Here is a 56,810-nt window from a genome sequence, read left to right as displayed (position 1 = left end):
GGCAGTGACGACGGAGGGAAGCGCTGATGGCGGGCATCGGAGGAGCGGAGACCCCGGCCAAGAAGTGGGGCTGGGGCGTTCTCAACACAGTGGTCGTGATCTACGCGCTGATCCCGGTGCTGTGGATCGTGTCGCTGTCGTTCAAGTCGTCGAAGACGCTGGCGGACGGCAACTTCATCCCTCGCGAGTGGAGTCTGGAGAACTACCAGAACATCTTCTCGACGTCGGAGTTCACGCGGGCGCTGATCAACTCCATCGGCATCGCGATCATCGCGACCGCGATCGCCGTGGTGTTCGGCACGATGGCCGCCTACGCCATCGCGCGGCTCGACTTCCCCGGCAAGAACCTGCTGGTGGGCGTCTCGCTGTTGATCGCGATGTTCCCGCAGGTCTCGCTGGTGTCCCCGTTGTTCGAGATCGAGCGTTCGCTGGGTCTCTTCGACACGTGGCCCGGCCTGATCCTGCCGTACATCACGTTCGCGCTGCCGCTCGCGATCTACACCCTGTCGGCGTTCTTCCGCGAGATCCCCTGGGAACTCGAGAAGGCGGCGAAGATGGACGGTGCGACGCCGGGGCAGGCGTTCCGTCGCGTCATCGCGCCGCTGGCCGCGCCGGGTGTGTTCACGACGGCGATCCTGGTGTTCATCTTCTGCTGGAACGACTTCCTGTTCGCGATCTCGCTCACCTCGACCGAGCAGTCGCGGACCGTGCCGGTGGCGCTGTCGTTCTTCACCGGTAGTTCCCAGTTCGAGGACCCGGCCGGGTCGATCGCGGCGGCCGCCGTGGTCATCACCATCCCGATCATCCTCTTCGTGTTGTTCTTCCAGCGCCGGATCGTCGCCGGCCTGACCTCCGGCGCCGTCAAGGGGTGAGCTGAACCAATGGCAGAGATCGTTCTGGACAAGGTGACCAAGCGTTATCCGGACGGCGCGTTGGCCGTGCAGGAGGTCAACCTGGAGATCGCGGACGGCGAGTTCATCATCCTCGTCGGACCGTCCGGCTGCGGGAAGTCCACCACCCTCAACATGATCGCGGGGCTGGAGGACATCACCGACGGCGAGCTGCGCATCGGCGGGCAGCGCGTCAACGAGAAGGCGCCCAAGGACCGTGACATCGCGATGGTGTTCCAGTCCTACGCGCTCTACCCGCACATGACGGTGAAGGAGAACATGGCCTTCCCGTTGAGGCTGGCCAAGGTCGACAACGCGACGGTGGAGAAGAAGGTGAAGGAGGCGGCCGAGATCCTCGACCTCTCCCAGCACCTCGACCGCAAACCGTCCAACCTGTCCGGTGGCCAGCGGCAGCGCGTGGCGATGGGCCGCGCGATCGTGCGCAGCCCCAAGGCGTTCCTCATGGACGAACCGCTGTCCAACCTGGACGCCAAGCTGCGCGTGCAGATGCGCACCTCGGTGTCGCGCCTGCAGAAGCAGCTGGGCACGACCACGGTGTACGTGACGCACGACCAGACCGAGGCGATGACCCTCGGCGACCGGGTCGTCGTCATGCGCGGCGGTGTCGTGCAGCAGATCGGCGCACCGCAGTTCCTCTACGAGCAGCCGGCGAACCTGTTCGTCGCGGGCTTCATCGGCTCCCCGTCGATGAACTTCGTGCCGGCCACGCTCGAGAACGGCGCGCTGCGGTCGGTCATCGGCGACGTGACGCTGACGGACCGGGTGCGGCAGCTGATCGAGGGTGCCGACGCGCCCCGTGAAGTCATCCTGGGCATCCGCCCGGAGCACTTCGAGGACGCGTCGCTGGTCGAGCCGGCGAAGCTGTCGGCGGGCGGCAAGTTCACCTCGCAGGTGGACGTGCTGGAGTCGATGGGCTCGGACAAGTACGCCTACTTCAACCTCACGGGCGAACAGGCGGCCTCGGCGGAGCTCCAGGAACTCGCGGCGGACGCGGGATCGGACGACGTGCCGGGTGACGGCATCTCGCTCGTGACGCGGCTGTCCTCGGCGTCCCCCGCGGTGGAAGGCGCTTCGGCGGACATCTGGTTCGACGCGGACAAGGTGCAGCTCTTCGACCCGTCCAACGGCAGGAACCTGACCTACACGGAACGGTGAATTCTCGTTTTCCGGGCCGCCTTCCCCTCGCGGGAAGGCGGCTCTTTCTATGTCACCCGATCGTGTAAGGGCGAAAGCCTCCAGCGCCCCAGGGCCGATCAGTCGAGGTCATCTGCCCTGCCGAACTCGGTTCGCCATTGGGCGCTCGGCAGCGACATCTCATCGAAACATGTTCTGCACATCTTCGGATGGTCCGCACGCTTGTCGAAGGCGGGTACAGGACCACAGGGGGGTTCCGGTGAACCGCCGCCCGAGTGAAAGAGAGCGTGCAATGGGGATCCTGGACGGAAAAGCGGTCGTCATCACGGGGGCAGGGCGAGGACTGGGCGAGGCCTACGCGATGCACGCTGCCCTCGCGGGTGCGTCGGTGGTGGTCAACGACAACGACGGTGACCTGGCGGAACGGGTCGCAGAACACATCCGCGAGTTCGGCGGCCGTGCCGTCGCCTCGAACCACACGGTCGCGGACCCGAGCGAAGCAGCCAAGATCGTCGACCTGTGCGTCGACGAATTCGGCCGCCTCGACGGCCTGGTGAACAACGCGGGCCTGAACTACGAGACCGCCCCGTGGGAAGACGACCCCGAGACCATCAGGCACGTGGTCGAGGTGAACGTCCTCGGCGTCATCTACGTCGGAATCGCGGCGATGCGCGCCATGCGTGCCACCGGGGGCGGTTCCATCATCAACATTTCCTCCGGCGCCTCATTCGGCCAGCGCAAACTCGCCACCTATTCGGCGACCAAGGGCGCGGTGGCCTCACTGAGCTACTCGTGGGCCCTCGACCTGGAGGCAGAAGGCATCCGCGTGAACTCCGTGTGCCCCGTGGCGCACACACGGATGGTGTGGAAGTCGGAACGTTCCCTGCGCGCCATTCCGGCAGACCGGACGCCGGGCAAGGTGGCGCCGCTCGTGCTGTTCCTGCTCTCGGACCGCGCCGAGGGCATCACCGGGCAGGTCATCCGGTGCAACGGCAGGCAGCTGCACATCGTCGGTCAGCCGTACTTCAAGCAGCCGATCCTGGAGAGCGACAACTGGGACACCGCTTCGGTGGAGCGGGCGTTCACGGGCGTGCTGCAGGCGCACCTCGAACCGTACGGGTTGGAGAAGAGGATGCCTCCCCGGCTCCGTGCGCTGGTGGAGCCTTCGCAGACCGCCTAGCGGGTCATGGACAAAAGTGTTGCCACCTGACTGCTTAGTGGCGACACTTTTGTCCATGACGGGCACGCTCGCGAACACGTTCACCACGGCTGAGGCGCTCAGCAGCGGCATGCATCGACGGCAGTTGTACGGCCTGCGCGACGACGGCACGCTCATGGAGTTGTCCCGTGGCGTGTTCCGTTGGACGGACGCTCCGGTGCCGACCTTCCCGGACCTGCTGGCCGTGTCCAGGCGGGTGCCGATCGCGGTCGTGTGCTGTGTGTCGGCGGCAGCCGTCTATGACCTGACCGACGAGATTCCCGTCGCCGTCCAGTTCGCGGTGCCACGTCCGCATCGATCACCGCGAATCGACTACCCACCGACGGAGAGCTTCCGCTTCACCGCCGAGAAGTTCGAGCTGGGGGTCTCCTCGGTGGAAGCCGCTCCCGGCGAGTTCGTCCGCGTCTACACGAGGGAAAGGACAGTCGCCGATCTCATGAGGTTGAGGAACAGACTGGGGGAACCACTCGCGCTCTCGGCCCTGCGCCGATACCTGCGCGGGAGGGACGCGCGGCCACGAGAACTGCTGGAGATGGCCCGTGAGCTCAACATCCTCGGACCCGTGCGCACGGCGATGGACGCGGTGACGGCCGAGTGAGCCGGCCCGTGAAGAGCACTCCCGGCGGGCGGGCCTATCTCGATCTTCAGAACCGGGCTCGCCGGGACGGGCGGCCCACCCAGGAACTGCTGACGCTGTACGTGCTGGAGCGCTGGCTCGCCCGCCTCGCGGAGTCGCGGTACGCGGACAGGTTCGTCCTCAAGGGCGGGGTCCTCCTGGCGGTCTTCGAAGCACGCCGGCCCACCGTCGACGCCGACCTGCTCGCGCGTGACCTGTCCAACGACGAGGCGTCGGTCGTCGCGCGAGTGATCGAGGTCGCCGAGGTCGCGATCGATCCCGACGACGGCGTCCGGTTCCTGACCGGCACCGCCGTCGCGCGGACGATCCGCGACGAGGACCTGTACTCCGGCGTCAGGATCGGCATGGACTGCGAACTGTCGACGGCGAAGATCAAGCTCTGGCTCGACGTCAACTTCGGCGATCCGGTGACACCGGGACCTCGAGCGCTCGAACTGCCGTCGCAGCGGCCAGACACACCCGGTGTGCCGGTGTGGGGATATCCGGTCGAAACCGTGCTGGCCGAGAAGGCCAGCACGGCGATCGCGCTCGGAGACACCAGCACGAGGGTGCGTGACTACGTGGACCTCTACACCCTCGTGGGACGGCAGGTGTTGTCGTACGAGTCGGTTCGGTCCGCGTTGGAGGCAACGGCAGGCCATCGTGGCGTTCGGCTGCAGCCTCTCTCCACCGTTCTCAGGGAGTTCGTTCCGTTGCGCGAGAACGCGTATCGCGCGTTCAAGAGGAGGCTCGGCGTGGATGGCGTTCATCTGCCGGACGCGTTCGGGGACGTCGTCGCCGCGGTGATCGAGTTCGTGGATCCGCTGACCGGTGGGGAACTCCGCGAAGCCTGGGACCCGGACGTCCGGAAATGGTCGTGAGCGCTCAGCGCCAGGACGGGTACGCGGGGAGCCGCTGAAGCACACCGTGTTCGCACAGTGAGCGCGGCCGATCATGCGTTGAGGCGTTCTGGTGACGTTTCCGCACGTCACACGGATGGCCGCCGAAATTGTCAGGGGTGCCTGTCACCATCGGGACATGGCCGAGCGCAAACCCAGAGTCACCGACTGGCGACTCGTCGTGCAGTCCCGGTTGGACCGGGTCCGCGCGGATCTCGCCGCGCTCGGGCCGTCCGATCCGGTCGATCCGGAGGGCGATGTGTGGCGCCGCACGGCCGAGGCGCAGGCCGCGGTCGTCGAGGCGATGCTCAACGCCCGCGATCCGTGGTGGCGCATGCTGCCGTCGTGGTGGTCGGGCTGGCACATCGAACGTGCGTGGCGGGCGCTGCACGAGGCCGAGGTGGCCACCATCTCGGCCGAGCGCGGGTTTCTCGGGCGGTTGCCCGGGTTGCAGGCGCGGGTGGCGCAGTACCTCGACGAGGACGATCCGCGCCGCCGTGCGCTGGAAGCGTTGCGGCCGGGGGAGTTCACGCCCGCGGTCGAGCGCGCGATCGTGGTGGACGCGCTGCGGGCCGCCTACGACAACTCGGACTTCGCGCACGCCGGTTCTCGCGCGCTGCGCAACAAGCTGATCGCCGCCTCCCTCGTGCTGTTCGTGATCAACACGGTCCTCGGCGTCGTCGGCATCGTGAAGCCCGGCATCATCCCGCTGTGCGTCGACCCGAAGGAGAACGCGCTGCCGACGGTCTGTCCCGGCGGCACGGCGAAGGCGTCCGGTGTGGACGTGTGGCTCGTGCAGGTGCTCGGCGCGTTCGGCGCGGTGTTGGCCGCCGTGGTGCTGCTCTTACGCCGCCGGCCATCGCTCTCGCCGTACGTGATGATCGGCTACCAGGCGTTGATCAAGATCATGCTCGGTGCGGCACTGGCGGTGGTCGGGATCCTGGCACTGGGAGCCGGTGTCACGAGCGGGCTGATCGGCATCCCGTCGGCGGCGGCCCTGCTGCTGTGGGCGGTCATCTTCGGGTACGCGCAGCAGATCGGCACCCGGCTGCTCGACAAGTACACCGACGAGGTGCTGGACCAGGCTCGTCCACTGCCGGACGCGGACAGCCCGCGGGTGGCACCGCGGTGAGGCTCAGCCGACCGTGCGCTGGTAGCTGATCAGCTCGTCGGTGCTCGCACACCGGGTGAAGCCCGCCTTCTCCAGCACGCGGGCGGAGGCCGGGTTCGCCGGTTCGACGTTCGCGTGGACGGTGTGCACGTCGTTCAGTTCCAGCGCGAACGCGGTCAGCGCGGCGGTCGCCTCCGAGGCGTACCCGCGGCCCTGGCGTGAGGGCACCACGCCGTACCCGATCTCGACTCTTCCGTTGGAAGGAGGCCAGAACAGGCCCAGCGAACCCACGACTTCAGAGGTGGCCTGCTCGATGATCAGGCGGTGCCCGAACGGCGAGAGCCAGTCCGGGGTGGCGGCGATGACGCCGGCGATCACCGTGTCGCCCTCGGCCGGGAAGTCGGCGGCCCACTCGGGTTGGCGCGCGCCCTCGACCACGGCCTTCACGTCGAGTTCGGACCACGGGCGCAGGACGAGACGGGCGGTAGCAAGATCGGTCACGCGGGCACGCTAGCCACGGTGGTGCGGTCGTGCGAGCGAGTTTCGCCGTGCGCTGGACCTCGCGTGCCGGACCCGTGCGAGCGAGCTTTGTCGTGCGCTGGAACTCGCGCGTCGGACCCGTGCGAGCGAGCTTCGCCATGTGCCGGACCCCGCGCGAGCGAGTTCTGCGGTGCGCTGGACTGCGTGCGCTGGACTGCGTTCGAGCGAGTTCCGCGCGAGCGAGTTTCGCCTTGCGCCGGACTCGTGCGCCGGACCCGTACGCCGGACCTGTGCGAGCGAGCTTCGCCATGCGCCGGATCCCGCGCGGGCGAGTTTCGCGGCGCGCTGGACTGCGTGCGGGCGAGTTTCGCCCGCCGGACCCGCCCCCGCCGGACCTGCCCGCCGAACCCGCCCGCCGAACCCCGCTGCCGGCTCAGCCGTCGACCCCAGTCGCCGCCCTCAGGCTCGCCCCCGCCCCTGCGACCGCGTCTCCTCCCGCACCGCGTTGATCACCTCGGCGTCCCACCGGTGCGTCCGGATCAGCCGGTACCGCTCCGCCGCCACCCACATGTACGCCTCGGTCTCGGTCCGGTCGCCGGTCATGTCGGCCTGCCGCAGCATCGCCACGACCGGCTTGTACTCGTCGGCGTACCAGCGGCGGGCCACTTCGGCGCGGTCGAGGAACTGGCCCGTGTCCTGCATCAGGCGGAACCCCCACGCCTCGACGTGCTCGCCGAGTTGGGCGTAGTGCCACGGGTCGGACAGGAGCACTGCGGCGCGGGCCTCGCCGCTCAGCGGTACGCGGTCCAGGAACAGGCGGCGGTAGTCCTTCACGATCAGGTCGCCGCGGTAGCGGATGCCGGAGGAGTTGAGCCTGGTGATCACCTGCGTCACGTACGCGTCGATCACCTCCAGGCCCAGGGCGTGCGCCACCGAGACGCGGTGGTGGCCGTCGATGATGAAGTGCAGTTCGCCGACGCGGTACACCTCGATCGGTGGCACGCTCTCGCCCCGGCGTGCGGCCAGGGCCAGGCGTTGCCAGCGTTCGCGGACGCGGCCCGAGGTCGGGCGGAAGCGGCGGTCGAAGTCGCGGGTGCGGTCGACGCTGCCGACGATCGAGTCCAGCCGGATCGACTGCAGGCCCAGGCGTTTCTCCGACGCCATGCCCAGGGCGTCCACGACCTCGTGGAACGGCAGCATGATGTTCACGTCGTCGGGCTCCCGGCGCAGCCAGGCCGCCAGGCGCGACATCACCTGGCGCCGGCGGGCGCGCAGGAAGTCGCTCTCGGCGTCGGCCACGGGGAAACCGGTGTCCCGTCTCATCGCGCCACCTCCAGCACCTTCGAGGGAATCACGTTGATCACGCGGGTCGAGCCCAGCGCACGGTCCGGGCGTGCATGGCCGTGTGGATGAATGTGGCCGTGCAGCATGAACGTCGGCTGCAGTCGCGTGACAAGTCCGCGTAAACAGGAGAAGCCGCGGTGCGGACCGTCGGGTTCGTCGCCGCAGTCCAACGGCGGTGAGTGGGTCAGCAGCACGTCCACGCCACGTCCGTCCCGCAGCCTGCGCCACCCGGCCAGCCGGGACACCCGGCGGGCACGGCGGGCCTGCTGCCGTTCCGTCCACTGGTTCGGGCCCTTGTTGTAGCGGATCGAACCACCGAGACCGGCGATCCGCAGGCCGGCGACGTCGACCACGCGTTCGTCCGCGTTCACCGCACCGGCTGGTCCTGGCCAGCGCACCGGCACGCCCGCCTTGGTCCACAGGCCGCGCACGTTCGAGTAGCCCGACAGGTCGGTGTCGTGGTTGCCGGGGACGAACACGAGCGGCTTGTCCAGGGCGTTGGCCAGGTGTTCCAGGTAGTCGAACGGCAGGTCGCCCGCTGCCACGATCAGGTCGACGTCCGCGTGCTGGTGCACCTGATCGGTCCACAGCTGTTCGACCACTTCGTCCGCGACAGCCAGAATCCGTGCCATCTTCAGCAGCCTAATGAGGTCTTTCACCACATGACGGTTGGCGACGTTGCCGTTAGCGTGGACCGCGTGCTTGCCGAGCTGTTCGCTGCGGCCGCCCACGGCTGCCGCGACCGCAGTCCGCTGACCCAGCGACTCCTCACCGACGCCGCCGAGGACCTGAGACGGGGCGGCGTGACGGCCAGGATCATGGCGGGTTCCGAACGCGACCGGGAGGGCTCGGTGCCCGGGCTGCGGTTCGCGGGCGCCGTCCACCGGCTCGTGCTCGAAGGGCGCGCGCCGGTTCTCGCGAAGCACTACCCGTCCGTCGGTGGCCAGCCGAACCTGACGACGCTCTGGGAGGACGCGCTGCCCGCCCTCGAAGGGCACGCGGACCTGCTGAGGCAACGGATCCACGCCACCGTCGTGCAGACCAACGAACCCGGCCGCAGCGCGCCCCTCTACGGCGGCCTGGTGGTCGCCGCGCAGGAAGCCGCGAAAGCCGCGGGGAGACACGTGCCGTTCTGCGTGCGGCTGCTGGAGGTCGGTGCGAGCGGCGGGCTCAACCTGCGCCCGCACCACGTCGGCTACCAGCTGGACGACACGGTCCTCGGCGACCCGGACAGCCTCCTGGTCCTGGACCCGGAGTGGACCGGCAGGCCGCCCGCCGACCTGAGCCACCGGCTGCGCGTCGTCGGCAGGGCGGGCTGCGACCTCGACCCGGTCGACGTGTCCACAGAGGACGGACGGCTGCACCTGAGCTCGTTCGTCTGGGCGGACCAGTTGCAGAGGTGGAACCGGCTGCGGGGCGCGCTCGACCTCGCCGCCACCGACCCCGTGAGGGTCGACCGGTCGGCGGGGCCGGAATGGCTCGCGAAACAGCTCGGCCGCGCCGAACGCGACGTGCTCACCGTCGTCTGGCATTCCGTGGTGTGGCAGTACGTCTCGCCCGCGGACCGGGCGATGGGCCGGGCCGTGCTGGCCGACGCCGCCGCGAAGGCGACACCCACGACACCGTTGGCACTGCTGGTCTTCGAGCCGCGCCGCACCGACGACGACTACCGGTTCGAGCTGTTGCTCAAGCTCTGGCCGGCCGGGATCTCGCTGAACCTCGGCCACGGCGCGGGCCACGGCACGCCGTTCACCTGGAACGTCACCCCTTGGGAGTGACGACCGGGTTCACGACGTACCGGCCGTCCTGCATCTCCACGGGCAGCCGGAACTCCGCGCGGGTGCCGTCGTGCGTGTACTCGACGACGATCGCGCCGTCGCGGTAGACACCGCGATCCACCCGCACGCTCTGGAACTGGTCCGCGGTCGACTTCGCCACGTCCTCGCCGCCGACCGCGAGCAACGGCTCCAGCCGGTGGAAGTCGTGTGCGCGCAACGCGTTCGTCACCTCGGCGGCGAGCTCGTCCGGTGTCTCGGCGCCCGGCGACGGCCAGAGCGCGATGGCCACGAACACCATCATGAGCCAGCCGACCGGGAACACCAGCAGCCAGAACCTGAGGTTCGTCAGCCGCGCCAACACGTCAGGGGGTTCCGCTGATCAGCACGAACACGGTGGTGATCCAGCAGAGCAGGAACGCGAGGATCCAGAAGCGGATGTTGGTGAGGATTCTGGTCATGACAAACCTCTTCTACAACGAGCAAAGCGAGCGAAACCGGACTCACAGCCAGCGATTTCGGCGCAGTATTCGGTAGAGCGTGAGGCAGGCGATCAGGACCAGGCTCATGATCAGCGGGTAGCCGAACTTCCACTTCAGCTCGGGCATGTAGTCGAAGTTCATGCCGTACACGCCGACGACCATGGTGGGCACGGAGATGATCGCGACCCACGAGGTGATCTTGCGCATGTCGGTGTTCTGCTGCAGCGTGATCTTCGCGAGCGTCGCGTCGACCAGCGTCGTCAGCAGTTCGTCGAACGCGGTGACGCGCTCGGAGACCTCGGTGAGGTGGTCGTCGACGTCGCGGAAGAACGCGCGCACCTGCTCGGGGATGAGCGGCGTGTAGCCCTCGGCCAAGCGGCGCAACGGGTTCGCGAGCGGCATGACCGCGCGGCGCAGCTCCACGACCTCGCGCTTGAACATGTAGATCTGCTCCGCGCTCACCTCGGTGCGCGGCGCGAAGACCCGTTCCTCCATGCGGTCGATGTCGTCCTCGATGTGGTCGGTGACCTCGAGGTAGTTGTCGACGACCTGGTCGGCGATCGCGTGCATCACCGCGGACGGGCCGATCTCCAGGCGCTCCGGGTCCTCCTCCAGCACGTGCCGCAGCTTGGAGAGACCGGAGTGGTTGCCGTGCCGCACGGTGATGACGAAGTCCTTGCCCAGGAACACCATGATCTCGCCGGACTCGACGATCTCGTTGGCGGTGTCGGGGGATTCGTTCGTCACGTAGCGGACGGTCTTGAAGACCATGAAGAGCGTGTTGTCGTACCGCTCCAGCTTCGGGCGCTGGTGCGCGTGCACCGCGTCCTCGACCGCGAGCTCGTGCAGACCGAACGTCTCGGCGATGCCCTCTATCTGCTCGGCGTCGGGCTCGTGCAGGCCGATCCAGACGAAGCCGTCCTTGCGCTTGCGCACCTCTTTGACGGCATCGGTGTGCGTCCATCGGCCGGGCAAGCGCTTGCCATCGACGTAGACCGCGCAGTCGACCACGTAGTGCGACACGGGCACGGTGATTCGCGGCGCTGGGCGCTGCTGGGCGCCGCGTCCGCGGATCGAGGGCAGGCTGGGCATGGTGAGTTCCTCCAGGGCCACACGTCGTCGAGGTGCACAAAAAGCACGACGGGCGTCCTACCGGTGGAGACTCAGCGAACTAGAACGATCTAGCAGGCCACCTCGGTGAGGACGCGCTTGGTACTGGCAGGGTGGGGGTCCTTGCTCATTTAGGGGTCCTCACCTCCTCGGGGCGAAGTCACTGGTGGTGGAAATCCTCACACACCGGTTGCCGAGGGTACTCCCTCCGTGTGAAGACTGTCTCCCCACCTGGGACAGATCTCGATCACACGTAGTTGGAGGCGCGGTGCAGTTCGGTCGGTACTACGAGGAGTTCGAGGTCGGAGCGGTTTACAAGCACTGGCCGGGCAAGACGGTGACGGAGTACGACGACCACCTGTTCTGCCTGCTCACCATGAATCACCACCCGCTCCACATGGACGTGAACTACGCGGAGAACACGACGGACTTCGGCAAGAACGTCGTCGTCGGCAACTACATCTACTCGTTGCTGCTGGGCATGTCCGTGCCCGACGTCTCCGGCAAGGCGATAGCCAACCTCGAGATCGAGTCGCTGCGGCACGTGAAGCCCACGTTCCACGGTGACACGATCTACGGTGAGACCGAGGTGCTCGACAAGACGCCGTCCAAGTCGAAGGACGACAGGGGCGTGGTCTACGTGGAGACTCGCGGCTACAAGCAGGACGGCACGGTCGTGTGCATCTTCAGGCGCAAGGTCATGGTGCCGAAGCAGTCCTACGGCGATGCCCGCGGGGGCGAACAGCCGGGACGGCCTGAACCCAAGGAGTGAAGTGACTTCTCTGGATCTCGCACAGCAGCGTCTGAGGGCGTTCGCGGAGGAAGCGGCCGCGATCTCGCCGCTCTACGAGCACCTCGCGTCGCGTGCTGCCGCCGATCCGGAGGTCGCCGACCTGCTGACCGCCGCCAGCGAGGACAACGCCACGGGCGAACTCCTGCTGGCGGCGGCGCACCGGCTCGTGCAGGCCGAGCCGTTCCACCAGCTCTCGAACTACTACCCGTCGCTCGGCGGGACGTACGGCGCGGACGAGAGCACCTGGCCGTTGTTCCGGGACTTCCTGCTGGAACGCGGCGACCGCGTGCGGGCCCTGGTGAGCACGCAGGTGATCCAGACCAACGAGGTGAAGCGCGCGGCCCTGCTCTACCCGGCCGTCGCGGCCGCGGCCAAGCAGGCGGGCGGGCCGATCGGGCTCGTGGAGGTCGCGACGACGGCCGGTCTGCTGCTCGGCCTCGACCAGTACTCGTACCGCTACCAGACCGCGGAGGCCGGTCAGGTCGTCGCGGGGCCGGCCAAGGCCGCGCTCGGGCTGCACTGCGCGCTGGAGCTCGCTCCCGGCGCCGCGCTGCCGAAGCTGCCCAAGACGGTCAAGGTGGCCGCGAAGGCGGGCATCGGGGTCGCACCCGCCGACCTGACCGACGAGGACGCCTACGCGTGGCTGGAGGCCTGCGTGTGGGCCGACCAGCCGGAGCGCCTGCGTCTGTTCGGCGTGGCGTGCGGGGTGCTGCGCAAGAACCCGCCGCGCCTGGTGGCGGGCGACCCGCTCGCGGATCTCGCCAAGGCGGTCGAGCCGATCGACGCGCCGCTCGTCGTCATCACGAGTGGGTCCGAGCTCGACCTCGTGCCCGCATTGTCGGCTTTGGGCAGAGAAGTCTGGTGGGCCGCCCACGAGGCCGGTGAGCTGCGGCTCATCCGTGTCGGTGACGCAGGCGTGGAGACGACCACTCTGGCGACCACCGAGGCTCACGGGCAACGTCTCGTTTGGCGTTGAGCGCCGGCCACGAACGCGTGAACCCTGATCAGGCCCTGGGCAGGCAGTTCCAATCGGAGAGCGCTTCCACGAGCCCGTCGGTGGTCGGGAGTGTGTCCAAGGTCGCACCGTCGACCCAAGCGACATCCGATGCGTCGTCGCCCGCTCGGAGCACACCCGATGTGACCTGGCATTCGTAGTCGAAGATCAAGAAAACCCCGTTCGGGGCCGGTCGCTCCACGTGGCCGACGAGGCGTCCGACGGTGACGGAGAGTCCCGTTTCCTCCGCTACTTCCCTAGTCACGGCCGTCTCATCCGTCTCACCAGGCTCCACGCGCCCGCCTGGTATCGACCACATGCCCTCACCAGGCGGATTGGCGCGTCGCACGAGCAGTAGTCGCCCGTTCGAGTCATGGACGATGGCTCCGACGCAACGGATCGTGCGCTTGCTGCTGGCCGTCACGATCACGAAGCGTAGTCACACCGGATCGGCGGTGCTGTCCGCTACCCCGGCTGCGGTACAAATCTCCCAAGGTGCTGAATCGTGCTGTACAACGGTCACGAACGGCGCCAAACGGGTGCGACGCGGACGGGGTGGACACCGTGAACTTGAAGAAGATTCTCACTTTCGCTGGAATCGCCTTGCTGTTGTTCTTCCTGATCGCGGAGCCCCAGCAGGCGGCCCAACTCGTGCAGAACATCCTCAACTCGCTGCGAACCGCGGCCGAAGCTCTGATCACGTTCGTGCGCTCCGTCTTCTAGTCTGGTGCCAGCCACCTGTCAGGTGGCGTGGAGCAGGTCAGACAGGGCTGCCTGGTACCAGGAAGGCTGGTAGCGCATGTTCGCACCACGTGATCCAGACGACTACCTGTTGTCGAGCGAGCGTCGGGTCATCCGGGTGCGCAGGCACTGGACCTCCCTGATCTGGGACGTCCTGGAGGCGGCGGCGCTGCTCGTCGGCTTCATGATGATCTCGTACCTGGCTCCGGCGGACGCGGCCGTGATCCAGAACGTGCTGTGGTACGGAGCGCTGCTGGTCCTCCTGCGGCTCTCCTACTTCATCATCGAGTGGTGGGTGGAGCGCATCGTCGTCACCGACAAGCGCTTCATGCTGACCTCGGGCGTCTTCGAGACCAAGGTCGCGATGATGCCCATCAGCAAGGTCACCGACCTCACCTACGAGCGCACCGTCGGCGGACGCATGTTCGGCTACGGCACGCTCATCGTGGAGTCGGCAGGTCAGATCCAGGCGTTGAACCGCCTGGAGTTCCTGCCGGACCCCGAAGAGGTCTACGACGCCATCTCGGAGCTGACCTTCGGCGACAAGAAGGCCCAGGCCGAGCGGTTCTCGATGATCAAGGCCCAGCGCGCCGCGCGCGGCAAGAAGATGGTCCCGTAACACGGGTCGTTCATCACGTCGTCCACACTGGACGACGTGGTCATCGATCTGCACACCCATTCGTCCGAGTCCGACGGCACCGACAGCCCTGCCGACCTGGTGAGGGCGGCGGCCCTGGCCGGGCTCGACGCGGTGGCGATCACGGACCACGACACGGCGGCCGGCTGGGCCGAGGCCGAGGCGGCGCTGCCGTCCGGGCTGCGGCTCGTGCGCGGCGCCGAACTGTCGTGTTCCTCCTCTGACGGCTACGGCCACACCATCACCGTTCATCTGCTGGCGTACCTGTACGACCCGACGCACGCCATGCTGATGAAGGAGCAGTCGCGCCTGCGTGAGGAGCGGCGTGCGCGACTGCAGAAGATGGCCGAGATGATGCAGGCCGACGGCTTCCCGATCGACCCGGTCGACCTGATGTCCCGCCTGCCGTTCGACGCGCCGGCCGGACGCCCGCACCTCGCCCAGGCGCTGATCCGCGCCGGGGTGGTGACGTCGGTCGACGAGGCGTTCGCGACGTTCCTGACCGGCGGCCAGTACTACGTGGGCCGCACCGACACCCCCGTCGAGCGCGCGATCGAGATGATCACCGAGGCCGGCGGCGTGACCGTTCTGGCCCACCCCTTCGCCCGCTCCCGCGGCCCCGTCGTCGCGCCCTCGGTCGTGCGGGACCTGACTTCCGCCGGTCTGTTCGGGGTCGAGGTGGACCACCCGGACCACGATCCCGAGACGCGGCGGTCGTTGCGGGAGCTCGCCGACTCGCTGGGTCTGATCGTCACCGGGTCGAGTGACTACCACGGCACGAACAAGACGGTGCGGCTCGGCGCGGAGACGACGGCGCCGGAGATGCTGGATGCTCTGGCCGAGAGGGCGACGGGCTGCAAGATCCTCGTGGGATAGGGCGGTGTTCTCGTGTTCAACCTGCGGCTCTTCATCGAGGCCTCGATCACGCTGCTGGTGATCATGGACCCGCCCGGGACCGTGCCGGTCTTCCTGGGCCTGGTGGGCCGCAAGTCCCGCGAGGCCCGCAAGAGCGCGGCACGGCAGGGCGTGCTGGTGTCGTTCCTGGTCATCACGCTGTTCGCCGTCGCGGGCAACTCGATCCTGGCGTACATGCACATCGGCATCCCCGCCCTGCAGGGCGCGGGCGGGCTGCTGCTGTTGCTGATCGCCCTCGACCTGCTGACGGGCAAGGGTGCGACCAACCATCCCGAGGTCGAGGACGTGAACATCGCCCTGGTGCCCCTGGGGACGCCGCTGCTGGCGGGCCCCGGTGCCATCGCCGCGACGATCGTGTTCGTGCGCCAGGCCGACGGCGCCTGGGGTTCCTACCTGGCGCTGGCCGCGGCGATCGTGGCCGTGCACCTCGTGCTGCTGGGGACGCTGCGGTCCGCCGGGCTGCTGATCAAGGTGTTCAAGGAGAGCGGGATCCTGCTGATGGCCAAGATCGCCGGTCTGCTGCTGGCCGCGATCGCCGTGCAGCTCGTCGCGTCGTCCGTGCAGGGGTTCATCACCTCTGGCGTCTAGCGCTCGATGTGCGCGCTGTCCCCGTCGATGATGATCGGCCGTTCGATCAGGCCCGGGTTGGCGACCATGTGCTCGATCCACTTCGCGCGGTCGTGTTCGAGGGTCTTCGGATACGCGGGTTCCTTGGTGCGCGCGATCTCCCAGGGCTGCTTGTCCAGGAGGGTGAGGACGTGGTCGAGCTCCTCGGCCGACGGCGCGTCGTCGAGGTAGCGGCGTTCGGTGTAGTCGACGCCGGCGTCGTCGAGGCGTTGCTTGGCGGCGCGGCTCTTGGAACAGCGCGGGTTGTGCCAGATCTCCATGCGCGGAATGTAGCGAGTTCGTGTCGGTCGTCCGGTCGACCGCCGATTCGGGCGGACGACCGACTTCCCGACGAACTCGCCGCCATCTGCGGAGCAGGGGCGATCCAACACTGTCAGGGGGCCTGAGTAACTTGGTTGGGGTGGAACAACTCGGCTTCGACTTCGGCACCGCGGCACCCCGCCGGCTCGTGCGCGTCACGCCCGCGAAGCTGTCGACGTGGACCAGCTGCCCGCGCCGCTTCCGGATGACGTACCTCGACCGGCCCTCGCCCCCGCGGGGCGGCGCCTGGGCGCACAACACGCTGGGCGCCGTGGTCCACAACGCCCTGAAGGCCCTCTTCGACCTGCCGCCCGAGCGCCGCACGCCGGACCAGGCCGTGGCCCTGCTCAACCGCCAGTGGAAGTCCGAGGGTTTCCGCGACGTCGACCAGGCCGCCGAGTACCGCACCCGCGCCCAGGGCTGGGTGCACGAGTACGTCTCCGCGCTGGACGTCGACTTCGAACCGCTGGGCGTCGAGCGCTGGGTCTCCTCCCCGACGGACCGCATCGTGGCCGAGGGCCGGGTCGACCGCATCGACCACCGGGACGGCGAACTGGTCATCGTCGACTACAAGACCGGCCGCCACGTCCTGACCTCGGACGACGCCCGAGGCTCCCAGGCGCTCGCCCTGTACGCCCTGGCGGCCCGCCGCACCCTGCGCAAGCCGTGCCGCCGAGTCGAGCTGCACCACCTGCCGTCCGGCTCGATCGCCACCTGGGAGCACACGGAGGAGTCGCTCGCCCGGCACGTCCGGCGGGCGGAGGAGGCGGCGGACGAGATCGACCTGGCCACGGAGACCCTGAAGGCCGGCGGGGATCAGGAGATCCTCTTCCCTCCGGTGACGGGGAGGCAGTGCCAGTGGTGCGACTTCCGGCGGAGTTGCGCGGAGGGGCAGGCGGCGGCGCCGTCGATCGAACCGTGGGCGTTGCTGGCGCCGTAGGAGTACGGCTTTTGCCGTAGCCGTCCCAGGGTGTTCGGGCCATGACTGCCCGCGCACCCGTCGACCCGTAGGGTGGCTTGGGTGGACGTCGAAGCAGCAAAGCGACCGTCGCGGACCTACGGATTCCTGCGCGCCGTGAGTGGTGTGCTCGCCGTGGGCATGGTGCTGCTCGCTCTGGGGAACATCGGCGTCCAGTTCTACGCGAACTCCCGCGACCTGCCCGGGCCCGGCACGTTGTCCGTCGTCGCGCATGTCGTGGCGGCGCTGCTGGTGGTCGGTGCGCAGATCGTGGCTGACCGGTACGCGGACTGGAAGGCGCCGGTCGCGTCGCTCGTGGTGCTCGTGGTGAGCGGGGCGACGCTGTGGACGTTCTGGTGGGCCTAGGCCGGGGTCAGGCCGGCGCCGCGTTGCTCTGGATCAGCCCGGCCTTCAGCGCCGCCATCAACGCCTGGGCGCGGTTCGAGACGCCCAGCTTGTCGTAGAGGCGGGAGACGTAGGTCTTGGCCGTCGACGGCGAGACGAACAGGATGCGGGCGATCTTCGGGATCGACTCGCCCTCGCCCAGGAGGTTGAGCACCTCGCGCTCGCGCGGGCTCAGGAGCAGGTCCGCGGTCTGACGGCGGGCCATGGCGGTGGCCAGGCCCGTGGCGGTGAACGAGGAGGCCGCCACCGCCGCGTGGCGGAGGGCGCAGAGGATCTCCTCGACGGGGGCGGTTTTGCACACGAACGCCGAGGCGCCGGTCTCCAGGGCACGGAAGAGCACGTCGTCCTCGCCGCGGGAGGTCAGGACGACTATGCCGAGGGCCGGGTAGCGGTCGCGCAGTTCTCTGGCCAGGCGCAGGCCGTTGCCGTCGGGCAGGCCCACGCCGACGGTGACCACGTCCGGAGAGGCCGCGGCTATGACCGCCGGGGCTCCGGCGGCTGTGTCCGCCTCGTCCACCACGAGAAGGTCGGTCTCTCGCGCGGCGAGCATCTTCAGGCCGAAGCGAGTGAGGGCATGTCCGTCGACGACGACAACTCGGGTCAACCTCATGAGCTGCCCCTCTCGGTGAAGGTTCAACCCGCATGTCGTACCGGACGTATCAATTGGTTACACCGAAAAGCCTAACGAAAAGGCCACGGGCTCAGAGATTCATCAGCACGCGGGCGATGCTGATGGCGCCGGGGCCGATGATGATCACGAACATGGCCGGGAACAGGCACGTGATCAGCGGGAACAGGATTTTCACCGGGACTTTCTGGGCCTGTTCCTCTGCTCGTTGACGGCGGCGGACTCGCATTTCACGGGCCTGTTCGCGCAGGACCGAGGCGATCGGGACGCCCAGTTCGCCCGCCTGGGCCAGGGCGGAGACGAAGGCGCGCAGTTCGGCTACCGTCGTGCGCAGGGTCAGGGCTCGCAGGGATTCGTTGCGTGACTTTCCTATTTGCATCTCCTGCAGGACGCGGGCGCATTCCTGGGCCAGCGGGCCGGAGGTGTTGCGGGCCACCTGAGCCATGGCCGCGTCGAAGCCGAGGCCTGCTTCCACGCACACGGTGAGCATGTCGAGGGCGTCGGGCAGGGCTCGGCGGATCTTCTCCTGGCGTTTCTGGCCCGCGTTGAGCAGCAGCAGGTCGGGCAGGAAGAAGCCGAACACGGCGCCGAGCACGAGACCGGCGATCAGCCAGCCCACCGACCGGGCGCCGAGCAGTCCGCCCAGGCCGGCGCCGACCAGCAGGCCGAGGCCCTTGGCCGCGAGCACGCGGTCCGGTGTCCACGTGACCGGGTTGCCCGCCAGGTCGAGGCGCTGCTGGAGGCCCGCCGCCACTCCGGCCGGGGACAGCCGCAGGGCGATCGAACGCAACCACGACGGCGAGGCGACGGTGTCCGGTCGCTCGACCACCGCGGCCGAGTAGCTCGTCTCGATCAACGCCAGCGAGCCGGCGGCGGTGGCGCGTGGCCGGAGAACCAGAGCGAACGCAACGAGGGACACCGCGAGCAGCAGGCAGCCGATACCCAGGTACAGCGCCATGTCACACCTCCACGCGCACGAGTTTGCGCATCCACAACGAACCGAGCACGACCAGCACGGCGGCGCACGAGAGCATCACGACGCCGATCAACGTCGTGTAGAGCGGCCGCATGTACTCCGCGCGGAACCAGAACAGGAACCCCGCGAGGAAGATCGGCAGCCCCACCAGGACGTACGCGGACAGGCGGCCTTCCGCGGACAGCGCGCGGACGTGCCGGCGGGTCTGCGCACGGTCGCGCATCGTCGCGACGGTGTTCATCAGCACCTCGGCGAGGTTGCCGCCCACCTGCCGCTGGATGCGGATCGCCATCACGACCCACGCCAGGTCGGCGCTGCGCATCCGGGTGGCCACGCGGTCGAGCGCGTCCTCCAGTTCGGCGCCGATCCGGGTGGCGGCCAGTGCGCGGGAGAACTCGCCGGCGGTGGGCTGGGTGTCGTCGCGGACGACGGCGTCGATCGACTGGGCCAGCGAGAAACCGGACCTCAGCGAGCTCGCGACCAGTTGCAGCACGTCCGGGAGCTGGTCGGCGAACGCGGCACGGCGCTTCGAGGCACGCGACCGCACCACCAGCGCCCCCGCGAGCCAGCCGAGCAACGCGCCCAGCGGCACGCCGATCCACCACGTCGTCAGCACCGTCAGCAGGGCGGCGAGCCCGGCACCCGCGCAGAACCGCAGCAGCGTCCACTCGGCCGGACTCGCCTTCATCCCGGCCAGGTCGAGCCGGTCGGCGAGTTTGGCCGCGCCGCCCTCGCTCATCACCCGGCGGGTCCACACGACGGCCGTCTGCGCGGCCTGACTCTCCTCCTGCACAACGGGTTCCTGTGCTCCGTAGTGCTCCAGGTGCCGTTCGAGCCTGCGCCCCACCGCAGACCTGCGTGGGGTGAGCACCATCAGCACCACGAAGAACACCACCAGGAACGTCCCGGCGATCAACACCCCGGCCGCCCAGTTCTGCCCAGGGGCCGACACCGGAACGACAGCGGGCAACGGCGCGGCAACGGAAGGTGCGGCGGTCACAACAGAAGAAGGCACCGCCAGAGCAGCGAAGGCGGCGGCGAGCGCGGCGGCGTCCGAAGCGGTCAGCAACCGTCCACCGGCCGCACCCGCGATCCGGCTCAAGGCGTCGTCGCTGTACTGGAATCCGATCACGTCGGTCGGCACGCCGGAAGCCGCGACGGCGGACACCGCGGAGTCCACAGTGGAACGCGAGACGGTGTCCTCGCCGTCGGACACGATCACCATGCGCCGCTCGGAGATCCCCGCCAGCGCGGACAACCCGACCGGCACGGCGTCGAACAACGACGTGTCACCCTTGGCCTGCACCCCACCCAGGGCGGCGGAGAAAGCAGCTCGGTCCGCGGTCGGCGCGAGCACCAGCGAAGGCTGCGACGAGAACGCCACCAGCCCGACCTGGACGTCGGCGGGCAGCGACGACACGTACGTGGAAATCGCCTGCCGCGCGACGACGATCCGGTCCGGCGCCATCGACCCGCTGCTGTCGAGCAACACCACCACCCCGCGACTCGGTGCGGCAACGGCGAAAGCGCCGGACACGAGCGTCAGCAGCACGCCGGCCAGCAGACCGGCAACGGCCCGGGTCATCGCGGACCACCTCCGAACAGGTGCGGCGGAACGTCGATCCCGCGGTCCCGCAACCGCTCCACGAAGTGCGGCCGCAACCCGGTCGACTGCAGCGTTCCGCGGTAGAACCCGCGCTCGTCGACCCCGGCGTGGAAGTCGAACGAGAAGATGTCCTGCAGCGTCACGATGTCGCCCTCCATCCCGACGACCTCGGTGATGTGGGTGATCCGCCGCGTGCCGTCCTTCAACCGCGACTGGTGCACGATCAGGTCGATCGCGGACGCCATCTGCTCGCGGATCGCCCGTGCCGGCAGGTCCACGCCCGCCATCAGCACCATGGTCTCCAGGCGGGACAACGAGTCTCGCGGCGAGTTGGAGTGCACGGTCGTGATCGAGCCGTCGTGGCCGGTGTTCATGGCCTGCAACATGTCCAGCGCCGCGCCGTCGCGGACCTCGCCGACGATGATCCGGTCGGGCCGCATGCGCAACGCGTTGCGCACCAGGTCCCGCACGGCCACCTCACCGCGCGACTCCACGTTCGGCGGCCGGGCCTCCAGCCGCAGCACGTGGTCCTGGCGCAGCTGCAGCTCGGCGGCGTCCTCGATGGTGACGATCCGCTCGTCGGCCGGCACGAACGACGACAGCACGTTCAGCGACGTCGTCTTGCCCGAGCCGGTGCCGCCGCCGATCAGGACGTTCAGCCGTCCCTGCACGCAGCACTGCAGCAGGTACGCGGTCGCGGGTGTCAGCGTGCCGAACCCGACCAGGTCGTCCACGGTGAACGGGTCCGAGGCGAACTTGCGGATCGTCAGCACCGAGCCGTCCAGCGCGATCGGCGGCACGACGGCGTTGACGCGGCTGCCGTCGGGCAGGCGCGCGTCGACCATCGGGGACGCCTCGTCCACCCGCCGCCCGACCTTGGCGACGATCTTGTCGATCGTGCGGCGCAGGTGCGACTCGTCCGCGAACGCCACGGGCACCGGCTCCAGCCGTCCGGCACGTTCGACGTAGATCTGGTCGAACCCGTTGACCATGATCTCGGAGATGCCGGCGTCGCGGAGGTAGGGCTCCAACGGCCCGTGGCCCAGGATCTCGTCCAGCACCTCCGTCGCGATGCGGGCCCGGTCGGCGTTGGTCAACGGTGTCTCGTCGCGTTCCAGCACCGCCTGCAACGTCTGGCGGACACGGGTTTCGAGCTCGCGCTGGTCGAGGTGCGCGTCGTAGAGCTTCGGGCCCAGCACGTCCAGCAGTCCCGCGTGCACGCTGCGCTTGACCTCGGCGAACGGGTCGGCGGCGCGGGCCTGGCGACGCAACGGCGGCGTCGGCGACGACGATTCCCGTTGCGCGGCGATGCGGTCGGTCAGGCTCATCGGAACCACCTCTTCGAGGACTTGGCGGCGGCAGCGGGCTCGGCGAGCACGTGTTCACGGCCGAACCGCGAGATGGCCTCGCTGACGGGGTGCTTGGGCGAGTCGAGGACGATCGGGTTGCCCTTGTTGACCGAGATCGGCACGTCGCGGCTCGACGGCACGTGTGCGCGGATGTCGCTGCGCACAACACGATCGATGTCGTCCATCGTCAGCCCGACCTTCGCGTCCGACCGGTTCAGCACGACCGAGCGGATGTCGTGCGCGTACGAGAGCAGGTCCAGCATGTCGAGCGTCACGCGCAGGTTCTTCAACGCCGGCACGTCCGGCGTGGTCAGCAGAACGTGGTGGTGCGAGGCGTCCATCGCGGCCAGCACGTGCTCGCTGAACGCGGACGGCGTGTCCACCACGACGTGGTCGAACATCGTCGGCAGCACCTCCAGCAGCTCGCCGACGAGCGCCGCCGGAATCCGTTCCGCGTCACCGGGCTCGACCGGCGCGAGCAACGCGCTCAGCCCCGGCCGGCACGCCGTGAGCAGCGACGACGCCCCCGCCGCGTCGACGTGGCCGACCATGCCGAGCCCGTGCACGATCGTGCGGACCGGCTCGGCGCGCAGGCAGATGCCGACGTCGCCGAACGCGAGGTCGAGGTCCACCAGGCAGACCGACCGCTCACCGCCGGCCGCGAGCGACGCGGCCAGGTTGACTGCCAGCGTCGTCTTGCCGCACCCGCCCTTCGCGGCGAACACCGTGATCACCTGGCCGTTCCTGCGCTCGTCGGCGCGAGGCGACGGCACCCCGGTGACCTGTGCGGACAGCGCACGGGACCGCGTGCAGGCGTCCACCAGCGCCGTGAGGTCGTCCCGCGCGACGACCTCCCGCACACCGGCTCGCAGCGCACGGGTCAGCACCACGACGTCGAGCACGTCCCGCAGCAGCACCACGCCGGCCGACGGGCGTTCGACCCGGAGTCCCGCGGTGAACGCCAGCGCCTCGTCCAGGTCGATGGCCGAACCGATGACGACGAGGGTCTCCAGGGGGTCGGTGGCGAGCGACCGCGAGGCCTCGCCCAGGGTGTCCGCGATCCGGACGTCACCGCCGAGCGCGGGGGAGAGCTGTCCGGCGAGCGCGGCCGGTTCGCACAGGATCGTCATGGCACGCCTCAGTTTCCGAACAGGGAGCGGTTGTCGACGCCGTTGCCCGGCGCGATCTCGGACTTGCCGCCGAGCAGCGCGAAGTAGAGCGTTCCCGTCTGCTGGCCGTGGATCAGCTTCTCCGCGTCCGCCTGCTTCACCGCGACCGTGACGATCGCCTTGCCGACGTCGCCGTCCTCGGCCGCCTTCTTCTCGTCGACCACGGAGAGCACCTCGAGGCTGCTCAGCAGCAGACGGGTGGACTGGTTTCGTTCGTACTGCTTGGAAAGCCCGTCACCGGCCGGCGTGTTGCCCTTGCCGTCCATCACGGTGAACGTGTCGAAGACCGCGACCTTCGAGCCCTTCTGGATGAGCCCGCCCGCGCGTTGCCAGGCCTCCGTCGGCACGGTCACGGCGATCATGCCGTCCGGGATCGAGATGCCCTTGGCCAGTGACGCCTGCTCGGTGAACAGGGCCTTGGTGAGCAGTTGCCCCTCGGAGATCTCCGACGACGTCACGAGCTTCGTCACCGAGGAGTCCACTTCGGACATCGCGTTCTCCGGGACGCTGCTCTTGGGCATCTGCTGCGGTTCGACCAGGTCCTTCAACCCCTCCGCGCTCGTGCCCGCGGGGATGCGGTCCTTCGCGACCAGCACGGTGACGGCCTGCTGACCCGCGATGGCGCGGGAGTCGGCGCCGCGGACGTAGAGGAACACCCCGGCGCTGCCGCAGATGGCCAGCAACACCGCCAGGACGATGATGAATGCGCGGTTCTTCATGACGACTCCTGGAATCAGCCGATGAGCTGGACGATGCGGAGGCCGAGGTCGGGGCCGCCGATGGTGCCGGTGTTGGGCATGAGGTCCTCGACGAAGTAGCCGGCGACGCACTTGTCCGAGCCCTTGCACTCGTTCTTGTTGGTCAGCCAGTCCTTCTGGTTCGCGCCGGGCAGCCAGTAGCCGGTGACGACGAACCCCGCGAAGCCCGCGAGCGTGTAGGTGCCGCCGGTGCCGGTCCCGGTGACCTTGGTGTAGATCGGGAAGTAGACGGCCTCGCGTGAGCTGAACGCCGCCGCCAGCGCGGACTTGCAGTCGTTGCCGGCGGAGGCGCCGGTGTTCGCGCTGTAGGTGTTGTTGCTGATGAACACCGAGCAGTCGGAGCCGGTGTCGTCGACCCAGCCGAACATGCCGGGACCATCCGACCCCGCCGGGCCGCTCGGGCACGTCGTGCCACCGGTGGTGTGCAGCTTCAGCACGCGGTGCGCGGACAGCGGTGTCACGTCGGGAGGGAACTTCGTGCCGTTCGAGGTCGCCTCGTTCCACTCGCACCACGAGATCGTCATCGCCATCGTGGTCGCGGTCTTGGGCGGACCCCACTGGGCACGGGCGCAGGCGGCGACGCGTGAGCCCTCGTAGGAGCCGTTGCCGATCAACGAACGGGCGAACATCGGCGGCAGCAGCGTTCCTCCGCCGGAGGTCTGCGTCGAGGTGTGCACGTCCACGTAGGTGACGCCGGCGGCGGGCTTCGCGGGACAGTCCGTGATCTTGCCCGTGGCCGCGGGGCACGAGGGCAGCCCGCCACCCTTGTCGTACCCGCACACCACGTCCACAGTGGACGAACCGTCCCTCGCGTTGTGGTTGGCGAAGTAGTTGGACTTGTTCACCAGGCAGATCTCGTCGGCACAGGTCTGGGCGACGGCGATCGCACCGGAGTCGGCCCCGTTCTGGAGCTCGGCCCGTTCCTTGTAGAGAAAACCGACGTCGATCACGATCGCGCCCATGCCGAGCAGGACGCCGAACCCGAGCAGGATGGCGAACAGCACGCCGAGCGCACCTCTGTCGTCCTTCGTCATCCACATGGCATGACCCCCGTGGCGCTCAAGGAGATCGGGGCGCCGAATCCACCGCCGCCGAACAGTCCGGCGAGTCCGCCGACCGGCGTGATGAAGTCGTACGTGTGGGTGGCCGTCACCTCGGCACTGCTCTCGCCGGGCTTGCCGCCGGCCGGGCAGGCGGTGACCGACACGCCGACCTCAGCGGGGTTCAGGCTGGTGGCGGCCGCTTTGGTGCGACCACCGGGATTCGGCTGTCCGAGTGCTGCCACCCGGACGCCTTCACGAGCGGCCTGGGTCAGGGTGATCTGGGCGCGCACCGCCCAGCCGAAGTCCACGATGCCCATCACCAGCACGAGCACGATCGGCATCAGCAGGGCGACTTCGACAGCGGTCGCGCCGCGATCGCGAGCAAGGTTCGTCATGACCGCTCCGAAGAAAGGCGCGCGGCCGGCGGAGGGGAGCGCCGGCCGCGCGGGAACAGGAGACTTCAGCCATCGATGACGTCGGCGACGAGCTCGAACATGGCGGCCATGTTCTCGCCGACGGCCGTGACGGCCACCAACGCGGTGACCGCGATCAACGCCAGCACCAGGCCGTACTCGACGGCCGTGGCGCCGCGGTCCGATTCGCGCGGACGCCGCACCGTCAGACCAGTTCGCCGGCGATCTCGGTGAACAGGGCCAGGAGGTTGACGCCGACCGCCGTGACACCCGCGATGATGACGATCGCGATCAGGGCGACCATCAGGCCGTACTCCACGGCGGTCGCGCCCCTGTCGTCGTCTTCGCGCCGGGTGCGGGTGAGGAACGTCTGCACGTAGCTGAGGAAGGTGAGCATGGCGGTCTCCTGAGGATGTGAGATCCGATTCGGGATGCCGCAACTCTGCGTGACAGGGGTCGACCGCCGGTATCGGGCGATGAGGTGGCACGAAACCGCAGATCGGAGGACGTTGTCGGCCGTTCGGGGGACACGCCGTAGACCCCTCGGTCAGATCGGCCGTCGTCACGTTCCGTCGCGATCGTAGCCGCTCTACCGTCGCCGCATGATGGTTCTCTGGGCAGCCGGCGGTGCTCTGGGCGGACTCGCCTCGGGTGTCGCGCTGCGCGGGCTGGTCGGCCGGTTCACGCCCACCGGGTTCGCGCTGCCGCTGGTGTCGGCGGCCGTTCTCGCGGTGCTCGCGACCAAGTTCGCCGGCTCGGCCGAGGTGCTCGCTTTCGCCTGCCTGGGCGCCGTCGGGGTCGCGCTGGCGTTCATCGACACGGCCGTGCACCGGCTGCCGGACGTGCTGACGCTGCCCGCGTACCCGTTGGTGCTGCTGCTTCTCACCGTGGCCGCGCTGACCGGCGGCACGTTCGGCGCGCTCGGCAGGGCGGTGCTCGGCGGACTGGCGCTCGCGTTCGTCTACCGCGTGCTGGAGTTCGTCAACCCCGCCGGAATGGGCTTCGGCGACGTGAAGCTGTCCGGGGTCGTCGGGATGGCGCTCGCCTGGCTCGGCTGGCCGGAGCTGGTGTTCGGCGCCGCCCTCGCGTTCGTCCTGTCGGCCGTCGTGTCACTGGTCCTGTTGCTTCTGCGGCGGATCACGCTCGAGGACGCGTTGCCCTTCGGGCCGTTCATGCTGCTCGGCGCCTTCGTCGCCGTCCTGGGTCATTGACTGGACAATCGCACTTCCGCCTGGGCCCTCCGGCACCTACAGTGTGCTCTCGATCCGCTTGGGGAGGCGGTTCGATCATTTGGGGGAAGCCGATGGGCGTGGGGGAAGTCGTTGGCGCGCGCCGAGATTCGGTCGCGTTGCCGGTGCCGGTGTTGCTGGTGGTCGCGGCGTTCGCCGCGGCCGTGGTCGCGCAGGGCGGGTACTACCTGCCCGGCCGGGTGTTGTCCGGGCTGCTCGTGGGAGTGGCCGTCGTGCTGGTCCGGCCGAGACCGAACCTCCTCGTGGCACTGGGAGGAGCGTTCGCGGCGTGGGCTCTGCTGCGGGGGTTGCTCGAAGGCGACGTGCTCTCGGGACTGCCGTCGGCGGCCGCCGCGGGTGTCTTCGTCGGTGCCGCGGTCGTTGCGGCACAGGCTGATCGCGACCAGCGCGAGTTGCTCGCGACGGTCCTCACCGGTGTCGGCGCGCTGATCGGGTTCACCGCGTGGGTGGCCGTGGTGTTCCGGCTGCCGTCGTGGTCGACGGTCGCGGAGGGGTTGCTGCGGGCGGGATCGACCCTGACCTACCCGAACGCCGCCGCCGCGGTGATGGCGGCGATCGCCGTGTTGTCGCTGGTCCTGCGGCCGACGTTGCTCACCGCGGTGATGAGTTTCCTGCTGTGCGCGGGAATTGGCGCGACGATGAGCCGTGCCGGGGTGATCGCGCTGCTCGCCGGGTTGCTGGCGCTGTGCGCGTTCCGGGGTGTCGTGGCGACGCTGACCGCCGCCGTGCCACCGCTGCTCGGGGCCGTGCTGGCGGTGGGTGCCCTGCTGCCGTCGATGCGGGTGGCCGACGAGCCGGAACCACTGATCGCGGTCGCGGGACTGGTCGCCGGTGCCCTGGTCGCGGTGGGTCTGCCCAGGCTCGGCCGGTTCGCCGTACCGGTGGTGCTGCTGGTGCTCGCCGGTGGCGCGGTGGCCGCGTTCGGTTACGCCGACCGCCTGGCCACGCGCGTCTCGTTCAGCTCACCCGACCGCTCCGGGGCCACCGGTGCCGCGCTGGACCTCGTCGCGCGGACGCCGTTGCTCGGAACCGGTCCGGGGAATGGATCTTTTTTCTTCGACCGGGGCAACGAAGGCGCCCGTGTGATGCGTTATGTGCACAACGAGTACCTCCAGGTGCTCGTGGAACTGGGGGTCGTCGGCTTGCTGGCCGCGCTGGGGGTCGTGACCGCGGTGCTGATCGCCTTGTGGCGCGGGCGCGGCACTCCGTTGTGGGCCGGAGCGGCAGCGGCTGTCGTCGTCGTGCTGGTGCACAGCGGTTTCGACTTCCTGTGGCACCTGCCGGCCGTTCTGATCGTCACCGGCCTCTGCGCCGGTCTGGGGTTTCCGTCCACAGAGGACGGGATGAGAGAGGGGACAGCAGCATGAAGAAGTTGACCGCGGGGAAGACGGCGGCGGTCGTGGCGGTCGCGGGTGGCGCGATCCTCGCGTCCATCGCGCCGGTCATGGCCGAGGTGAGCGCGCAGTCGCCCTCGCAGGCTCTGGTCAGAGTCGAGTCGCCGGCGAAGTGGAAGGCGCTGGGGGCCGCGGTCGAGGTCGACGTGACGTTCTCCTGCCCGGCCACCACGCCGCAGGGTTTCGTGAACATCAGCCTCAGCCAGACCGTGCTGGGTGGCGTGGCGTCCGGAGGGACGTCGAAGAGCGTCACGTGCACGGGCGCGTTCCAGACCGTCAAGCTCAGCGTGACGGCGCAGAACCGCGCGTTCCGCTGGGGGACGGCCTACGCCAAGGCCGAGCTGAGCGCGTGGCCGCACTCCGCGACGCACGATGGTGAGATCCAGATCCGCCCGTGACGCCGTGAGCGGTCGCGTTGGCACGTGAGGAAGCTCTTGCGTGCCAACGCAGTGCGGATCAGGAGCTCAGCCAGGCCCGCCACGTCGGCAGCAGGGTGGCGATGAGGTCCAGCGGCGCCTCGGTGTTCGGCGAGTGCATCACGCCCGGCAGCACGGCGAAGTCCGCGTCCAGCCGCTCCGCCATGTCGCGCTGGACGGCGGGCGACCACGCGTCGTCCGAGTCGCCGCACACCACCAGGCAGGGCACGCCGGACGACCGCAGCGTGCGCGCGAGCTTCGCGACCTGGTCCGGTTCGGAGCGCAGCCCGTTGCCCATGCCGAGCAACGCCGCCGCCTGCGACTTGAGGAACCTGGTGCGGTAGAAGTCCTTCAGCTCCTGCGGGAGCACCGCGTACGCCGGGTTCTGCTGCGACCGCAGCTCGTTCAGCCGATGGGTGCCCTCGACGCCCTGCTCGGCCAGCACGTGCTCGCCGATGTCCAGCACCGTGCGGCGGTCTCCCGCGGGCAGTTCGGACGGGCCGGACGACAGCAGCGTGAGCCCCGAGACCGGGGCACCCGCGAACACCGCCGCCCGTGCCACCAGGCCGCCGTAGGAATGGCCGAGCAGCAGGACTTTCCGGCCGTCCGCCGCGATCTTCCCGATCAGCTCGGCGAGCACCGACCCGAGCGGGCCCGGCCGGTAGAGCGCCTCGTCGTCCGGGCCCTGCGAGTCCTGCTGGCCCGGCAGGTCGATCGCGACGACCTCGAAACCCGCGTCCGCGATCGGGTCGAACATCGGCGCGAAGTCCTCTTTGGAACCCGTGTATCCCGGCACGAGCAGCACGGTCGTGCGCATCGCGTCGTCGCTCACAGCGGGCGCGCGCAACGCCGCGATCGTGCCGTAGCGGCCCGGGAAGTCGACGCGATGTGCCCGGTGCGGGCTGATCTGCGAGTACACGAGCTGAACTATCGCAGCGCGACCAGGGTTTCGCCACGCTGCTCGAGGACGACGGGACCGGCTGTGGCGAGTTGCACAGGGCCCGTGTGACCCTCGCGGTTCAGCCGGATCGTGCCCACGACAGCACCGGTGGCCTGCTCGTACACCCGCAGGCCCTCCTTCACCGGGATGAGCGCGCGGCCCGCGAGCGTCGTACCGGCGCCCAGCGTGCCCTCGGCGGTCCACAGTGGAGTGAGCGTCTCCAGAGACAGCGCGACCGTGCGGGAACCGGTGAACCAGAAGGCGTTCGTCTTCGTCGTGAAGACGCGCGCCACGTGGTTCGGCGGGTCGGTGAAGTCGGCGTCGGGGATGTCGAGCGCTACCTCGCCGACCTGGTTGCCGGTCTCCGCGTCGAACGTCACGAGCCTGTTCGGGCCCGGCATCGCCACCGCGACGAGCTTCTCGGTGATGGCCACGACCTGCGCGTTCTTGCTGCCGGTGACGGAACTGCCGAACACCTTGGGCTCGTCGGACTTGTCCGGGTTCGGCTTCAGGATCGTCACCCGGTCCGACGCGTCGTCCGGGCAGCGCTCGATCATCGCGAACTTGCCGCTCGTCACGGCCACCGAGCCGTACGTGCAGCCCACGCGCGGCTGCTTGCCCGGGTTCACGATCGCGCGCAGGCCGCCGTACTCGAGCGACCGCACCAGGTCGTCGCGCCGGTAGACCTCGACGAACTTCGACCCCGTGGTGATCAGGTGCGAACCCTCGTTGAGCAGTGCCGTGCCCGGTTCCGCGTCACCGTTGCGCTGGGCCCGCCGCTCGCCGGTGATGCCGTCGAGCGACGTGAGCTCGGAGCAGTTCGTGCCCTTGGAGTACAACGCCATCGCCCGGCCCCACGCCGTGCTCACGACGCACAGCGGCAGGTCGCGCCCGTACGTCCAGCGCACGTCACCGGTCAGCGGGTCGCGCCCGTGGACCTCGCCGCCGTCGCCGGTCACGACCGTCGACGGCTTCTCCTCGCCGGTGTCCTTCGACGCGGTCTGCACGACCACGGGGGACAGCGAGGCGCCGCTCTTCGCGCGCCAGACCTCGGCGAGCGACGGCGGCAGCGTGGCCACTTCGGGCAGCGGCTCCCACGACGACGGCCCGGTGACCGACGTCGTGGCGCGAGCATCGCTGAACGCCCAGGTCAGCACGGACGCCGTGACCGACACCACCGCGATCAGCGTGATCGCGACGAAGTCGGCGCGGGTGCGCCAGGACCGGGCGGGCGGACGTTCTGCGGCGGGCACGGCCTCGTGCGCGGGCTCGTCGAGAACGTCCTCGACGTCGGTGACGTCGGAACCGGGGGACGACATGTGATCAGTCTGCCGAAGGTGCGGCCTGTTCGGCAGAGCTTCGGCGACGCCGACGCCTGCGCGGCTTGTCCGAGCCGGACTTCTCGGCGGACTCGGGCGCGGACGCCTGCGTCTGCTCGCCCTCCTGCGTCACGCCGGCGCGGCTGCGCGTGCGCGAGCGGGACCGCTTCGGCCTGGTCTCCTCGTTCGTCTCCACGGCCTGCTCGCCCTCGGTGCGGGCGGAGCCGGTGCGACGACTGCCAGTGCTGCGGCGCTTGCGCTTGCCGGTGTCGAGCTGCTCCTCCTCTTCCGCGTCGAGGCCGGCGCGGGTGCGGTGGCTCAGCGGCAACCGGCCCGTGGAACCGGACGGAATGCCCAGGTCGTTGTACAGGTGGTCGGACGTGGAGTACGTCTCCACCGGCAACGGCTGACCGAGGCCCAGCAGGTCGTTGACCGAGGCCCAGCGGTGCGTCTCGTCCCAGTCGACGAACGTGACCGCGACACCCGTGCGCCCGGCACGGCCCGTGCGGCCGATGCGGTGGACGTACGTCTTCTCGTCCTCGGGGCACTGGTAGTTGATGACGTGCGTCACGTCGTCGATGTCGATGCCGCGCGCGGCGACGTCCGTGGCGACCAGCACGTCGACCTTGCCGGCGCGGAACGCCCGCAGCGCCTTCTCGCGCGCGCCCTGGCCCAGGTCACCGTGCACGGCGGCCGCGGCGAACCCGCGTTCGGTCAGGTCGTCAGCGACCTTCTGCGCGGTCCGCTTGGTCCGCGCGAACACCATGGTCAGACCGCGGTCGCGGGCCTGCAGCGCGCGGGCCAGCATCTCCGGCTTGTCCATCGAGTGCGCCCGGTAGACGAACTGCGAGGTGTTCTCGTGCGTCTGGCCGGCGTCGTTCTCCTCGGCCCGGATGTGCGTCGGCTGCGTGAGGAACGTGCGGGCCAGCGTGATGATCGGGCCGGGCATGGTCGCGCTGAACAGCATCGTCTGACGCTGGTCGGGGACCATGTTGAGGATGCGTTCGATGTCGGGCAGGAAGCCCAGGTCGAGCATCTCGTCGGCCTCGTCGAGCACCAGCATGCGGACCTTGCCGAGCACCAGGTGGCGCTGTTCGGCCAGGTCGAGCAGGCGGCCGGGCGTGCCGATGATGACGTCGGCGCCCTTGCGGAGCTGCGCGATCTGCCGCTCGTAGGGGATGCCGCCGTAGATGGCGGCGACCTTCACACCCAGGTGGCGCGCGGCGTCGGTGAGGTCGTGGGCGACCTGGAGGCACAGTTCACGGGTGGGAACGACGACCAGGGCCTGCGGGGTGCCGTCGCCGGGAAGGTCGACGCGGTGCAGCAGCGGCACGCCGAACCCGAGGGTCTTGCCGGTGCCGGTGCGCGCCTGGCCGATGACGTCGTCACCGGCGAGCGCGATGGGAAGGGTGAGCTCCTGGATGGCGAACGTGCGGATGATGCCCGCCTCGCCGAGAGCCTTGACGATCTCTTCACGCACGCCGAGCTCGGCGAACGTGGGGGATTCGGACTGCACCGGGGCGTCTGCCAGCAGCGGGTGCGACGTGTCTTCTTCGGGGACTCCGGCCTCGCTGTGTTCCAGGAGAACCGGGTCCAGATGTGCTTCTACTTCAGCGGTCAGGGTGATCAGCCTCTCTCGTACCAAGCGCGTACGAGCCCTGGCCGGGCCTCTCGACCGCGCTCGATGAGCAGCTGCGGGAAAGGTGTACGCGCACCATTTCAACGCCGCGCAGCGTGGTCGTCACACTCGTCACGCCGGGCGTCCCGTGCCCATTCTACCTGGCAAGACACATTTGACCACTAGGGTTGCGTCTCATGGGTGTTGCGGAGGGTGTTGTCGATCTTCTGGGAGCGGTTGCATATGGCGAGCTCTCGGCCTTCGACCGGATGACGGAGGACTCGCGCTCGGCGCCGACACTGGCGGGGCGCGCGGCGCTCGCACAGATGGCCGCGGCCGAGATCGGGCACTTCACGTTGCTGCAGAAGCACCTCGCCACCGAGGGCATCGCCGTCGAGGACGCGATGGCGCCGTTCGTGAAGGGCTTCGACGCGTTCCACGAGTCGACGAGCCCCAAGTCGTGGCTCGAGTCGCTGGTGAAGGCCTACGTCGGTGACGGGCTCGCGGCCGACTTCTACCGCGAGGTGGCGACGTGGCTGGACGAGCCGACGGGGGAGCTCGTGCTCCACGTGCTCGCCGACACGGGTCACTCGGCGTTCGCTGAACGCGAAGTCCTGGCCGCCGTCGAGGCCGATCCGCGGGTGCGCGACCGGCTCGCGCTGTGGGGCCGCCGGCTGCTCGGAGAAGCGTTGACGCAGGCCCAGTACGTGGTGGCGGAGCGGGACGGGCTCTCGGAGCTCATCGTGCGGGGGTCGGGAGACCTCGCCGGGATCGGTCAGCTGTTCCGGCGTCTCCAGCAGTCGCACGCGCGGCGCATGACGCAGCTGGGTCTCGGCTAGGTAGGCTCGCGATCAGAGTTTTCTCTTGAGCACGGAGGTCAGCGTGGAGGTCAGGATCGGCGTCGCGGACAGCGGACGCGAACTCGTCGTGACCAGTGAGCTCAACCCGTCCGAGGTCGAGACCCTGGTGGCGGACGCGGTGTCCGGCAAGTCCAGCGTGCTGTCGCTGGTGGACGTCAAGGGCGCGCGTTTCGTCGTGCCCGCTGGCCGCGTCGCGTACGTGGAGATCGGCCCGCAGGACTCGCGCAAGGTCGGGTTCGGCGCCTGAGTCGCCAGAAGATCGAGGAAGGCCCCGGTCGTCACGACCGGGGCCTTCTTCGTGCGGCCGGGCAGTATCGGGCACGGTCGCGCACCCCGCATTCCGGCGCCGCGTCGACGTCGCCTGAAGCGGTGACTTCGCTGGTAGAGGTATGTGCGCGCACCTAGCGTGACGGAGTCGTCACGCTGCTGAGGAGTGCTATGCGCGCCGCCCTGCTGGCCCTGTTGCTCGTGGTCTCGGCAACGACCTTCTCGCTGCCCGCGCAGGCGTACCAGACGCACGCGGCCGGGTCGTGGTCCACGAGCGCCTCGTTGCCCGCGGCGAACGCTTCCGCGCGTTCGACGCTCACGTCCGGTGCGGTGGTCACGGCCTCGGTGTCCGGCGCGAACCTGCGGCTGACCACGCTGAACTCCCCTCCCGGCGACCGCGGGGCGGTACCGGGCAACTTCCGGCCGCAGATCCCCGCGAACACGGCGTTGATCGGTCTGACCGCCTACGGCGCGGGATGTGTCGCGTTCGTGGACTGCTTCAACCGGGGCACGCTGACGTTCTCCTTCAACCGGCCGGTGCGCGACCCGGTGCTGCACATCGCGGGCAGCGGCGCGACCGTCGGCAACACCGGCAGCACGCACGTCGCACACACCCTGACCACGTCCGGAGTGACGCTCGACGGTCCGCTCGCCGGCGCGACGAACATGACGATCGGCCAGAACGGCACACGCATCGAGGCGCCGAACCGCAACCTCAACGTGCTGTGCAACGCCAACGGCGCGAGGTCGGCGCCCGCGTCGTGCGGCAGCGTCCGCATGAACGGCACCGTCAGCTCCGTGAGCTTCCAGGTCGACATGCTCACGAACAGCAGCAACCCGACTGACGACTTCTACGTCGCGGGTGTCTCGGTGGACGAGGACTTCGGCGACGCGCCCGCGAGCTACGACGCCGGTGCGGCGGCCAGTCACGTCGTCGGAGATCTGGCGATGGGCTCGGGCGTGTCGGTCGACAACCCCACGACGATCAACACCGGGTCCACCTCGCCGAGCCCGAAGGCCGTGGCGGCGGGCGCGGACAACAACCTGCCCAACGGTGACGACCTCGACGACGGCGTGGCGGCGTTCCCGCGGCTGGCCCGGTCGAACGCCGGCGAGGACTACTCGGTGCCCGTGACGTTGTCCGGCGCCTCGCAACCAGGCCGGGTGTGCGCGTGGATCGACTTCAACGGCAACGGTTCGTTCGACAACAACGAACGAGCCTGCACGGATTTCGCGGCCGGCGCCAAGAGCACCCCGATCACGTGGACGATCCCGCAGAACGTCAAGTGCGGCAACACCTATGCGCGCTTCCGGGCCGGGTACAACCTGGACCAGGTGCGCAACGCGACGGGGCTCACGGACAGCGGTGAGGTCGAGGACTACCGGCTGCCGGTCGAGTGCCTCGACATCAAGAAGTCGACGACCAAGACGACCGCGAACCCCGGCGAGCAGGTGCCGTACACGGTCACCATCACCAACTCCGGCGCCACGGACATCACCGGGCTGAGCGTGTCCGACGACCTCACGCAGGTGCTGGACGACGCGACGTTCAACAACGACCAGGCCGCGACGTCGGGCTCGATCTCCTACAGCGCACCGAAACTGACGTGGTCCGGTGACGTCGCCAAGGGCAGGACCGTCACGCTCACCTACTCCGTCACGGTCCAGAACCCGATCACCGGCGACCACCAGTTGCGCAACGCCGTGGTCGGCAGCGCGGGCAACTGCCCGGTGGGCTCGACCGACCCCGACTGCTCGACCACGGTGAACACACCGGGTGTGAAGATCGAGAAATCGGTCGACCGGCAGTCCGCGAACCCCGGTGACACCGTCACGTACACGGTGAAGGTCAGCAACACCGGCAAGACGCCGCTGAACGCGATGTTCGTCGACGACCTCACGCAGGTGCTCGACGACGCGACCTGGGGCAGTGCAACGGCTTCGGTCGGTACGGCGAACTACGCGGCACCGAAGCTGACGTGGACCGGTGCGCTGGCGGTCGGTGCCTCGGCGACCGTCACGTACACGGTCGTCGTCACCGGCAACGGCGACAAGCAGCTGACGAACGTCGTCACCTCGGACACTCCCGGCAACAACTGCGTGCCGAACTGCACGACCAGCACGCCGGTGTCCGGCATCAGTTTCGAGAAGAAGGCCGACAAGCAGTCGGTGAACCCCGGCGAGACCCTGACGTACACCGTCACCGTCACGAACACGGGCAAGACTTCCTGGCAGGGCGCCACTTTCACCGACGACCTGACGAAGGTGCTGGACGACGCTGCCTGGGTGTCGGCGCAGGCCTCCTCGGGCACGGCGGAGTTCGTGGCACCGAAGCTGACCTGGACCGGCAACCTGCCGATCGGCGGGATCGCCACGGTCACGTACTCGCTGAAGGTCACCAACCCGGTCAAGGGCGACTTCCAGCTGGACAACGCCATCACGTCGACCACGCCGGGTGGCAACTGCCCGCCGGGGTCGACGGATCCGAAGTGCGGCACCACGACACCGGTCGCCGGCCTGAAGATCGAGAAGGCCGTGGACCGGCGGTCCGCGAACCCCGGTGACACCGTGACGTACACGGTGAAGGTCACCAACACCGGCAAGACGCCGCTGGACGCCGCGTTCTCCGACGACCTGTCGAAGGTGCTGGACGACGCCGACTGGGTCGGCACCAGCGCGGGCACGTTCACCTCGCCCGTGCTGACCTGGACCGGTTCGCTCGCGGTAGGTGGCTCGGCGACCATCACCTACACGGTCGTCGTCACCGGCAAGGGCGATCACCAGCTGGACAACGTGATCACGTCGACCACGCCCGGCAACAACTGTCCGGAAGGCTCCGCCGACGCCGACTGCCGCACGTCGACGCCGGTCTCCGGGCTGGAGATCGTGAAGGAGGCCGACCGGAAGACGGCGAACCCCGGTGACACCGTCAAGTACGCGGTGACCGTGCGGAACACCGGTAAGACCCCGCTCGACGCCTCCTTCGCCGACGACCTGGCGCAGGTGCTCGACGACGCGACCTGGGGCAGCGCGACGGCTTCCAGCGGTACGGCGAACTTCGTGTCTCCCAAGCTGACGTGGAACGGCGCGTTGGCCGTCGGAGAGTCGGCGACCGTCACCTACACGGTCGTCGTCACAGGCAAGGGCGACACGCAGTTGACGAACGTCGTCACCTCGGAGACGCCCGGCAACAACTGCGTGCCGAACTGCACGACCACCACACCGGTGTCCGGCGTCGAGTTCGAGAAGACGGTGGACCGCGAGTCGGCCAAGCCCGGCGACGTCGTGAAGTACACGGTGACTGTGCGGAACGCCGGCAAGACCCCGTTGCAGGGCGCCACCTTCACCGACGACCTGGCGAAGGTGCTGGACGACGCCGACTGGGTGTCCGCCGAGGCTTCGACGGGTTCCGCTTCCTTCACGGCTCCGAAGCTGACGTGGACCGGTGACCTCGCGGTCGGCGGGACGGCCACCGTCACCTACACCGTGAAGGTCGGCGAGCCGGCGGACTTCAAGCTGGACAACGTGATCACGTCGACCACACCCGGCGCCAACTGCCCCGGTGGGGACAGGTGCTCGACCAGCACGCCGATCGCCGGGCTGCGGATCGAGAAGTCCGACGACCGCGACCAGGTCGTGCCCGGCGACACCGTGACCTACACGATCAAGGTGACCAACACCGGTCAGACCGTCCACACAGGAGCATCGTTCACCGACGACCTGACGCAGGTGCTGGACGACGCGCGTTACAACGACGACGCGCAGGCCACGGCCGGTGCCGTCACGCTGGTGTGGCCGCGGCTGGAGTGGAAGGGCGACCTGCCGATCGGCGGTGCCGCCACGATCACCTACACGGTGACGGTGAAGAACCCGAACCCCGGCGACAAGAGGCTCAACAACAGGATCACCTCGGACACGCCCGGCAACAACTGCCCGCCGGGGTCGAAGGACCCGTCCTGCAGCACCGAGACGCCCGGCCGTGAGCTGACGATCTCGAAGACGTCCGACCGGCAGACCGCGAACCCCGGTGACTCGGTGACCTACACCCTGACGATCACCAACACCGGACAGGTGCCGCTGGTGGGCGAGAAGGTGACGGACGACCTGTCCGGCGTGCTCGACGACGCCGCCTGGGTGTCCGCGCAGGCTTCGCCCGGCAAGGCGGAGTTCGCCGCGCCGACGTTGACGTGGACCGGTGATCTGGCGGTCGGTGCCGTGGCGACGGTGACGTACGTGGTCCGCGTGAACGACCCGATCAAGGGCGACCACAGGCTGGTCAACCGGGTCAGCAGCGAGGTGCCCGGCAACTGCCCGCCGGGCTCGACGGATCCTCGCTGTGGCACGACGACCCCGTTGCCCGGCATGGAGATCGTGAAGGAGGTCGACCGGAAGTCCGCGAACCCCGGCGACACCGTCACCTACACCGTGACCGTGCGGAACACGGGCCAGACCGAGCTGAACGCGTCGTTCCGCGACGACCTGACGAAGGTGCTGGACGACGCGACCTGGGGTGGCGCGGACGCCGGGACGTTCGTGGAGCCCGTGCTGACGTGGAACGGCGTGCTGCCGGTCGGCGGTTCCGCGACCGTCAAGTACACGGTCGTCGTCACGGGCAAGGGTGATCACCAGCTGACGAACGTCGTCACGTCCGACACCCCCGGCAACAACTGCGTGCCGAACTGCACGACCGACACCCCGGTGTCCGGCGTGGAGATCAAGAAGACCGCCGAGCCCACCTCGACCAAACCGGGCGACACCGTGAAGTACACGGTGACCGTGCGGAACACCGGCAAGACCGTGCTCGACGCGTCGTTCCGCGACGACCTGACCGGCGTGCTGGACGACGCCACCTGGGGCGGCACGAGCGCCGGTGTGTTCGCTTCGCCCGTGCTGACCTGGTCCGGGCAACTGGCCGTGGGCGAGACGGCGACCGTCACGTACACGGTCGTCGTGACCGGCAAGGGCGACAAGCGGCTCAAGAACGTCGTCACGTCCGAGACGCCCGGCAACAACTGCGCCGACGGCTGCACGACCGACACGCCGGTGGCGTCGTTGAAGCTGGTGAAGAAGTCGGAACCGGCCACGGCCAAGCCCGGTGACTCCGTCAAGTACACCGTGACCATCACCAACACGGGCCAGACTGTCCACAGTGGAGTCTCGGTCGCCGATGACCTCAGCGGTGTGCTGGACGACGCGACGTGGAACGGTGATCAGGCTTCGAGTGCGGGTTCGCTGTCGTTCGCCGCTCCGAAGCTGACGTGGACCGGCGATCTGGCCGTGGGTGCGTCGGTGACGGTCACGTACTCGGTGAAGGTCACGGGCGCGGGGGACAAGCGGCTCGAGAACGTGGTGTCGTCGGAGACCCCGGGCACCGACTGCTCGGAGGGCTGCACGACGGACACCCCGGTCGCGGGCCTGGAGATCGTGAAGAAGGCTTCGCCGGACAAGCCGGTGCCGGGTGACGTCGTGACGTACACGGTGACCGTGCGCAACACCGGCCAGACCGCGCAGAACGCGTCGTTCGGCGACGACCTGACCGGTGTGCTGGACGACGCGACGTGGAACGACGACGCGGCGGCGACCGTCGGCGAGGTGACCTACGCGGCGCCGAAGCTGACCTGGACCGGTGCGCTGCCGATCGGATCGCGGGCCGTGATCACGTACTCGGTGAAGGTGACCGGCGCCGGTGACCACCGGCTGAACAACGCCGTCACCTCGGACACGCCCGGTGGCAACTGCCCGCCGGGGTCGACGGACCCGAAGTGCTCGACGTCGACCCCGTTGCCGGGCATGGAGGTCGGCAAGTCCGTCGACGTGAAGTCGGCCAAGCCCGGCGACACCGTCACGTACACCGTCAAGGTCGTCAACACCGGCCAGACCGACCTGGTGGGTGCGTCGTTCGTCGACGACCTGAGCAAGGTGCTGGACGACGCGACCTGGGTCGGCACGAGCGCGGGCACGTTCACGTCACCGAAGCTCACATGGACCGGTGACCTGCCGGTCGGCTCGACCGTGACCGTGACCTACTCGGTGAAGGTGACCAACCCGGTGAAGGGCGACTTCAGCCTCGACAACGTCGTGACGACCGAGACACCGGGTGGGAAGTGCGTCGAGTGCACGACGGTCACGCCGGTCGCCGGGCTGAAGCTGGTGAAGACGTCCGAGCCCGAGTCCGCGAAACCCGGTGACGAGGTCGAGTACACCGTCACGATCACCAACACCGGCAAGACGGTCCACAGTGGAATCACGGTCACCGACGATCTGAGCGGTGTGCTGGACGACGCGACCTGGATCGGCACGAGCGCGGGCACGTTCACGTCGCCGAAGCTCACGTGGACCGGCGATCTGGCGGTCGGTGAGTCGGTGACCATCACGTACTCGGTGAAGGTGACCGGTGACGGTGACAAGCGGCTGAAGAACGTGGTGTCGTCGGACGTCCCGGACACCGACTGCTCGGACGGCTGCACCACGGACACCCCGATCGCCGGCTTCCAGATCGTGAAGAAGGCGGATCGGGCCGAGGCGGGGCCGGGCGAGAAGGTCACGTACACGATCGTCGTCACGAACACCGGCGCCACGATGTTGCGCGACGCCGCGTTCGTCGACGACATGACCGAGGTGCTCGACGACGCCACGTACAACGGTGACGCCGCCTCGACCTCGGGCCTCGCCACCTACGCGGCTCCTCGGTTGACGTGGAAGGGCGATCTGGCACAGGGCGCGTCCGCGACGGTCCGGTACTCGGTGACCGTCACGAGCAAGGGCGACCTGCGGCTGAAGAACGTCGTCACGTCCGACACCCCCGGCTCGACCTGCCGGGAGGGATGCTCGGTCGAGGTGCTGGTGCCGCGACTGGAGATCCTCAAGAAGGCCGACCGGACGTCCGCGAAGCCCGGTGACCTCGTGGCGTACACGGTGACCGTCACGAACACCGGTCAGACCACGTTGCCCGCGGCGAGCTTCGTGGACGACCTGAGCGGCGTGCTGGACGACGCGTCCTTTGTGGACACGAACGCCGGTTCGTTCGCCAAGCCCCGGTTGACGTGGACCGGTGAGCTCGCGATCGGCGCCACGAAGACGGTCACGTACCGGGTGCGCGTGAACGACCCGCCGACCGGCGACTTCAGGCTGCGCAACGTGGTCACGTCGGACACGCCGTCGAACTGCCCCGAGAACTGCGGCACCGACACCCCGGTGTCGGGCCTGGAGATCGTGAAGAAGGCGGACCGGGCGGAGGCGAAGCCGGGCGACCGGATCACCTACACCGTGACCGTCCGGAACACGGGCCGGGCGCCGGTCGGAGCCTCGTTCACCGACTCCCTGACGGACGTGCTGAAGCACGCGAGCTGGGGCGGCACCGACGCGGGCACGTTCGCGTCACCGGTGCTGACGTGGTCCGGTGACCTGGCGGTCGGTGCCTCGGCCACGATCACGTACTGGGTGACCGCGAGCAGCCCCGGTGAGCTGCGCAACGTCGTGACCTCGGACGTGCCGGGCTCGAACTGCAAGCCCGGCGGCTCCGACCCGAGGTGCTCCGCGACCGTGAAGGTGCGGCAGGACCCGCCGATCGCGTGGACCGGTTTCCCGGCCCTGCCACTGGCGGCGTTCGGCTTGATCCTGCTGGTCGTGGGTCTGCTGATCCGGCGAAGGGCCTAGGCGCTGTCCTGCAAGTCTCGTCGGGCGACAGCGGCGGCCTCCGGGACTCTCGCCCGCGTCTCTCACCAGACGAACTTGCAGGACAGCGCCTAGTGCTCGGCGGGCTCTTCGATCTTGTAAGGCGGAGTGGAGATGCCACCGACCCGGTAACGCCCCCACGGGTCCTGGTCGGTGAGCGTCCCCTCCGCCTGCCCGGTGGGGGTGCGCAGCAACGCGGTCCGCGCGCCCCCTTCGACCCGGCTCGTGACGTCGTCGTTCTTCTTCACGCGGCCGTACCAGTGGTAGCGGCCGTCGATCGGCTGGAAGTAGCCGCGCAGGTCGACCTCGACGGCGACCTCGTCCTCCCCGAACACCAGGGTGGCGGCGCCGCTGTAGCCCTCTTCGTCGTGCTCGTGCTCGCTCATCAGTCCACCAATCGGAGAGGGGTCAGTGGCGTCGCGGGATCGATCTCGACCCCTGCCGAGCGCAGCAGTCCGTCGAGGGCGTGCCAGATGATCGTGGCGAGGTAGTCGCTCAGGTTCGCGCGGGACATGGTCTGGCGGTCGAGCCACCAGTCACCCGCGTTCTGCACCATGCCGACCAGCGCGTGCGCCCACGGCTCGGCGCCGCCGGAGTCCATGTCGAACGCGCGCAGGTAGTCGCCGATGATGCGGGCCAGGGTGGCGGCGATGAGGTTCTTGTCCTCCGCCACGACGTCCTTCTCCACCGGGCGGTCCGCGAAGGAGCCCTTCACGACGAACCGGTAGAGGTTCGGGTTCTCCTCGATGACGGACAGGTAGGCGTCCACGATCCGTTCGATGCGGTCGCGGATCGAACCGTCCGCGGCGAGCGCGGGCCCCATCCGGTTCATCAGCACCTCGGTGGCCTTCTGGCCGACTGCCAGGTACAGGTCCGCTTTGTCGGTGAAGTGCCGGTACAGCACGGGTTTGCTGACGCCGGCCTCCGCCGCCACGTCGTCCATGCCGACGTCCGGGCCCTTCTTGGCCACGACGGCGATCGTGGCCTCCACGAACTCCGCCCTGCGCTGCTCGCGATGACCCTTCCACCGCTCACGTCGCGCGTCCGGCCCCTTGACAGTACGTGCCATGTGACGCACGCTACCAGAAGTAACCGTTACCTCAAGTAACACTTACCGGGGAGGGCAATCGATGAGGGTCGCCGATCGGGAGAAGACCGCGGAAAGGCTGCTCAAGTCGTCCGCCGAGAAGTTCTACGACCCCGAGGTGGACATCGACTGGTCCGCACCTCTGGTGGACGGGCTCTTCTACATTCCTGAGCAGCGCATCTCGCTCTACGGCACGCCTCTGTACGACTCGCTGACGCAGGAGCAGCGCATCGAGCTGTCGAAGCACGAGCTGGCGTCCATCGCGTCCGTCGGCCTGTGGTTCGAGCTGCTGCTCATGCAGATGCTGGTGAAGGTCGTCTACAACACCGACCCGACGACGCGGCACGCCCAGTACGCGCTGACCGAGGTCGCCGACGAGTGCAGGCACTCGACGATGTTCGCGCGACTGGTCGAACGGATCGGCTGCCCGGCGTACGGGCCGAGGAAGCACACGCACCGCCTGGGCAAGCTGCTGCCGACCATCGGTTACGGCCCCGCGATGTACGGCTCGATCCTCGTCGCCGAGGAGATCCTCGACCGCCTGCAGCGCGAGGCGATGAACGACGAGACCGTCCAGCCGCTCGTGCGGATGGTGAACCGCATCCACGTGCTCGAAGAGGCCCGCCACGTGCGCTTCGCCCGTGAGGAACTGACGCGCGGCATGGAGGGTCTGCGCGGTTTCGAGAAGCCGTACCAGAAGTGGCTCATCGCGACCGTGTCGATGATGATCACGCGCACGATCATCAACCCGTCCGTGTACGCGGCCGTCGGTCTGGACGTCCGCGAGGCTCACCGCCAGGCGCTGGGCAACCCGCGGTTCCAGGAGACCATCCGCTGGTCGGGCGAACGGATCATGTCGTTCCTGGAAGAGGCCGGACTCGTCGGAAAGCCGGGGATGCACGCATGGCGTCGCTCGTTCTTGATCGGCTGAACGTCGTCACGTCGGGGCCTTCGTCCTCCGGCGTGACCGCCGTCCTGCTGCACGGCTGGACCATGGACCTCACGACGTGGGACCGCGTCGCGGCCGCACTGCCCGGCCGGGTGGTGCGCTACGACGTGCGGGGCCACGGCCTCTCCGCCGGTACCGGCACCGGCACGATCTCGGACCTCGCCGACGACCTGGCGGCCGTGCTGGAGAAGCACGCGCCGACCGGGCGGATCGTGCTGGCCGGCCACTCGCTGGGCGGCATGACGATCATGGCGCTGGCCGAGCAGCACCCCGAGCTGTTCTCGCGTGTCTCGGGGGTGGCGTTGATCGCCACGTCGTGCGGGAACCTGCCCCGGCAGAGCGGGGTGGAGCGGCTCGCGGGGAAATGGCTGGTCAAGCGGCCGAAGGTCGGGTTCGGCCGGGTGATCGCACCGGGGCTGAGGGTGACGTTCGGGCGTCGTCCGCGCTGGGCCGACGTGCGGGCCGCGGCGGCGATGGCCGGCAACACGTCCGGGGAGGCGTTCGTCGGGATCCGTGAGGAACTGACGCTGCACCAGCGGCGGGAAGCCCTCGCGGTGCTCTCGGACATCCCCACCGTGGTCATGGCCGGGTCGTGGGACGTGCTGACGCCCCTGCGGCACTCACGGGTGCTGGCGGAGGCGTTGCCGAGCGCGCAGTTCGTGATCTACCCGAAGACCGGGCACATGTTGCCGCTCGAACGCTCCGAGGACGTCGCCAGACGGATAGCCGCGCTGATGTGAGGAAAGGGCCCGCACTCGCGGGCCCTTTTTCGTCGAGGTCAGTGCTGGAGCGGGAAACCGCCACCGATGCCGCGCCACGCCAGGTTCGAGATCAGCGCGACCGCGTCCTCCTTGGGCACACGGCGGTTGTCCGCCAGCCACGAGCGCGCGGTCACCTGGGACAGTCCCACGAGGCCGACCGCCAGCAGGCGGGCGCGTTCCTCGTCGAGGCCGGCGTCCGCCGTGATGGTCTCCGTGATGGCGTCGACCGAGTCCGTGGTCGCGCGTTCGACGGCGGACTGCACGGACGGCTCGGAGCGCAGGTCCGACTCGAACACCATGCGGAACGCCTGGCCCTCGCCGTCCACGAAGTCGTAGAAGGCGGCCACTGCGGCGCGCACGCGGAGCTTGTTGTCGTTCGTGGAACCGATGGCGGTGCGGACCCGGCCGACCAGCTCGTCCACATGGGACTCCAGCAGCGCCATGTACAGCTCGAGCTTGCCGGGGAAGTGTTGGTACAGCACCGGCTTGGACACGCCCGCGCGCTCGGCGATCTCGTCCATCGCCGCGGCGTGGTAGCCGTTGGCGACGAACACGTCCTGCGCCGCCGCGAGCAGTTGCGCACGTCGGGCGGTGCGCGGCAGTCGAACGCCCCTGCCTGCGGGTGCGCTCTGCGCCGTCTCCGTCATGGTGCCTCCAGCACGAGTGATCCGGCCGTCGGAGAGGGGTTGCCAGACCGAGGCTGAGAGCAACCTTACTCGCTGGTAGCCCACATCCGGGAACCATCTGGGCCTTCTTTCCCGCATCCTGGTCCGGTGAGCACGTTGAAAACCGCCCCGTTGTCCACCGTCGAACTGCCACCGCTGGACAAGTCCCAGACGCCGTGGCCCGGCGAGTTCTGCCAGGTGGACGGCCATGAGGTGCACGTCAGGGTGACGCCGGGAGACGGTCCGGCGGCCGTCTACGTGCACGGTCTTGGCGGGTCCGCGACGAACTGGACAGATCTCGCGGCCCAGCTCCAGGGGCACGTGCACGGCTACTCGATCGACCTGCCGGGGTTCGGGCGTTCGGAGCCGATTCCGGGCTACGACTTCAGTCTCGCCACGCACGCCCGCACGGTGATCAAGTATCTGGAAACGCTCTCACAGCCGGTGCACCTGTTCGGCAACTCCATGGGGGGCGCGATCTCGGTCATCGTCGCCGCGAGCAGGCCGGACCTCGTGAAGACGCTCACACTCGTCTCGCCCGCCGTGCCGGACCTGAGGCCGCGCCTCGACCGCATGTCCGACCCGCGGATGGCGCTCGCCGTCCTGCCGGTCATCGGGTCCAAGGTCCGCCGCGAGCTGGCGAAGCTGACCGCGCACGAACGCACCAAGCAGATGCTCTCCCTCTGCTTCGCCGACCCGAGCGTGGTGCCCGACCACCGCATCGAGGAGTCGATCAAGGAGAACGAGGAGCGCGCCCGGCAGAAGTGGGCGGGCCAGGCCCTCAACCGCAGCACGTTCGGCCTGATGCAGAGCTGGTTCACGCCCGGCCCGAAGTCGCTGTGGAGGCTGCTGCCGCTGGTCAAGGCGCCGACGCTGGTGCTCTGGGGCGAGAACGACCGGCTCGTCAGCGTGCGCAAGGGTCCCCGGACGGCGCGGCTGCTGCCGGAGGGACGACTGCTGGTGCTCCCCAAGACCGGCCACGTCGCTCAGATGGAGCGGCCCTCCACCGTGGCGAGGGCCGTGCTGGGCATGTGGGAGGCGGTCGACCGGCACTCATGGTGACGAACGACGGCCATACGAGGGATGTGGGACCCTGGAGCACGTGAATCGCGCCCCCGAGCGAGGACGTTCTGCTCCGCCCTCCGACCGCTACCGCCGCGGCGAGCGCCGGACCAGCGCGGAACCGCTCGCGGCCGCCTGGGAACCGGACGCCACCCAGGCGATGCGCAGACCCCGCAAGGCCCGCGGCGTGAAGAAGCTCGTCGCGAGCTACGGCTGGCGGATCTACGCGATCCCGGTGCTGCTCGTGCTGACCGCGCTGGTGGTGCTCGACACGGTCCAGCCCAAGACGCCCGCCATCGGCGGTGACGGCACCAGCACGAACAACGCCGCCGAGACGCCGGTGAGCACGCCCGAGGCGCCCGCGTCCGAGGTGCCCGGCAAGAAGCCGGTCCTGAACATCCCGACCGCCGAACTGCCGGGCGGCCCCGCCTTCTCGGAGGACGGCGTCGGCACGTTCAAGGTGATCCCCGGCAGCGGCCAGCGGATCGGTGACGCGGGTGCGCAGAAGTTCCGCAGGTACGCGATCGCCGTCGAGGACGGCGTGAAGCCCGCCGACTACAACGACGACGCGACCGCGTTCGCGCGCACGATCGACGGAATCCTGGCCGACCCGCGCAGCTGGATCGGCACCAAGCAGGTCGCGTTGCAGCGCGTCGAGGCGAACCAGAACCCGGACTTCACCGTGACGCTGACCACGACGAAGACGACGCACGCGCTCTGCGGCAAGGACATCCCGTTCGAGACCTCCTGCTACAACCCCGGCCAGAAGCGCGTGATCATCAACGTCGCCCGCTGGATCCGCGGCGCCATGGTCTACGGCTCCGACCTGGCCGGATACCGGACCTACGTGATCAACCACGAGGTCGGCCACGCGCTGGGCAGCGGCCACGCGGCCTGCGCGGAGAACGGCGCGCCGGCCCCCGTGATGATGCAGCAGACGTTCGGTGTCTCGAACAACTTCGTCTCGCAGCTCAACGCGGGCCAGGACGTCGTCCCCGCCGACGGCAAGGTGTGCGTCCCGAACGCGTTTCCCGCAGGCTGAGACAGCTTTCCAACCGGGAAGAGTCGAGGCAGGGTAGACGTTGTCTCGGACACGGAGACATTCGTCGAGGAGGACCAGCATGGCGCTTCCGCCGCTCGTTGAGCCAGCCGCGGAGCTGACCAAGGAAGAAGTCGCGCGCTACAGCCGGCACCTGATCATCCCGGACGTCGGGGTGGACGGGCAGAAGCGGCTGAAGAACGCGAAGGTGCTCGTCGTCGGCGCGGGCGGCCTGGGCAGCCCGGCACTGCTGTACCTGGCCGCGGCCGGTGTCGGCACGCTCGGCGTCGTCGACTTCGACGTCGTGGACGAGTCGAACCTGCAACGCCAGGTGATTCACGGCCAGTCCGACGTCGGCCGCCCGAAGGCGGAGTCCGCACGCGACTCGGTCGCCGAGATCAACCCGTTCGTCAAGGTGATCCTGCACCAGACGCATCTCAACTCCGAGAACGCGCTGGAGATCTTCCGCGACTACGACCTGATCCTCGACGGCACCGACAACTTCGCCACCAGGTACCTGGTGAACGACGCCGCGGTGCTGTCGGGCAAGCCGTACGTGTGGGGTTCGATCTTCCGGTTCGAGGGCCAGGTCAGCGTCTTCTGGGAGGACGCCCCGAACGGCCAGGGCCTCAACTACCGCGACCTCTACCCGGAGCCGCCGCCTCCCGGCATGGTCCCGTCGTGCGCCGAGGGCGGCGTGCTGGGCGTGCTGTGCGCGTCGATCGGCTCGATCATGGTGACCGAGGCGATCAAGCTGCTAACGGGCATCGGTGACACGCTGCTGGGCCGCCTGATGGTCTACGACGCGCTCGAGATGACGTACCGGACCATCAAGATCCGCAAGGACCCGGAGTCGCCGAAGATCACCGAGCTGATCGACTACGAGGCGTTCTGCGGTGTCGTGTCCACGGACGCGCAGCAGGCGGCCGCGGGCAACACGATCACGCCGCTCGAGCTCAAGCACAAGCAGGAGTCCGGTGAGGACTTCCTGCTGGTGGACGTTCGCGAGCCGCACGAGTACGAGATCGTGAAGATCCCGGGCTCGGTGCTCATCCCGAAGGACAGGATCCTCTCGGGCGAGGCGTTCTCGGAGCTGCCGCAGGACAAGCCGCTCGTGCTGCACTGCAAGTCCGGTGCTCGTTCGGCGGAGGCACTCGCGGCGCTGCACAAGGCGGGCTTCAAGGACGCCGTGCACGTGGGTGGCGGTGTGCTGGCGTGGGCCCGCGAGGTGGACCCGAGCCTGCCGACGTACTAGTGGTGGTTCGTGCTTTCGGGTGCTTCGGCGCCCGAAAGCACGTATCAGCCGTTCGGCTTTTCGAGTGGCGGCGCGAATCACGCTGTGCTGCCTTCCACCACCCGGACGGTCTAAGCAGGTAGCGTGCCCGACCGTGACCCGGTCCCCCGAACCGCCCCCAGCGCACGTGCGTGCGGCGTTCGGGGCACGTGACGCCGAACCAGAGCTCATCGACGGCGGCCCGGCCTGGCGCTGCGGTGACGCCACGATCAGGCCCGCGCCCAAGCCCGCCGAGGCCACCTGGATCGCCAAGACCCTCGACGGCCTCGACGTCCACCACCTGCGCATCGGCAGACCGCTGAGGTCGACCGACGGCCGGTACGTCGTCGGCGGCTGGTCCGCCACCAAGTTCCTCGCCGGACGGGCCGAGGCACGGCACGACGAGGTCATCGCCGTCGCCCAGCGCCTGCACCAGGCCACCGCCGAGCTCGCCAAACCCCGTTTCCTGGACGCGCGCACGGACGTCTTCGCCGTCGCCGACCGCAAGGCGTGGGGCGAGGAGGACGTGCCCTTGGAGGCCGACCTCGGCGGACGGCTGTTCGACCTCCTGAAAGAGCTGCAGAAGCCGCTCAACCTCAAGCCGCAGGTCGTGCACGGTGATCTGTTCGGCAACGTGCTGTTCGCGGGCAACGCGCCGCCGGCCGTGATCGACTTCACCGCCTACTGGCGTCCCGCCGAGTGGGCCGCCGCCGTCGTCGCGGTGGACGCCGTCGCGTGGGGTGGCGCGGATCCCGGGCTGTTCCACCGGTGGAGCCATCAGGCCGAGTGGGAGCAGGCACTGCTGCGCGCGGCGCTGTTCCGGGTGGCCGTGCACGCGCTGCACCCTTTGTCAACGCCACAGTCCTTTGCGGGCTTGGAACGAGCTGCTCACTTCGTCACAGCGCTGCTCTGAGCGGGTCATTTTCCACTGACGAAACATTGCGTCGCTTTGGGTTAACGTCGGCTTCGCTAGCGTCGGACGCGTGACCCATTGCCCCTACTGCGCGCTGCAGTGCTCCATGAGCGTCATCGACGGCCAGGTGACCCCTGGTCCCGGTGGGCTGTGCCAGAAGGGCTGGACGGCGGGGGAGTTGCTGCGCCATCCCGGGCGGCTCACCACGCCACTTCTGCACGGTTCACCGGTGTCCTGGGACGAGGCGCTGGACTTCGTGGCGTCGCGGATCACCTCCTACGAGCCCGACGAGGTCGCCGTGTTCGGCGGCGGCGGGCTGACGAACGAGAAGGCTTACGCGCTCGGCAAGTTCGCGCGCGTGGCGTTGAAGACCTCGCAGATCGACTACAACGGCCGGTTCTGCATGTCGTCGGCCGCCGCCGCGGGCAACAAGGCGTTCGGGCTGGACCGCGGGCTGCCGTTCCCGCTCACGGACCTTCGCGGCGCGGACACCGTGCTGCTGGCCGGCTCGAACCCGGCCGAGACGATGCCGCCGTTCCTGCGGCACCTGGAGGGCGCGCGGCTGATCGTCATCGACCCGCGGCGCACGCCGACCGCCGAGCGCGCGACGTTGCACCTGCAGCCCGCGCCCGGCACGGACCTGGCGCTGGCACTGGGACTGCTGCACACCGCGGTCATCGAGGGCGTGATCGACAAGGAGTACATCTCCTCGCGCACCACGGGTTTCGACGACGCGTGGCGGGTGGCGGCGGCCTGGTGGCCCGAGCAGGTCGAACGCGTGACGGGCGTGTCCGCCGCTGACCAACGCGCTGCCGTGCACATGCTGGCCGGGCGGTCGTACGTGCTGACCGGGCGTGGCACCGAGCAGCACGCGTCGGGCACCGACAACGTCTCCGCATGGATCAACCTGGCTCTGGCACTGGGACTGCCGGGACGCGCGGGCTCCGGTTACGGCTGCCTCACCGGGCAGGGCAACGGCCAGGGCGGGCGCGAACACGGGCAGAAGGCCGACCAGCTGCCGGGCTACCGCAAGATCGACGATCCCGTTGCGCGCCAACACATCATGGACGTCTGGGGGGTGTCGTCGTTACCCGGTCCGGGGCGCAGCGCGTACGAGCTGCTGGTCGCGGACGACATCAAGGCGATGCTCGTGTTCGGCAGCAACCCGGTGGTGTCGGCGCCGCAGGCGTCCGGTGTCGTCGACCGGTTCAAGGCGCTGGACCTGTTGGTGGTGGCGGACTTCGTGATGTCGGAGACCGCCGCGATGGCCGACGTCGTGTTCCCGGTCACGCAGTGGGCCGAGGAAGACGGCACGATGACCAACCTCGAAGGCCGGATCATCCGGCGCCGCAAGGCACTCGACCCGCCCGCCGGGGTGCGCAGCGACCTGGAGTTGTTGCAGGGCCTCGCTTCCCGTCTCGGTGTCGGCGAGAAGTTCCCGGTGCAGCCCGTCGAGGTCTTCGAGGAGCTGCGCCGCGCGTCGGCCGGCGGCCTCTCCGACTACTCCGGCATCACCTACGAGCGGCTGGAGTCCGAGCAGCTGCACTGGCCCGTGCCGTCGGTGGATCACCCCGGCACGCCGAGACTCTTCCTCGACGAGTTCGCGCACCCCGACGGCCTGGCGCGGTTCATCACCGTCGACCACCGCGGCCCCGCCGAGCCGCCCGACGAGGAGTTCCCGTTGCAGGCCACCACCGGCCGCGTCCTGCAGCACTACCAGTCGGGGGCGCAGACGCGGCGGATCGGCGAGCTGCTGAAGGCCGTTCCCGAGATGTACGTGGAGGTCCACCCGGACACGGCCGCGCGTTCCGGCCTTGCCTCCGGCGAGTCCGCGCACGTCGTGTCCCGGCGGGGAACGGTGACGGCGGTCGTGCGGTGCGTGCCGAGCATGCGCGCCGACGCGGTGTTCCTGCCGTTCCACTTCCCCGGTGACGGGCGGGCCAACCTGCTCACCAACCCCGCGCTCGATCCCACGAGCCGGATGCCCGAGTTCAAGGTCTGCGCGGTTCGATTGGAGCGGGCATGAGACGAGTCGTGATCGTCGGGTACGGCATGGCGGGTGCGAGGCTGGCGGACGAGCTGCGCCGCCGTGACGCCGACATCTCCATCACCGTCGTGGGTGCGGAACCGCACGCCGCGTACAACAGGGTGCTGCTGTCGACCGTGGTGGCGGGCACGATGACGCCGGAGTCGACGCGGCTGCACGACGAGAACTGGGCGGCGGAGCACAACATCGACCTGCGGCTGGGACAGGAGGTCGGTGCGATCGACCGGGCTTCCCGCACGGTAGACGGAATCCCCTACGACTCCCTCGTGCTCGCCACCGGCAGCGTCCCCTGGGTCCCGCCGGCCGAGGGCCTCCTGGAGGACGGCGAGCTCGCTCCCGGCGTCGTCGCCTTCCGCACCCTCGACGACTGCGCCCAGATCGAGGCCAAGGCGCGGAAGGGCATGCCGGTGACCGTCCTCGGCGGCGGCCTGCTCGGCATCGAGGCCGCCCGCGGTCTCGCCGGACGCGGCTGCCTGGTCACGGTCGTCCATCCCGTCGGGCACCTCATGGAACGTCAGCTCGACCCCGGTGCCGGAAGTGTCCTCGCCCGCACGCTCGGCAAGCTCGGCATCGAGTTCCGGCTGAACGCGCTGGCCGCCAAGTACCTGCCCGGCGACGGCCTGATCCTCGACGACGGCAGTCACGTACCCGCCGAGCTCGTCGTGGTCTCCGCCGGCGTGCGCGCCGAGACGTCGCTGGCGGTCGCGGCGGGTCTGACCGTCGATCGCGGCATCGTCGTGGACGACGCGTTGCGCACCAGCGACCCGCGCGTCCACGCGATCGGTGACTGCGCGCAACACCCCGGCACCGTGTCGGGCCTCGTCCAGCCCGCGTGGGACCAGGCCGCCGTGCTCGCGGACCGCCTGACCGGCACGAACCCGGCCGCTCGGTACAGCGGGACTTCCGTCGTCACGCGGTTGAAAGCGCGTGACGTCGACCTCGCGGCGCTGGGTGACGTGCACACCGATGTGGACTGCCCGGACTCGGAAGTCCTGTGCTTCCAGGAGCCTTCGCGCGGCCGGTACGCGAAGCTCGTGCTGCGGGACGACCGGGTGACGGGTGCGATCGTGCTCGGTGCACCGGACGCGGCCGCCACGATCACGCAGCTCTACGACCGCGGGATCCCCGCGCCGACCGACCGCCTGGCGTTGTTGCTGGGACGGGCGCTGCCCGCCGAGGCCGCGTCACCGGCGGACCTGCCGTCCAGCGCGGTGATCTGCCGGTGCAACACCGTCTCCAAGGGACAGATCGTGTCGGCCTGGCGGGCGGGCGCGGAGTCGTTGCCGCAGCTCGCGGAGGCGACTCGTGCGACCACCGGCTGCGGTGGATGCAAGGACGCGGTGTGCGGGTTGCTCGACTGGCTCGGGGCCTCACAGCCCGCCTCTGCCTGATGTGCGGTGGAGTTGCCTCCGCCGTCATCGGGCAGAACTCCCTGGTAATGCACAGTTTCTAGGTTCTTCGGCAACAGCCGAAGCCGCGGAGGACGTACATGAGCTGGATCGACCACTGGGAGCCGGAGAAGCCCGAGTTCTGGGAGTCCACCGGCAAGCGGATCGCCCGTAAGAACCTGGCACTCTCTATCTTCGCGGAGAACCTCGGGTTCAGCGTGTGGGTGCTGATGAGCATCGTGGTGGTGAGCCTCGGCTCAGTGGGCTTCGACTTCAGCGTCGGCCAGCAGTTCTGGCTGCTGATCGTGCCCAACCTCGTCGGCGCCGTGCTGCGGGTGCCCTACACGTTCGCGGTGCCGAAGTTCGGCGGCCGGCTGTGGACGACGATCAGCGCCGGGTTGCTGCTGATCCCGTGCGCGATGCTGGTCTACGCCGTCTCGACTCCGGGCACGCCGTACTGGTTCTTCCTGCTCACCTCGGCCGCGATGGGCCTGGGCGGCGGCAACTTCTCGTCGTCGATGGCGAACATCTCGTTCTTCTACCCGGAGGGCAAGAAGGGCCTGGCGCTCGGCATGAACGCGGCCGGCGGCAACCTCGGCGTCGCGATCACGCAGCTCGTCGTGCCGTTCGTGATCACCCTCGGCACCGGGATCAACCTGGCCTACGCGGCGTTGATCTGGATGCCGTTCATCGTCGTCGCCACGGCCTTCGCGTGGCTGTTCATGGACAGCCTGACGCAGGCCAAGCCGGACGGGCAGTCCTACAAGCTGGCGCTGTCCAACCAGCACACGTGGGTGATGTCGTTCCTGTACATCGGCACGTTCGGGTCGTTCATCGGCTATTCGTTCGCGTTCCCGTCGCTGATCAAGCTGAGCTTCGTGGACCACAAGGGCTGGGTGGCGCTCGCGTTCCTCGGCGCGCTGATCGGTTCGGTGGCCCGCCCGTTCGGTGGCTGGCTCGCGGATCGGATCGGTGGCGCGAAGGTGACGCTCTGGACGTTCCTCGGGCTCGCGGTCGGCACCATCGGCGTGATCGTGAGCGTCGACTCGCGGAACTTCACGCTGTTCTTCAGCTCGTTCATCGCGCTGTTCGTGCTGGCGGGCGTGGGCAACGGCTCGACCTACCGGATGATCCCGGCGATCTTCCGCACGCAGTCCGCCGACGACAAGTCCGCCAAGCGGCAGGCCGCCGCGGTGGTCGGCATCGCCGGTGCGATCGGTGCGGCCGGAGGCGTGCTGGTCAACCTGGTGTTCAAGTTCTCACTCGAGGGTTCGAAGACGCTGACGCCCGCACTGACCGCGATCCTCGTGTTCTACGGGCTCTGCCTGGCCACGACGTGGTGGTTCTACCTGCGGCGCACCGTGTTCGCGGCGCGTCCGTCGCTCGCCTACGCGGGCGTGTGACGCACACCGCTCTGAACTGCGGCGAGAGTTTCCTTTAACACCCGCGAAATGTCGCGGACCTTGGGATGACACGCCGCCCGGTGAGCATACCGGGCGGAAGGAGGGATGCCCGATGACTGCGTCGAGTAGCAAGACCCTGGTCGTGATCGGCAACGGCATGGTCGGCCACCGGCTCGTCGAGATCCTCCGTGACTCGCCCTGGCGGATCGTGGTGTTCGGGGAGGAGTCCCGCCCCGCGTACGACCGCGTCGCGTTGTCGTCCTATGTGGACAGCTGGGACTCCGCGGATCTGGAGCTGCCCGCGCTGAGCGGGTGCGAGCTCCGCCTCGGTGAGAAGGCCGTGTCCGTGGACCGCGACCGCCGGGTCGTGGTGGGCGCCTCCGGTGTCGAGATCTCGTACGACGCGCTGGTGCTGGCCACCGGCTCGGTGCCGTTCGTACCCCCGGTGCCCGGCCGCGACCTGCCCGGTTGCCACGTCTACCGCACGATCGACGACCTGGACGAGATCCGGGCGACGGTGGAGACGGCCTCGCGCCCCGGCCGCCGTTCCGGGATGGTGCTCGGTGGCGGTCTGCTCGGGCTGGAGGCCGCCAACGCGTTGCGCGGCATGGGAGTCTCGCCGCACGTCGTCGAGCTGGCACCCCGGCTCATGCCGATCCAGGTGGACGACGGTGGTTCGGCGCTGCTCAAGCGGCTGGTCGAGAAGCTCGACCTGACCGTGCACACCGGTACCTCCGCCTCCTCGATCGAACGCGACGGGACGCGGCTGATCGCCAAGCTGGCCTCCGGTCTCGAACTCGACCTCGACGTGGTGGTGTTCAGCGCGGGCATCCGGCCGCGCACCGACCTCGACCTGGGGCTGGAACTGGGACCGCGCGGTGGTTACCTGGTCGACGCGGCCTGCCGGACCTCCGATCCGCTCGTGTTCGCGATCGGCGAGTGCGCCGCCGTCGAGGGCGTGACGTACGGGCTGGTGGCGCCTGGCTACTCGATGGCCGAGGTGGTCGCCGACCAGATCTCCGGTGGCGCGAAGGTGTTCCCCGGTGCCGACGTGTCCACGAAGCTGAAGTTGCTCGGGGTGGACGTGGCGTCGTTCGGCGACGCACACGCTGCCACCGAGGGTGCGCTGGAAGTCGTCGTCAACAACGCTGTTGCCGGTACCTACAGCAAGCTCGTGGTGTCGGACGACGCGCGCATCCTGCTGGGTGGCGTCCTCGTCGGTGACGCCTCGTCGTACCTGTCGCTGCGGCCGTTGGTCGGCAAGGAAGTTCCGGCCGCGCTGCTGCAGCCCGGTGGCGCCGTGGACGTGGAGATGCCCGCCGACGCGCAGGTCTGCTCCTGTCTCGCGGTGACCAAGCAGACCATCACCGACGCGATCGGGTCCGGTGTGGCGTGCGACGTGGCCGAGCTGAAGGCGTGCACCAAGGCCGGCACGGGTTGTGGTTCATGCGTGCCGATGCTGAAGAAGCTGCTGACCGAGTGCGGTGTCGAGCAGTCCAAGGCGTTGTGCGAGCACTTCACCTACTCCCGCGCGGAGCTGTTCGAGATCATCCGGGCGACGCGCGTGACGACGTTCTCCGCGTTGGTCGAGAAGCACGGCACCGGACGTGGTTGCGACATCTGCAAGCCCGCCGTGGCGTCGATCCTGGCGTCGCTGGGCAACGGGCACATCCTCGGCGAGGCGCAGGTCTCGTTGCAGGACACCAACGACAAGTTCCTGGCGAACCTCCAGCGCAACGGCACGTACTCGGTCGTGCCGCGCATCCCCGGTGGTGAGATCACGCCGGAGAAGCTGATCGTCATCGGCGAGGTCGCTCGTGACTACGGGCTCTACACGAAGATCACCGGCGGTCAGCGCATCGACCTGTTCGGCGCGACCGTCGACCAGCTGCCGGAGATCTGGCGTCGTCTCGTCGACGCGGGCTTCGAGTCCGGGCACGCGTACGGCAAGTCTTTGCGCACGGTGAAGTCCTGCGTCGGCACGACCTGGTGCCGGTACGGCGTGCAGGACTCCGTCGGTCTCGCGATCGAGCTGGAACTGCGCTACCGGGGGCTGCGGTCGCCCCACAAGCTCAAGTCGGCCGTGTCCGGATGTGCGCGTGAATGTGCTGAGGCGCGCAGCAAGGACTTCGGCGTGATCGCCACGGAGAACGGCTGGAACCTGTACGTGGGCGGCAACGGTGGCTTCACGCCTCGGCACGCCGATCTTCTGGTGTCCGATGTGGACACCGAGGAGCTGATCCGGGTGATCGACCGGTTCCTGATGTTCTACATCCGCACGGCCGACCGGCTGCAGCGCACCGCGGCGTGGCTGGAAGGGCTCGACGGCGGGCTCGACCACCTGCGCGAGGTCGTCGTCGACGACAAACTCGGCATCTGCGCGGAGCTGGAGACCGCGATGGAGTCGCACGTCTCCGACTACGCCGACGAGTGGCGTGGCGTGCTGGAGGACCCGGAGAAGCTGGCCCGGTTCACGTCGTTCGTGAACGCGCCGGGTGTGCCGGACCCTTCGATCTCGTTCCGCGCTGAACGCGGTCAGCGCGTCCCCGTCTCCCTCGGCATTCCGGAGGTCGTCAGGTGATCGTCTGTGACTTCGACGTGTTGCGTCCGGAACAGGGTGTCGCGGCACTGCTGCCCGACGGCTCACAGGTGGCGGTGTTCCTGACCGCGGAAGGCTCCCTGCACGCGCTGGACAACATCGACCCGTTCAGCGGCGCGGCGGTGCTGTCGCGCGGCATCATCGGCGACCGCGGCGGCGTGCCGGTCGTGGTGTCGCCGGTCTACAAGCAGGCGTTCGAGCTGGCGACCGGCAAGTGCCTGGACGAGCCGTCCGTTTCCGTTGCGGTGCATCAGGTGCGCGTGCGTGACGGTGTTGTGGAGCTGACATGACAGGCCCGCTGGCGGGCTTCACGATCGGCGTCACCGCGGCCCGCCGCGCCGACGAGCTCATCGCCATGCTGGAACGCAAGGGCGCTTCCGTCGTGCACGGACCGGCTTTGAGGATCGTGCCGCTGCCCGACGACGCGACTCTGCACGCGGCGACGTTGGAGCTGGTTTCGTCGCCGGTGGACGTCGTGGTCGCCACCACCGCC

General features: G+C 69.0%; 57 protein-coding genes (2 of these 57 cut by a window edge). 34 read left to right on the top strand and 23 right to left on the bottom strand.

Going from position 1 to position 56,810, the window contains the following annotated elements:
* From PV646_RS44580 to PV646_RS44550, 7 genes are all read left to right on the top strand, one after another.
* Positions 1-27, top strand: partial view of a carbohydrate ABC transporter permease gene (locus PV646_RS44580; protein ID WP_500349223.1) — the final stretch only. Its footprint begins 924 nt before the window's first position; 27 of the gene's 951 nt are visible here — the last part of the coding sequence; the start codon falls outside the window, past its left edge; the stop codon is at positions 25-27.
* Positions 27-872, top strand: coding sequence for a carbohydrate ABC transporter permease (locus PV646_RS44575; protein WP_319988424.1), 846 nt, complete (start codon positions 27-29; stop codon positions 870-872). Before PV646_RS44580 ends, PV646_RS44575 begins: the two co-directional genes overlap by 1 nt.
* Positions 873-881: 9 nt before the next feature.
* Positions 882-2,066 (top strand): ABC transporter ATP-binding protein, encoded by a 1,185-nt coding sequence (locus tag PV646_RS44570; RefSeq protein WP_500349222.1) that lies wholly within the window; start codon positions 882-884, stop codon positions 2,064-2,066.
* A 271-nt stretch (positions 2,067-2,337) separates the two neighbouring features.
* Complete coding sequence (locus PV646_RS44565; RefSeq protein WP_500349221.1) at positions 2,338-3,225, top strand: SDR family NAD(P)-dependent oxidoreductase; 888 nt, start codon at positions 2,338-2,340, stop codon at positions 3,223-3,225.
* A gap of 55 nt (positions 3,226-3,280) precedes the next feature.
* Complete coding sequence (locus PV646_RS44560) at positions 3,281-3,862, top strand: type IV toxin-antitoxin system AbiEi family antitoxin domain-containing protein (protein ID WP_500349220.1); 582 nt, start codon at positions 3,281-3,283, stop codon at positions 3,860-3,862.
* Positions 3,859-4,761, top strand: a complete 903-nt coding sequence (locus PV646_RS44555; RefSeq protein WP_500349219.1) for a nucleotidyl transferase AbiEii/AbiGii toxin family protein — start codon at positions 3,859-3,861, stop codon at positions 4,759-4,761. The genes PV646_RS44560 and PV646_RS44555 overlap by 4 nt, the downstream gene beginning before the upstream one ends.
* 157 nt (positions 4,762-4,918) lie before the next feature.
* Positions 4,919-5,911, top strand: a complete 993-nt coding sequence (locus PV646_RS44550) for a hypothetical protein (RefSeq protein ID WP_500349218.1) — start codon at positions 4,919-4,921, stop codon at positions 5,909-5,911.
* A gap of 3 nt (positions 5,912-5,914) precedes the next feature.
* Here the strand turns inward: PV646_RS44550 and PV646_RS44545 are convergent, their stop codons facing one another.
* From PV646_RS44545 to PV646_RS44535, 3 genes are all read right to left on the bottom strand, one after another.
* On the bottom strand, positions 5,915-6,391 hold the full coding sequence (locus tag PV646_RS44545) for a GNAT family N-acetyltransferase (protein ID WP_500349217.1): 477 nt from the start codon (positions 6,389-6,391) through the stop codon (positions 5,915-5,917).
* A gap of 438 nt (positions 6,392-6,829) precedes the next feature.
* Entirely contained in the window at positions 6,830-7,693 is an 864-nt protein-coding gene (locus tag PV646_RS44540; RefSeq protein ID WP_500349216.1) for a hypothetical protein, read from the bottom strand.
* Complete coding sequence (locus PV646_RS44535) at positions 7,690-8,346, bottom strand: metallophosphoesterase family protein (protein WP_500349215.1); 657 nt, start codon at positions 8,344-8,346, stop codon at positions 7,690-7,692. Before PV646_RS44535 ends, PV646_RS44540 begins: the two co-directional genes overlap by 4 nt.
* A 66-nt stretch (positions 8,347-8,412) precedes the next feature.
* Here PV646_RS44535 and PV646_RS44530 point away from each other — a divergent pair, with 66 nt between their 5' ends.
* Positions 8,413-9,492, top strand: coding sequence for a DUF2332 domain-containing protein (locus PV646_RS44530; RefSeq protein WP_500349214.1), 1,080 nt, complete (start codon positions 8,413-8,415; stop codon positions 9,490-9,492).
* On the opposite strand, the gene PV646_RS44525 is transcribed toward PV646_RS44530, so the two are convergent.
* Together PV646_RS44525 and corA are read right to left on the bottom strand one after the other, a co-directional pair.
* Entirely contained in the window at positions 9,476-9,853 is a 378-nt protein-coding gene (locus PV646_RS44525; protein ID WP_500349213.1) for a hypothetical protein, read from the bottom strand. The two genes, PV646_RS44530 and PV646_RS44525, sit on opposite strands and share 17 nt — an antisense overlap.
* Positions 9,854-9,992: 139 nt before the next feature.
* The gene (gene corA, locus PV646_RS44520) at positions 9,993-11,063 is read right to left on the bottom strand and encodes a magnesium/cobalt transporter CorA (protein WP_500349212.1); all 1,071 of its coding nucleotides are present in this window, start codon (positions 11,061-11,063) and stop codon (positions 9,993-9,995) included.
* 286 nt (positions 11,064-11,349) lie between these two features.
* Between corA and PV646_RS44515 the strand changes: the two genes are divergently transcribed.
* A complete protein-coding gene (locus PV646_RS44515; protein WP_396423530.1) occupies positions 11,350-11,853 on the top strand; it encodes a MaoC family dehydratase in 504 nt (167 codons plus the stop codon).
* 1 nt (position 11,854) lies between these two features.
* A complete protein-coding gene (locus tag PV646_RS44510; RefSeq protein WP_500349211.1) occupies positions 11,855-12,850 on the top strand; it encodes a DUF2332 domain-containing protein in 996 nt (331 codons plus the stop codon).
* A gap of 28 nt (positions 12,851-12,878) precedes the next feature.
* On the opposite strand, the gene PV646_RS44505 is transcribed toward PV646_RS44510, so the two are convergent.
* Complete coding sequence (locus PV646_RS44505) at positions 12,879-13,292, bottom strand: NUDIX hydrolase (protein WP_500349210.1); 414 nt, start codon at positions 13,290-13,292, stop codon at positions 12,879-12,881.
* Between the two features lie 140 nt (positions 13,293-13,432).
* Between PV646_RS44505 and PV646_RS44500 the strand changes: the two genes are divergently transcribed.
* The 4 genes from PV646_RS44500 to PV646_RS44485 all read left to right on the top strand — a co-directional run bounded on the left by PV646_RS44500 (position 13,433) and on the right by PV646_RS44485 (position 15,749).
* Positions 13,433-13,591, top strand: coding sequence for a hypothetical protein (locus PV646_RS44500; protein ID WP_169746024.1), 159 nt, complete (start codon positions 13,433-13,435; stop codon positions 13,589-13,591).
* 76 nt (positions 13,592-13,667) lie between these two features.
* A complete protein-coding gene (locus PV646_RS44495; RefSeq protein WP_500349209.1) occupies positions 13,668-14,228 on the top strand; it encodes a PH domain-containing protein in 561 nt (186 codons plus the stop codon).
* 36 nt (positions 14,229-14,264) lie between these two features.
* The gene (locus tag PV646_RS44490; protein ID WP_500349208.1) at positions 14,265-15,122 is read left to right on the top strand and encodes a PHP domain-containing protein; all 858 of its coding nucleotides are present in this window, start codon (positions 14,265-14,267) and stop codon (positions 15,120-15,122) included.
* 12 nt (positions 15,123-15,134) lie between these two features.
* Positions 15,135-15,749 (top strand): MarC family protein, encoded by a 615-nt coding sequence (locus PV646_RS44485; protein WP_452251428.1) that lies wholly within the window; start codon positions 15,135-15,137, stop codon positions 15,747-15,749.
* On the opposite strand, the gene PV646_RS44480 is transcribed toward PV646_RS44485, so the two are convergent.
* Positions 15,746-16,048: an ArsC/Spx/MgsR family protein gene (locus tag PV646_RS44480; protein ID WP_500349206.1), complete on the bottom strand. Its 303-nt coding sequence runs from the start codon at positions 16,046-16,048 to the stop codon at positions 15,746-15,748. The two genes, PV646_RS44485 and PV646_RS44480, sit on opposite strands and share 4 nt — an antisense overlap.
* A 140-nt stretch (positions 16,049-16,188) precedes the next feature.
* On the opposite strand from PV646_RS44480, the gene PV646_RS44475 reads away from it, so the two are divergent.
* Together PV646_RS44475 and PV646_RS44470 are read left to right on the top strand one after the other, a co-directional pair.
* Complete coding sequence (locus PV646_RS44475) at positions 16,189-17,028, top strand: RecB family exonuclease (RefSeq protein ID WP_500349204.1); 840 nt, start codon at positions 16,189-16,191, stop codon at positions 17,026-17,028.
* 81 nt (positions 17,029-17,109) lie between these two features.
* The gene (locus PV646_RS44470; protein ID WP_500349202.1) at positions 17,110-17,412 is read left to right on the top strand and encodes a hypothetical protein; all 303 of its coding nucleotides are present in this window, start codon (positions 17,110-17,112) and stop codon (positions 17,410-17,412) included.
* Positions 17,413-17,419: 7 nt separating this feature from the next.
* On the opposite strand, the gene PV646_RS44465 is transcribed toward PV646_RS44470, so the two are convergent.
* The 10 genes from PV646_RS44465 to PV646_RS44420 form a co-directional block, all read right to left on the bottom strand.
* Positions 17,420-18,061: a response regulator transcription factor gene (locus PV646_RS44465; protein WP_500349201.1), complete on the bottom strand. Its 642-nt coding sequence runs from the start codon at positions 18,059-18,061 to the stop codon at positions 17,420-17,422.
* 91 nt (positions 18,062-18,152) lie between these two features.
* Positions 18,153-19,037, bottom strand: a complete 885-nt coding sequence (locus PV646_RS44460) for a type II secretion system F family protein (protein ID WP_500349199.1) — start codon at positions 19,035-19,037, stop codon at positions 18,153-18,155.
* A 1-nt stretch (position 19,038) separates the two neighbouring features.
* A complete protein-coding gene (locus tag PV646_RS44455) occupies positions 19,039-20,640 on the bottom strand; it encodes a VWA domain-containing protein (protein WP_500349197.1) in 1,602 nt (533 codons plus the stop codon).
* The gene (locus PV646_RS44450; protein ID WP_500349195.1) at positions 20,637-21,989 is read right to left on the bottom strand and encodes a TadA family conjugal transfer-associated ATPase; all 1,353 of its coding nucleotides are present in this window, start codon (positions 21,987-21,989) and stop codon (positions 20,637-20,639) included. Before PV646_RS44450 ends, PV646_RS44455 begins: the two co-directional genes overlap by 4 nt.
* Positions 21,986-23,140, bottom strand: a complete 1,155-nt coding sequence (locus tag PV646_RS44445) for a CpaE/TadZ family protein (protein ID WP_500349193.1) — start codon at positions 23,138-23,140, stop codon at positions 21,986-21,988. The genes PV646_RS44450 and PV646_RS44445 overlap by 4 nt, the downstream gene beginning before the upstream one ends.
* Positions 23,141-23,148: 8 nt before the next feature.
* Positions 23,149-23,898, bottom strand: coding sequence for a Flp pilus assembly protein CpaB (gene cpaB, locus PV646_RS44440; protein WP_500349191.1), 750 nt, complete (start codon positions 23,896-23,898; stop codon positions 23,149-23,151).
* A 14-nt stretch (positions 23,899-23,912) separates the two neighbouring features.
* Positions 23,913-24,971, bottom strand: coding sequence for a pilus assembly protein TadG-related protein (locus PV646_RS44435; RefSeq protein ID WP_500349190.1), 1,059 nt, complete (start codon positions 24,969-24,971; stop codon positions 23,913-23,915).
* Positions 24,968-25,375, bottom strand: a complete 408-nt coding sequence (locus PV646_RS44430) for a TadE/TadG family type IV pilus assembly protein (protein WP_500349189.1) — start codon at positions 25,373-25,375, stop codon at positions 24,968-24,970. Before PV646_RS44430 ends, PV646_RS44435 begins: the two co-directional genes overlap by 4 nt.
* A gap of 65 nt (positions 25,376-25,440) precedes the next feature.
* The gene (locus tag PV646_RS44425) at positions 25,441-25,596 is read right to left on the bottom strand and encodes a Flp family type IVb pilin (protein ID WP_500349188.1); all 156 of its coding nucleotides are present in this window, start codon (positions 25,594-25,596) and stop codon (positions 25,441-25,443) included.
* 2 nt (positions 25,597-25,598) lie between these two features.
* Positions 25,599-25,790, bottom strand: a complete 192-nt coding sequence (locus PV646_RS44420) for a Flp family type IVb pilin (protein WP_439663379.1) — start codon at positions 25,788-25,790, stop codon at positions 25,599-25,601.
* Positions 25,791-25,995: 205 nt separating this feature from the next.
* Between PV646_RS44420 and PV646_RS44415 the strand changes: the two genes are divergently transcribed.
* The 3 genes from PV646_RS44415 to PV646_RS44405 all read left to right on the top strand — a co-directional run bounded on the left by PV646_RS44415 (position 25,996) and on the right by PV646_RS44405 (position 28,435).
* Complete coding sequence (locus tag PV646_RS44415) at positions 25,996-26,604, top strand: prepilin peptidase (protein ID WP_500349185.1); 609 nt, start codon at positions 25,996-25,998, stop codon at positions 26,602-26,604.
* A gap of 98 nt (positions 26,605-26,702) precedes the next feature.
* On the top strand, positions 26,703-28,010 hold the full coding sequence (locus PV646_RS44410; RefSeq protein WP_500349184.1) for an O-antigen ligase family protein: 1,308 nt from the start codon (positions 26,703-26,705) through the stop codon (positions 28,008-28,010).
* Positions 28,007-28,435 carry a hypothetical protein gene (locus PV646_RS44405; RefSeq protein ID WP_500349183.1) on the top strand — a complete coding sequence of 143 codons (429 nt, stop codon included), beginning with the start codon at positions 28,007-28,009 and terminating at the stop codon, positions 28,433-28,435. The genes PV646_RS44410 and PV646_RS44405 overlap by 4 nt, the downstream gene beginning before the upstream one ends.
* Positions 28,436-28,493: 58 nt before the next feature.
* Here PV646_RS44405 and PV646_RS44400 read toward each other — a convergent pair whose 3' ends face one another.
* The 3 genes from PV646_RS44400 to PV646_RS44390 are packed head-to-tail and all read right to left on the bottom strand — an operon-like array spanning position 28,494 to position 32,357.
* Positions 28,494-29,372: an alpha/beta fold hydrolase gene (locus PV646_RS44400; protein WP_500349181.1), complete on the bottom strand. Its 879-nt coding sequence runs from the start codon at positions 29,370-29,372 to the stop codon at positions 28,494-28,496.
* Positions 29,373-29,380: 8 nt separating this feature from the next.
* Positions 29,381-30,712, bottom strand: a complete 1,332-nt coding sequence (locus tag PV646_RS44395) for an Rv3212 family protein (protein ID WP_500349180.1) — start codon at positions 30,710-30,712, stop codon at positions 29,381-29,383.
* Positions 30,713-30,716: 4 nt separating this feature from the next.
* A complete protein-coding gene (locus PV646_RS44390; RefSeq protein WP_500349179.1) occupies positions 30,717-32,357 on the bottom strand; it encodes a DEAD/DEAH box helicase in 1,641 nt (546 codons plus the stop codon).
* 170 nt (positions 32,358-32,527) lie between these two features.
* On the opposite strand from PV646_RS44390, the gene PV646_RS44385 reads away from it, so the two are divergent.
* The 3 genes from PV646_RS44385 (at position 32,528) to PV646_RS44375 (ending at position 41,113) form a co-directional block, all read left to right on the top strand.
* Positions 32,528-33,169, top strand: a complete 642-nt coding sequence (locus PV646_RS44385; protein ID WP_500349178.1) for a ferritin-like fold-containing protein — start codon at positions 32,528-32,530, stop codon at positions 33,167-33,169.
* 25 nt (positions 33,170-33,194) lie between these two features.
* Entirely contained in the window at positions 33,195-33,437 is a 243-nt protein-coding gene (locus PV646_RS44380; RefSeq protein WP_307789594.1) for a DUF3107 domain-containing protein, read from the top strand.
* A gap of 191 nt (positions 33,438-33,628) precedes the next feature.
* A complete protein-coding gene (locus PV646_RS44375; protein ID WP_500349176.1) occupies positions 33,629-41,113 on the top strand; it encodes a DUF7927 domain-containing protein in 7,485 nt (2,494 codons plus the stop codon).
* Positions 41,114-41,202: 89 nt separating this feature from the next.
* Here PV646_RS44375 and PV646_RS44370 read toward each other — a convergent pair whose 3' ends face one another.
* Together PV646_RS44370 and PV646_RS44365 are read right to left on the bottom strand one after the other, a co-directional pair.
* Positions 41,203-41,517, bottom strand: coding sequence for a DUF4873 domain-containing protein (locus tag PV646_RS44370; protein ID WP_500349174.1), 315 nt, complete (start codon positions 41,515-41,517; stop codon positions 41,203-41,205).
* Complete coding sequence (locus PV646_RS44365; RefSeq protein ID WP_500349172.1) at positions 41,517-42,200, bottom strand: TetR/AcrR family transcriptional regulator; 684 nt, start codon at positions 42,198-42,200, stop codon at positions 41,517-41,519. Before PV646_RS44365 ends, PV646_RS44370 begins: the two co-directional genes overlap by 1 nt.
* Positions 42,201-42,261: 61 nt before the next feature.
* Between PV646_RS44365 and PV646_RS44360 the strand changes: the two genes are divergently transcribed.
* Together PV646_RS44360 and PV646_RS44355 are read left to right on the top strand one after the other, a co-directional pair.
* Positions 42,262-43,149, top strand: a complete 888-nt coding sequence (locus tag PV646_RS44360; protein WP_500349170.1) for an AurF N-oxygenase family protein — start codon at positions 42,262-42,264, stop codon at positions 43,147-43,149.
* Positions 43,122-43,907 carry an alpha/beta fold hydrolase gene (locus PV646_RS44355; protein WP_500349168.1) on the top strand — a complete coding sequence of 262 codons (786 nt, stop codon included), beginning with the start codon at positions 43,122-43,124 and terminating at the stop codon, positions 43,905-43,907. Before PV646_RS44360 ends, PV646_RS44355 begins: the two co-directional genes overlap by 28 nt.
* Positions 43,908-43,945: 38 nt before the next feature.
* On the opposite strand, the gene PV646_RS44350 is transcribed toward PV646_RS44355, so the two are convergent.
* Entirely contained in the window at positions 43,946-44,575 is a 630-nt protein-coding gene (locus PV646_RS44350) for a TetR/AcrR family transcriptional regulator (RefSeq protein ID WP_500349166.1), read from the bottom strand.
* 126 nt (positions 44,576-44,701) lie between these two features.
* Between PV646_RS44350 and PV646_RS44345 the strand changes: the two genes are divergently transcribed.
* From PV646_RS44345 to PV646_RS44300, 10 genes are all read left to right on the top strand, one after another.
* Entirely contained in the window at positions 44,702-45,655 is a 954-nt protein-coding gene (locus PV646_RS44345; RefSeq protein WP_500349164.1) for an alpha/beta fold hydrolase, read from the top strand.
* Between the two features lie 40 nt (positions 45,656-45,695).
* Positions 45,696-46,697 carry a DUF3152 domain-containing protein gene (locus PV646_RS44340; protein ID WP_500349163.1) on the top strand — a complete coding sequence of 334 codons (1,002 nt, stop codon included), beginning with the start codon at positions 45,696-45,698 and terminating at the stop codon, positions 46,695-46,697.
* Positions 46,698-46,776: 79 nt separating this feature from the next.
* Positions 46,777-47,949, top strand: a complete 1,173-nt coding sequence (moeZ, locus tag PV646_RS44335) for an adenylyltransferase/sulfurtransferase MoeZ (RefSeq protein WP_500349161.1) — start codon at positions 46,777-46,779, stop codon at positions 47,947-47,949.
* A 133-nt stretch (positions 47,950-48,082) separates the two neighbouring features.
* The gene (locus PV646_RS44330; RefSeq protein ID WP_500349159.1) at positions 48,083-48,880 is read left to right on the top strand and encodes a TIGR02569 family protein; all 798 of its coding nucleotides are present in this window, start codon (positions 48,083-48,085) and stop codon (positions 48,878-48,880) included.
* A 106-nt stretch (positions 48,881-48,986) separates the two neighbouring features.
* Positions 48,987-50,906 (top strand): molybdopterin oxidoreductase family protein, encoded by a 1,920-nt coding sequence (locus PV646_RS44325; RefSeq protein ID WP_500349246.1) that lies wholly within the window; start codon positions 48,987-48,989, stop codon positions 50,904-50,906.
* On the top strand, positions 50,903-52,318 hold the full coding sequence (locus tag PV646_RS44320; protein WP_500349157.1) for an FAD-dependent oxidoreductase: 1,416 nt from the start codon (positions 50,903-50,905) through the stop codon (positions 52,316-52,318). Before PV646_RS44325 ends, PV646_RS44320 begins: the two co-directional genes overlap by 4 nt.
* Positions 52,319-52,416: 98 nt before the next feature.
* Positions 52,417-53,718, top strand: a complete 1,302-nt coding sequence (locus PV646_RS44315; protein WP_500349155.1) for an MFS transporter — start codon at positions 52,417-52,419, stop codon at positions 53,716-53,718.
* 112 nt (positions 53,719-53,830) lie between these two features.
* The gene (nirB, locus tag PV646_RS44310) at positions 53,831-56,299 is read left to right on the top strand and encodes a nitrite reductase large subunit NirB (RefSeq protein WP_500349153.1); all 2,469 of its coding nucleotides are present in this window, start codon (positions 53,831-53,833) and stop codon (positions 56,297-56,299) included.
* Positions 56,296-56,607: a nitrite reductase small subunit NirD gene (gene nirD / locus PV646_RS44305; protein ID WP_500349152.1), complete on the top strand. Its 312-nt coding sequence runs from the start codon at positions 56,296-56,298 to the stop codon at positions 56,605-56,607. The genes nirB and nirD overlap by 4 nt, the downstream gene beginning before the upstream one ends.
* Positions 56,604-56,810 carry the 5' portion of a uroporphyrinogen-III synthase gene (locus PV646_RS44300; protein WP_500349151.1) on the top strand. The gene runs 885 nt beyond the window's last position, so the window shows 207 of its 1,092 coding nt (coding positions 1-207); it begins with the start codon at positions 56,604-56,606; its stop codon lies off the right edge, out of view. Before nirD ends, PV646_RS44300 begins: the two co-directional genes overlap by 4 nt.

This window comes from Streptomyces sp. ID05-26A (genome assembly GCF_033794685.1).
GTDB lineage: Bacteria > Actinomycetota > Actinomycetes > Mycobacteriales > Pseudonocardiaceae > Lentzea.
Note: the sequence above shows the minus strand (reverse complement) of the source record. Positions and strands in the feature narration are given on the sequence as shown.

What these genes read in the sequence shown, in the direction of transcription:
- nirB (WP_500349153.1), top strand. Translation starts at nt 53,831, where the DNA reads ATGACTGCGTCGAGTAGCAAGACCCTGGTCGTGATCGGCAACGGCATG.
- PV646_RS44445 (WP_500349193.1), bottom strand. Translation starts at nt 23,140, where the DNA reads ATGACGATCCTGTGCGAACCGGCCGCGCTCGCCGGACAGCTCTCCCCC.
- PV646_RS44540 (WP_500349216.1), bottom strand. Translation starts at nt 7,693, where the DNA reads ATGAGACGGGACACCGGTTTCCCCGTGGCCGACGCCGAGAGCGACTTC.
- PV646_RS44385 (WP_500349178.1), top strand. Translation starts at nt 32,528, where the DNA reads ATGGGTGTTGCGGAGGGTGTTGTCGATCTTCTGGGAGCGGTTGCATAT.
- PV646_RS44365 (WP_500349172.1), bottom strand. Translation starts at nt 42,200, where the DNA reads ATGGCACGTACTGTCAAGGGGCCGGACGCGCGACGTGAGCGGTGGAAG.
- PV646_RS44420 (WP_439663379.1), bottom strand. Translation starts at nt 25,790, where the DNA reads ATGCTCACCTTCCTCAGCTACGTGCAGACGTTCCTCACCCGCACCCGG.
- PV646_RS44395 (WP_500349180.1), bottom strand. Translation starts at nt 30,712, where the DNA reads ATGTCGTCCCCCGGTTCCGACGTCACCGACGTCGAGGACGTTCTCGAC.
- PV646_RS44560 (WP_500349220.1), top strand. Translation starts at nt 3,281, where the DNA reads ATGACGGGCACGCTCGCGAACACGTTCACCACGGCTGAGGCGCTCAGC.
- PV646_RS44570 (WP_500349222.1), top strand. Translation starts at nt 882, where the DNA reads ATGGCAGAGATCGTTCTGGACAAGGTGACCAAGCGTTATCCGGACGGC.
- PV646_RS44495 (WP_500349209.1), top strand. Translation starts at nt 13,668, where the DNA reads ATGTTCGCACCACGTGATCCAGACGACTACCTGTTGTCGAGCGAGCGT.
- PV646_RS44435 (WP_500349190.1), bottom strand. Translation starts at nt 24,971, where the DNA reads ATGACGAAGGACGACAGAGGTGCGCTCGGCGTGCTGTTCGCCATCCTG.
- PV646_RS44320 (WP_500349157.1), top strand. Translation starts at nt 50,903, where the DNA reads ATGAGACGAGTCGTGATCGTCGGGTACGGCATGGCGGGTGCGAGGCTG.
- PV646_RS44535 (WP_500349215.1), bottom strand. Translation starts at nt 8,346, where the DNA reads ATGGCACGGATTCTGGCTGTCGCGGACGAAGTGGTCGAACAGCTGTGG.
- corA (WP_500349212.1), bottom strand. Translation starts at nt 11,063, where the DNA reads ATGCCCAGCCTGCCCTCGATCCGCGGACGCGGCGCCCAGCAGCGCCCA.
- PV646_RS44465 (WP_500349201.1), bottom strand. Translation starts at nt 18,061, where the DNA reads ATGAGGTTGACCCGAGTTGTCGTCGTCGACGGACATGCCCTCACTCGC.
- PV646_RS44430 (WP_500349189.1), bottom strand. Translation starts at nt 25,375, where the DNA reads ATGACGAACCTTGCTCGCGATCGCGGCGCGACCGCTGTCGAAGTCGCC.
- PV646_RS44350 (WP_500349166.1), bottom strand. Translation starts at nt 44,575, where the DNA reads ATGACGGAGACGGCGCAGAGCGCACCCGCAGGCAGGGGCGTTCGACTG.
- cpaB (WP_500349191.1), bottom strand. Translation starts at nt 23,898, where the DNA reads ATGAAGAACCGCGCATTCATCATCGTCCTGGCGGTGTTGCTGGCCATC.
- PV646_RS44360 (WP_500349170.1), top strand. Translation starts at nt 42,262, where the DNA reads ATGAGGGTCGCCGATCGGGAGAAGACCGCGGAAAGGCTGCTCAAGTCG.
- PV646_RS44405 (WP_500349183.1), top strand. Translation starts at nt 28,007, where the DNA reads ATGAAGAAGTTGACCGCGGGGAAGACGGCGGCGGTCGTGGCGGTCGCG.
- PV646_RS44550 (WP_500349218.1), top strand. Translation starts at nt 4,919, where the DNA reads ATGGCCGAGCGCAAACCCAGAGTCACCGACTGGCGACTCGTCGTGCAG.
- PV646_RS44370 (WP_500349174.1), bottom strand. Translation starts at nt 41,517, where the DNA reads ATGAGCGAGCACGAGCACGACGAAGAGGGCTACAGCGGCGCCGCCACC.
- PV646_RS44375 (WP_500349176.1), top strand. Translation starts at nt 33,629, where the DNA reads ATGCGCGCCGCCCTGCTGGCCCTGTTGCTCGTGGTCTCGGCAACGACC.
- PV646_RS44455 (WP_500349197.1), bottom strand. Translation starts at nt 20,640, where the DNA reads ATGACCCGGGCCGTTGCCGGTCTGCTGGCCGGCGTGCTGCTGACGCTC.
- PV646_RS44415 (WP_500349185.1), top strand. Translation starts at nt 25,996, where the DNA reads ATGATGGTTCTCTGGGCAGCCGGCGGTGCTCTGGGCGGACTCGCCTCG.
- PV646_RS44355 (WP_500349168.1), top strand. Translation starts at nt 43,122, where the DNA reads ATGGCGTCGCTCGTTCTTGATCGGCTGAACGTCGTCACGTCGGGGCCT.
- moeZ (WP_500349161.1), top strand. Translation starts at nt 46,777, where the DNA reads ATGGCGCTTCCGCCGCTCGTTGAGCCAGCCGCGGAGCTGACCAAGGAA.
- PV646_RS44575 (WP_319988424.1), top strand. Translation starts at nt 27, where the DNA reads ATGGCGGGCATCGGAGGAGCGGAGACCCCGGCCAAGAAGTGGGGCTGG.
- PV646_RS44325 (WP_500349246.1), top strand. Translation starts at nt 48,987, where the DNA reads ATGAGCGTCATCGACGGCCAGGTGACCCCTGGTCCCGGTGGGCTGTGC.
- PV646_RS44450 (WP_500349195.1), bottom strand. Translation starts at nt 21,989, where the DNA reads ATGAGCCTGACCGACCGCATCGCCGCGCAACGGGAATCGTCGTCGCCG.
- PV646_RS44460 (WP_500349199.1), bottom strand. Translation starts at nt 19,037, where the DNA reads ATGGCGCTGTACCTGGGTATCGGCTGCCTGCTGCTCGCGGTGTCCCTC.
- PV646_RS44315 (WP_500349155.1), top strand. Translation starts at nt 52,417, where the DNA reads ATGAGCTGGATCGACCACTGGGAGCCGGAGAAGCCCGAGTTCTGGGAG.
- PV646_RS44480 (WP_500349206.1), bottom strand. Translation starts at nt 16,048, where the DNA reads ATGGAGATCTGGCACAACCCGCGCTGTTCCAAGAGCCGCGCCGCCAAG.
- PV646_RS44565 (WP_500349221.1), top strand. Translation starts at nt 2,338, where the DNA reads ATGGGGATCCTGGACGGAAAAGCGGTCGTCATCACGGGGGCAGGGCGA.